Source organism: Paenibacillus sp. UMB4589-SE434, assembly GCF_030226685.1.
Lineage (GTDB): Bacteria > Bacillota > Bacilli > Paenibacillales > Paenibacillaceae > Paenibacillus_B.
On the sequence record NZ_JASOYK010000001.1, the window covers coordinates 692,056 to 749,726 of the forward strand.

Sequence of the window (57,671 nt, forward strand, 5' to 3'; positions counted from 1 at the left end):
TTTGCCGAAAAAGGAGGATCGTCTGCTGCAATTGCCTCACTAGTCGCGACAGTTGCTGCCCCGAGGGTAACTAATAAGGCGCTTAGTAGCAAGGTAATTGATTTCTTAAACTTAAACATTATCTACCCACCACTCTCTACTATAATATGGAATTGTAATGGCATAATGTACCACTGAAGTTGAACATATCATCTTCAATTAAGATGTAAACTATAATTTGGTTCTTGTTAAAATGAAAAATGACGAGTTAACAAATATAAAGAATCATATAGAAGAGTGATAGACGTACGCTTGTCATACAGTGTAAACTTAATTTGGTTTTCTACTTACTACTTATCTAAAACGTATATAACCGACTATGGAGGCATTAATGATACTATCAGCATCTTTCATCTTTGTATTGACTTTGACTTTGGTGATCTGGCAGCCTAGGGGGCTCAGCATAGGATGGTCTGCAGCAGGAGGAGCCATATTGGCTCTAATTTTCGGAATAGTGTCATTTGGTGATGTGCTTGCGGTTACCGACATCGTGTGGAATGCAACACTTACTTTTGTTGCCATTATTTTGATTTCACTGGTGCTTGATGAAATTGGTTTTTTTGAATGGTCAGCGTTGCATATGGCGCGTCTTGCTGGTGGAAACGGAATGATTATGATTATATATATCATCTTACTCGGCGCTGCGGTTTCTGCATTATTTGCAAATGATGGTGCTGCCTTAATTATGACTCCTATTGTGCTCGCTATGATCCGTGCGCTTAAATTCAACGAAATCATAATATTACCTTTTATTATGGCTAGCGGCTTTATTTCAGACACAGCATCATTGCCATTTACGATAAGCAACTTGGTCAATATTGTATCCGCAGACTATTTTGGAATTGGTTTTGTTGAATACGCAAGTCGTATGATTGTTCCTAACTTTTTCTCCATTGCAGCAAGCATCCTTGTCATTTATGTATGTTTTCGCAAGAGTATTCCAAAAACGTATAATTGTGCTTCATTACAGCCGCCAACGGCAGCAATTAAAGATATGAAATTATTTAAATTATCTTGGTATATATTAGCCGCACTATTAATCGCATACTTTGTAAGCGAATTTCTTGCTATACCGGTATCTATTGTGGCAGGCACCGCGGCGGTAGCCTTTTTACTGGCTGCCCGCAGAAGCCCGGTTATACGGACCAAACAAATGTTAAAAGAAGCTCCATGGACTGTAGTCCTATTTTCCATTGGAATGTATGTTGTTGTGTATGGGCTAAAAAACGCAGGGTTAACTGATTTGCTAGGCGATTTTATACAAATGGTTGCAGACGAAGGGCTTTTTGCAGCAACTGTAGGAACTGGCTTTATTGCTGCCATTTTATCTTCCATTATGAATAATTTGCCGACGGTCATGATCGATGCACTTGCGATAAAGAGTACTTCAACCGAGGGGATAGTCCGTGAAGCATTGATCTATGCCAATGTCATCGGCTCAGATCTCGGCCCTAAAATTACCCCAATTGGGTCATTGGCGACATTGCTTTGGCTGCATGTGCTGGCTCGCAAAGGTGTAAAGATCACGTGGGGCTATTATTTTAAAATCGGGATAGTGCTAACGATCCCAACTCTGCTTATTACCTTGATCGGTCTTTGTGGTTGGCTGCTGCTCATACATATGTTTAGTATTCACGTCTGGGTATGGATAGCAGGCTTCACACTTGTTTTTCTAACTATAGTTGTGTTAATAAAAAAGATCGGCTCCACATCAAGACCGATAGGGACCGAGTATGGTACTCATAAATAGTATATAATGTTTCACAAGCAGCGGCCTATTCTTTTGGAGGGGCCGCTGCTTTGCGTGTCTTGATTAGATCGCCTTACAGCATCATCATGTTTGGTTCAGCATAAAACTCTTCTTAATAATGTGCATACGATTCCAGTTTTCGGTAATCATATCCATAAGTGTAACAAGGGGTGATAGAGCCATGTTTGATCCAACAGCGATGGATGCCATCCATCTGGAGCATCATTTAATGCATACATTTAAGCATACAGAAGACTTAACGATTCAAACGCTCCAAGGTCAGCAGTGCAAAATCTATGTCGCCTATTTTGATACCCTCGCAGATAAAAAGAAGCTGCATCGGTATGTATTTGAAGCACTGATGCCCGTTGTTGCCGGACAGCAAGATATCGCCATTACATCAACGCTGCATTTTAAAATAATGCAGGAGTCAGAGGACCTTCAGGATTTGCTGCTAACAGGTTCATGTTTGATTCAAATAGAAGGGGAGCGTCAGATTTATGCAGTAGATGTATCCATCGAGCCACCCCGTTCCGTGGAAGAACCGGAAAATGAAAAAGTGATTCAGGGCTCTCACGAAGGCTTTGTCGAAGAGCTTAGACGTAACGTTTATTTAATTCGCAAAACGTTAAAAACGAAGGACTTGGTCGTAAAATATATGAAAATAGGGGATAGTGTCCAATCGGAGCTGTGCCTAATTTATATGCCAGACCGAGCGGAGCTGCAAGTTATCGGAGAGATTGAGCAGCGGATTTTGACCGCTAAAACAAATGGCCTGCGGAGTGCAGGTGATCTAGAACAATTAATCGAGGATTCTACGATGTCTCCTTTCCCGCAGATGTTAAATACAGAACGAGTAGATCGTGTAATTGCACTACTTAAACAGGGAAAAGTGATTCTTTTTGTTGAAGGTTCACCGACATGCTTGGTAGCCCCTGTTAATTTTAATGACTTTATGCGTGCGTCGGATGACTATAATAGTCGTTGGATGACAAGTATCTTCATTAGTGGTTTGAGATGGCTTAGCATTTTAGTCGCCATTTTTTTGCCTGCCTTTTATATCGCTGTTGTTGCTTTTCATTTTGAAGTCTTGCCGGATGAACTTGTAATGCCCATTAAGACTTCTATTAACGAAATTCCTTTTCCGCCGCTCATTGAAGCTTTTATTATGGAACTAACGATTGAGCTGATCCGAGAAGCGGGTCTCAGACTGCCTGCGAGAATTGGGGCAACGGTCAGCATCGTGGGTGGTCTTGTCATTGGGGATGCAATCGTCAAAGCAGGTTTTATCTCCACGACGATGATTATCGTGGTTGCGATTACGGCTATTGCTGCATTTTGTATCCCTACGCATGAGATGAGTGAGACGGTGAGATTGCTGCGATTTCCATTTATGCTACTGGCGGCATGTCTAGGCTTCGTCGGCATGTCTTTCGGAATCATTCTTATTTTGGGACATTTGTGCCAATTGGAGTCATTTGGGTCTCCTTATTTTGTACTCTTTACGTTGGAGGAGCTAAAGAAGCAAGTGCGGGTATTCCTGTTTGGGAGGTCTAATCCTTCTACACGTCAGACGAGGTTGCAGCGTATTCAACAGCAAATAAATACAAAAGGATGGAACTTCCTTGTTCGCAAAAAAAGATAACATCCACAAAGATCAGGTTCTTTACATGGTCATACAGGCGCAAGTTGGTGTAGGTATTTTATCCCTACCTTACAACATTGCGAAATATGCCAATCAAGACAGTTGGATCTCAACACTAATTGCCGGGATCATCATGTTGGGTGTTATCTTAATTATGTGGCTGCTGTGCAAAGCATACCCAACGATGATGATGTTTGATATTTTTAAGCAAATAACAGGAAACTGGCTTGGTAAATGTTTAATTATTGGATATACGTTCTATTTTATGCTGCAAAGCAGCTATATTTTGGCTAGATATGGGAAAATTATTGAAAACTGGATTCTGGAGCGTACACCTCACTGGGTCGTGCTCTTGTTGATGGTTTTGACCAGCGCTTACATCGTAAAAGGCTCCGTGCAAAGTATTGTACGCTTCTTTATGTTGGTTACGCCACTCTTAATCTTGCTGTTTGCGCTTAGTTCATACGCGTTACGGGATGCTAATTTTCTATATATTTTACCAATTGGGGAAAATGGATGGATGCCGATCCTTAGAGGTTCTAAAGAAGCCATTTTTTCTATGCTGGGGTTTGACTTGATTTTTTTCTTATATCCTTATATTCGAGCGAGTAATACTCAAATATTAAAATCGGTTATTATCGCACATTTGATGGTTACGCTGCTGTATACGTACCTTGTAATTATCAGTCTAGTGTACTTTGTGAGTCCAAGTGATATTAAGCGAGTACCTGAGCCATTTATATATATGATCAAGTCTTATTCATTTCAGGTCATCGAACGGATGGATCTGTTTTTTATTTCCATATGGATTGTGTCGGTAGCGACCTCCTATATGTATTTGTTACTTTTGTCTGCGAAAGGGATGGCCCATTTGTTTGCATCCCCCAAGCATACGCGGTTTCTACCCTATATTTGTCTCTTTACTTTAATGGCTTCATTGTGGTTCATGGACTTGGACAAGTTAAATGTGGTTAATAACTATCTGACCGTTTGTCACTACTTGTTTCAAGCTATCATTCCGGCATTACTGCTGTTCATATCCATTGTGATGAGAAAGAGGGCAGGTGATAAGCATGAAGTCCAATAAAATATGGCTGCTGATCTGCTGTGGCATGATCTGTACAGGTTGTTGGGATCAGCATTTAATGAAAAATGCAACTCTTGTGCAGACGGTAACGTACGATCTGACACCAAAAAAACTGTTACGTGTAGGTGCTGCTACTCCGGTATTAAATAACACGGACTCTCTGCAAAATGTGACGCTGGTTGCAGAAGCAATCACGCCAGGCGAGGCTCGTATTTTACTAAATCGCAAAGCTTCCGGCTTGCTCGATAGCTCCAAAAACAAGCTGCTCTTGCTAGGTGAAGCCTACGCTGTCCACGACATACTTCCATTTCTGGATATCCATTATCGCAATCCAAGAAATGCTTTAGATGCCAGAGTAGCGGTAGTCAAGGGGGAAGCACTGCCTTTGATTCAATTAAAAAGTAAAAGTGAAATAAATGTAAGCAGATATTTGCTTAACTTGATTCAAAGTGCAGAAGAGAGTCTGCTTATTCCGAAAGAAGACATCCAAGCAATTGCTTCCGAGATTATGGACCCTGGGGAGGATATAACTCTACCCTATATTGAAATGGAAAGTAATAACCAAATTGCAAATGTAAAAGGCATTGCACTGTTTAACGAGAGTAAGTATACCGGCCACTATTTAAATTATGAGCAGTCTCCACTGTTATTGCTGTTAAAAGGAGAAAAACCAAGGCAGAACAGTTTCTCTTTGAACTTTGAGTCGTCCAAAGAGGAATTTCCACGACGTCAGGTTGTCTCGTTCCTAATTAACAAAAGCAAGCGAAAGCTAAAACTTACTGTTGATGAGCAACAAATTTCAGTGGCGGTTCATATGAAGTTAGTATTGCGTGTGATCGAGTACCCAAATGGAGATGTAGAAGCAGATAAAGAAAAATTAATGCGCGAATTAACGGCATATTTCACAAAACTAACAGGTGATGTGATCCATCAACTGCAAAGTGCAAACTGCGATGCTTTTGGCATCGGTCGTATGATTATAGCTTATCATCCAGACATATGGAGGAGATTGGACAAAGATCAATATTTCAAACAAATAAAGTTTAGTCCAAATATCCAAATCGACGAAATTAAATCGGGTATTGAGCACTAGTAGGCTATGGCATCTGTATAATCATTCAGGATCTCTATTAAGAAAGTTCTATTAAAAATAGCGCTTACAAAAATATCTTTACAGATAAGCAAGAAACAAGTATGATAAAAATCAAACTTGTATACAAGTATACTTGTAGTCTTATTCAAGGAGTGAAACAATATGAAATTAGGGATGATAGGTCTTGGCAAGATGGGATACAACCTTGTACTGAACATGCTTGGACATCAGCATGAGGTCGTTGTATATGATGTGAATGAAGAGCCGCGGCAGCGATTGGCAGCAGAAGGTGCCGTATCTGCTGATTCAATAGAAAAGCTGGTTGCGAATCTGCAAGCCCCGCGTATAGTGTGGATTATGGTTCCTGCAGGCGAGATCGTTGATGGTGTAATCGATACTCTTATTCCTTTGTTGTCTCCTGGCGATATTGTGATGGATGGTGGTAATTCACATTACAAACAATCACTCGCACGCGGAGAGAAACTGCGCGCGCACGATATCCATTTCTTTGATGTTGGAACATCGGGCGGAACTGAGGGAGCCTCACAAGGCGGCTGCTTTATGATAGGTGGAGATCAACAGCAATTTGGCATAATCGAACCGTTGTTCCGTGACATCGCGGTGAATCAGGGATACTTGTATGCAGGCAAGAACGGCAGCGGACACTTCCTTAAAATGATCCATAATGGAATTGAATACGGAATGATGCAAGCGATTGCGGAAGGATTCGAATTACTAGACAAAAGTGACTTCGAATACGACTACGAGCAAGTTGCGCGTGTTTGGTCCAATGGATCAGTAATTCGCAGTTGGTTGATGGATTTAACGCAAAACGCTTTTGCAAAAGACCCTAAGCTGGAAGGAATCAGCGGAATTATGCACAGCTCAGGTGAGGGGAAATGGACAGTAGAAACAGCTCTTGAACTGCAAGCAAGTGCGCCAGTGATAGCCATGTCGCTGTTTATGCGATACCGCTCATTAGATTCTGATACTTTCCATGGCAAGATTGTTGCGGCACTACGAAATGAGTTTGGTGGTCATGGCGTTGTGAAAAGTAATTAAAGCACGATGACAATATACGTCTCCTAAAATGAATATAAGCCCACTATCGTATGGCTTCATGGCATGTTCATAAGTTGATGTGATAGAATGAACATAGCTAGTATATATGGGCGAATAAACACTTATTAGGAGAGTTGAGTCTAATGCATTATCCAGCCGCATGGCTTCAGGGAGCTTCACTAGGGGATTCCATTGCTTGTGAATTACGTCTACAGATCATTAAGGGGACGATTCGACCCGGTGAGGTGATCTCAGAGAACGGAGTAGCTGCTGAATTTGGAACAAGTCGATCTCCAGTGAGAGAGGCATTAAAAATGCTGTCAAATGAAGGCTTAATTCGCTTGGAGCGGATGGGAGCGATCGTGCTGGGGTTAAGCGCCAATGACATGGAGGAATTGTATGATGTTCGTTTCCTTATAGAGAGCTTTGTCCAGCAGCGGCTGGCAGATGCCAATCAAGATTCTTTAGTAATGAAATGTAATCAGATGATTGATAAAATGGAGTTGGCAGTAAAGTATAACGATGTAGTCGACTTCGCCTTTCAGGATTTCTCATTTCATGAAGCTATCGTAATGGCAGCTGAGCATAAGCGGATCCTTCATTTGTGGACAAGCATTCGACATATCGTTATGACAGTGATGCTGATTACAACAGAGGAGATCTTCTCTAAAGGAGATCAGAAGCTAAGTGAGGTTATTGACAAGCATCGAACGATGCTTACTGGGCTTCAGTCACACAATTCGGATACGATTCAACAAGTCGTAAGGGAATATTTTGCAGACTCTCGTCAGACGCTGCATAAGAGCTTACCACAATTTTAAGGGACAAACAGTTCCTTTTGCGCAAACTTGTCGACAAGTATACACGATAAGTAGGGCATGCTAACACCAAGAAAAGTAAATGCTAACATACAGCAAGGGGGATTCATTGATGACTAGTATTTTCGGCCTCAGCCACAATGCAACATTGCTTATCTGGACATTGCTTGCCATTGTGTTTCTGATTGTATTTATTGCAAAATATAAATGGAATCCCTTTGTTACACTGCTCTTGTCAGCCTTGATGCTCGGATTGTTGTCCGGGATGAAGCCGCTAGAGGTCGTGAATTCCATTACGGGTGGTCTTGGCGGAACACTAGGGACGATTGCTATCGTTATCGCACTAGGCACGATGCTTGGCAAGATGATGGCTGAATCGGGCGGTGCGGAGCAGATCGCTTCAACACTTGTTGACAGGTTTGGAGAGAAGAGAGTACATTGGGCAATGATGCTTGTTGGCTTTATCGTCGGTATACCGGTCTTTTTTGAGGTCGGATTAATTCTCTTGATTCCAATTGTATTCACAGTGGCCCGCAAGACTAAGATGCCGCTGCTGCAGATCGGGATACCTATTCTGGCCGGTTTGTCTACTGTCCATGGCCTTGTGCCACCGCATCCTGCACCGATGATTGCAATCGATGCTTATCAGGCTGATTTAGGCAAGACGATTCTTTACTCCTTATTTATTGGTCTGCCTACGGCTATAATTGCAGGACCAGTATTTGGTAAGTTTATTGGTAAGCGTATTCAACTTGAACCACCCGCTAAGTTGGCCGAACAGTTTGCTTTGCAGGGCGATCGGAAGTTGCCTGGCTTTGGCATTACCTTGTTTACGATTATGCTGCCTGTTCTGCTTATGTTGATTGGATCAGTTGCTCACATCGTTGATCCGGAGGCAACACGTAGTATCACTGTATTTTGCGAATTTATTGGTCATGAAATTATGGCCTTGCTTATTGCCGTTGTCTTTTCCTTTTTCTCGCTTGGATTTGCGAGAGGTTTTTCGAAAGAAGATTTGTCGCGCTTTACAAGTGAGTGCTTGGCTCCTACTGCAACCATCATACTGATTATTGGCGGAGGCGGTGCGTTCAAGCAAGTATTGATTAACAGTGGCGTTGGGGGCGCAATCGCTGAAATTGCCACGCAAGCCAACGTTAATATTATTTTGTTTGCTTGGTTCGTGGCGGCTTTGATTCGAGTTGCTACTGGTTCGGCGACCGTAGCGATGACAACGGCGGCTGGTATCGTCGCTCCTGTGCTGGCGATGAACCCAGGAGCAAACGTAGAGCTTGTCGTATTGGCGACAGGAGCAGGTTCAATCGTACTGTCGCATGTAAATGACGCTGGGTTCTGGATGGTTAAGGAATTTTTTAATATGTCCGTCCCTCAAACGTTAAAGTCATGGACGGTCATGGAAACGCTATTGTCTCTTGTGGGGTTGATGTTTATACTTCTACTCAGTGTTGTCTTGTAGACACAACAAGTACAACAGGTACAACAAGAGAATGAACAAGTAGGATAGCGGGAAAGAAGGTTTACCAATGAGTATAATTAATTATATGATCGGTGTTGATATTGGGACTACAAGCACAAAGGCTGTACTATTCGAAGAAAATGGACGGGTAGTAGCAAAGAGCAGCAAGGGCTATCCTTTATATACACCGAATGCGACGATAGCGGAGCAGGACCCGGAGCTTATTTTCGAAGCGGTCATTCACACCGTGAAGCAGGTTATGGCGGAAAGTGCAGTCAGCAAAGGGAATATCATGTTTGTCTCGTTTAGTTCGGCAATGCACAGTGTTATTGCAGTAGATGGCACATGCAAGGCGCTCACACCATGTATGACGTGGGCAGATAATCGCAGCAGTAATTATGCCATGAGGTTGAAACAGGAGCTGAACGGCCATGAATTATATTTACGGACCGGCACGCCTATTCATCCCATGTCTCCACTTACGAAGTTGATGTATTTGAGTGCAGAGGAGCCTGAGCTTGTTCGTCAATCAGCCAAGTTTATTTCAATTAAAGAGTATGTGTTTGCCAAGCTGTTTCATGAGTATGTAGTGGATTACTCGATTGCATCCGCAACCGGGATGATGAACTTGAATGATCTGGATTGGGATGAAGAAGCACTGCGTATTGCAGGCATTCAGCGCAGCCAATTGTCGGAGATAGTACCGACAACTCATTTAATGCAAGGACTTGATGCCACGCATGCGGCAGCAATGGGACTGACAGTTGCCACTCCGTTTATTGTTGGGGCGAGCGACGGTGTGCTCTCTAACCTTGGCGTGAATGCTATTGAGCCTGGGGTAGTCGCGGCAACAATTGGAACGAGTGGAGCAGTTCGTACCGTTATCGATCGACCCGTTACGGACCCTAAAGGCCGCATCTTCTGTTACGCTTTGACCGACAAGCACTGGGTTATTGGCGGACCAGTTAACAACGGGGGCATGTTGTTCCGTTGGGCCCGTGACGAATTCGCAGCAGCAGAAGTAGAAACAGCCAAGCGGCTGGGCATCGATGCTTATGATCTGCTGACAAGTATCGCGGAACAGGTACGTCCAGGAGCGGATGGCTTGTTGTTCCATCCGTACATGACTGGTGAACGTGCGCCATTATGGAATGCAGACGCACGTGGCTCCTTCTTTGGTTTGACGATGCATCATCGCAAAGAACATATGATCCGTGCAGTTCTTGAAGGCGTTATTTTCAATCTTTACACCGTACTTCTGGCGATGGAAGAGCGCATCGGGCGTCCGCGGAAGATTCATGCTACCGGAGGGTTTGCTCGTTCAGCCTTATGGCGCCAGATGATGGCCGATATATTTGATCAGGAAGTGATCGTACCGGAAAGTTACGAAAGTTCCTGTCTAGGAGCAGTCGTACTAGGTTTATATGCGATAGGCCGCATCGATTCCTTTGATATCGTATCCGACATGGTAGGTGCTACTCATCAACATAAGCCTATTAAGGAACATGCGGAGTTGTATCATCAACTGCTACCGATATTTATTTCGATCCCTCGCAAGTTGGAAGAAGAATATGCCGCGATATCGAAATTTCAACAAAAGTTGTTTGACGTCGAATAGAGCGGTATTGCTTTAAATAAGTTAGGGATTTACGGGCAGGCTGCATTAGCCTCCTTACATCATTAAGGGTAAGAGATAACAAGTTATTGTTATCCCTTACCCTTTTTTTGTATATTTATTCGCAAATTAGTGGGATTTGTATGTAAAATTCCATCAAATATATAGATGTAAAATACGACACATCTTGTTTCAACATAAGAATTTATTTAACCTCAGGGTTGTCTGCCATGTCCACCAGCTTGAGAACAATAAGTGTCATCAAAGCAAAAAAATGAGCTGACTACTCCAAGTAGCTGGCTGTAGAATTAGAAAATTTTCAGTTAAGGGGTATATAAAAACGATTAGCTTGATGGAGATGGGGGATAGTCCCTAATTTGGTGCTTGACACCTTATTCGCCTCCGGCTACCATTGCCCTATGACAAAGAAAAAAGTGTTTCTACTTATCGGTATATTTCTAGCATTCCTTACGGGTATCCGTTTGTGCTGGATGTTGCTTACGGCACCGGCCATACAACCAACGGCGCAACAAGGAATTATCGATCTGCGGCACTGGGAAGTCGAACAGCATCAGTCGGTTTCTCTAAACGGGGAATGGGAGTTCTACCCATACCGGTTTTTGTATACGAACAATCGAGCTGATGATGTCCCGTTTACGCCCAATAAAGGCGTGCCCATACAAGTACCAGGCAATTGGAGTGCACAAATATCCAACGCGACTGACTCGACATTTGGGTATGGTTCCTATCGCCTGCGTTTACTTATGCCAACTTCCAAGCAGCAGCTCTACAGCATTAGAGTGCCGAGTGTGTCATCATCGTCCGCGGTGTATGTGAATGGCCGTTTAATGGGGCATTCGGGTCAACCGGCAACCCGTTCAAATGATTATATCGCTCGTAATGTTCCGTATACAGTCACCTTCACAACGGATCAACGCGAGCTTGAAATAGTGATTCAAGCGGCCAATTATGACGACCGTATGACGGGTGGCCTGTTTGGGTCTGTTAAGCTTGGCAGTGAGCAAGCTATCCGTAACGTGGAATGGTTATCAATCGGCAGCCAATTAGCGGTATGCTTAATTCTTCTTTTACACGCTTTATATCCCGTTCTTATGTTCGCAATCGGAATTCGACATAAAGCTTTGCTTTCCTTTGCTCTCTTGAACCTATTTGCAATCATGGCGATATTAATTGATGATGATCGACTTTTGTTACATGGGCTGTCATTATCATTTGAATGGATGCACAAGTTGTATTATCTCTCTTTTTTGGGTGTAGCGTTAAGCTTGCTCCATTATGTCCATCATTTGTTACCAGCATCTTTTTTGTATTTGCGGCGTAAATGGTTGCGTGGTTATATGATGGTGTGTGCTGCGTTTGTACTATGTACTATATTGCTGCCTTTCCCTATGAACAACGTAGTAGATTATATCCATACGATTATTGTGCTTTTCCCGTATTTGTTTGTACCTGTAATGTCATTTCGCGCACTTTGCAGAGGGGATACGGATGCCATATTTTTGCTGCTTGGCACAACGGCAGTTACAGCAAATATAATTTGGGGTATCGTTAAAAATACAGTCTGGATGGAAATGGGCTATTATCCAGTTGATGTTATTGCGGGCTTTATCGCCTTCTCCTTATTTTGGTTTAAGCGATATTTACGTAGTGCGCAGCAATCATCCCGACTGGCGGAACAACTACAAGAAGCGGATAAGCGCAAAGATGACTTTTTGGTGAATACGTCACATGAACTCCGCAACCCGCTGCACGGCATACTTACGATTGCACAGACCGTCCTAGAAAACGAGAATTTAAAGGACATAGAAGCCAATCGCGCGAAATTAAAGTTGTTGATATCCGTCGGTAAACGAATGTCGTTGATGTTAAATGATTTACTTGATATTACACGACTGAAGGAAAGTCAAGTAAAACTGCATGTTTCTACTTTTAGTATCCGATCTGTTGCTGTGGGCGCAGTAGATATGATGCGCATAATGGCAGAGGGCAAGCCGATAAAACTTGTACTTCAAATCCCGGATACTTTTCCATTCGTTACAGCAGATGAGAACCGTATCATTCAAGTACTTTTTAATTTGCTGCATAATGCCGTGAAATTTACCGATCAGGGCACGATAACCGTTCAGGCAGGCATCAAAGGAGAGATGGCATTTATCTCTATTACGGATACCGGAGTCGGGATTGATGAAAACTTATTACATACTATTTTCCTGCCCTATGAACAAGGAAATACGGATGAAAGCAGCAGTGCAGGGGGGCTGGGACTTGGATTAAGCATAAGTAAGCAGCTGATCGAACTCCATAAAGGAGAGCTCACTGTTAGCTCGGTCGTAGGGCAAGGCACTACATTTACCTTTACACTACCAATTGCAAATCAAGCTGTAGAAGAAGATGGGACAACGACGCTGTCTGTAGATGGTGCAATTGATACCCTCAAGGAACATCAATCAGCAGCAAAATCAGTAGGATCAGTAACAAGGATTCTTGTTAACAACCCAGAAGCCGCAGCAACGGATTGCTTAACAGATTGCATACCGATCTCGCTGTTTCCGCCAGGTCGGCCTCGTGTACTAGCAATAGATGATGATCCCGTTAATTTAAACATATTGAGCAGTGTGCTGTCGCCATCACAATACGATATGTTTACTACAACCAGTGTTCAAGAGGCATTAACACAATTGGAGACTAATGAGTGGGATCTTGTTATCATTGACGTCATGATGCCTAGTATGTCTGGCTACGAGTTGACCGCCTCGATAAGGAAGCGGTATTCCTTAACGGAGCTGCCCATTCTGCTGCTGACAGCGCGCAGTCGGACAGAGGACATCGAGTCCGGCTTCCTGTCAGGCGCTAATGATTATGTCACGAAGCCAGTAGATGCGGCGGAATTGAGAAGCCGTGTATATTCGCTGACTGGAATTCGTAAGTCCGTAAACGAACAGCTTCGAATGGAAGCCGCGTGGCTCCAATCGCAAATTCAGCCGCATTTTTTGTTTAACACGCTTAATGCCATAGTGGCGCTAAGTGAATTTGATCTGGAACGTATGAGGATGATGCTGCAAGCATTTAGTGACTATCTACGTGCTAGTTTTGACTTTCGCAACGCCGAGCAGCTGATTTCGATACAACATGAACTTGAGCTGGTTCGCTCCTATTTATGGATAGAACAAGAACGTTATGATGATAGACTTCACGTGGAGTGGGATATAGAGGATGGAATTGAGTTTCAAGTTCTCCCGTTGTCGATTCAGCCTCTCGTGGAAAATGCAGTCAGGCATGGCATTGCGAAGCGTTCCAAAGGAGGAACGATCTGGATTCGGATAAGAACACACGGCTTGGAAGCTGAAGTTTCGGTTGAGGATGATGGTGTAGGCATTGCGTCTGATAAGATGAAGTATTTGCTTGAAAAACATCCAAGTCACAAGGGTGGTATTGGCCTCATTAATACACATCAGCGGTTGAAGCAGCTTAACGGCAAAGGTTTGACGGTGAAAAGCGAGTCAGGTCAGGGAACAACGGTTAGTTTCCGTATTAAGAAATAGGTGTAATGGATTATTAAGTTTGGCATGAGTAAATTTAGTAATGTCACACCCCTATAAGAGAGGACGCATAGATGCGTTCTCTCTTTCTTATTTTAAAGGAGAAGATTACTCTAAAACAAAAAAAGTTTACCTAAGGAAACAAAATTGACAGTGTACAAAATTGTTTTATTCTAGTAAACTTAGGGTGATCAAACGAATCAACTTGGAAGGAGAATACTACAATGGGACCTTTTACACTACCAAAATTGGCTTATGCATATGACGAGTTAGAGCCATATTTGGATTCTAAAACGATGGAAATTCACCACGGCAAGCATCACGCAGCTTATGTTGCAAACTTAAATAAATCGTTGGAAAGTTACCCCCAATTCCAACATGCAACAATCGAGGAATTACTGAGTAACTTGGACGAGATTCCGGAGGATATCCGTTCCACCGTGCGTAATCATGGTGGAGGACATTATGGTCACAGTTTGTATTGGTCTATTATGAGTCCAATCGGTGGCGGTCAACCATTCGGCGATATTGCCAAAGGCATTGAAAAGCAATTTGGGAGTTACGAGCAATTAAAAGACGAATTAACAGCAGCGGCATTAAGTCGGTTCGGCTCCGGTTGGGGGTGGCTTGTTGTGCATAACGGGAAGTTGGAAGTGATGAGCACTGCCAACCAGGACACTCCACTTATGGAGCAGAAGACACCGATTCTCGTCGTTGATGTGTGGGAACATGCCTATTATTTGCAGTATCAGAACAAACGTCCTGACTTTGTGTCGTCCTGGTGGAATGTAGTGAACTGGGAAGAAGTAAACCGACGTTATAACGAATCCATTCGATAGGAGCTACAGTTGTGTAAATGTCTTTACAGCCTAGAATAAACAGGGCAATCGGAGAATGTCTTGACAGCAATAGTCTCAACTCGGCATCAGATCGCGATTAAGCAGAAGGAGGGATATCCATGCACGATCATGCTGCTGCATTACGCTATTCCTCAACTAGGCGAGATATTGTATTGTTATTGAAAAAGCTTGGCGCAGCAAGCATTCAACAAATGTCGGAACAGTTGGAATTAACAGGAATGGCTGTGCGTAGACACTTGATTGCACTGCAGAAAGAGAAATATGTCCGGATCAGCAAGCAGTGCGAGCATGTTGGTGTTGGGAGGCCCAGTTTTGTATATCAGTTAACAATAGCAGCTGAGCAGTTATTTCCGCATCAATACGATATTCTTGCTACAGAACTAATGGATGAAATTGACCAATTGTTTGGGGAAGATTATATCAATCAGTTATTTGAACAAAGAAGGAATCGGATAGAGCGTAAATACGAAACGGCGATGTTAGGTCGAGGCTTTGAAGAGCGCATAGCAACATTAGCTGCGATCCAGGACAAAGAAGGATATATGGTCACGTTAGAAAAGAATCTGGACGGTTCGTATTCGTTTGAAGAAGCCAATTGTCCAGTGTCCCAGGTTGCACTTCGTTATCGACAAGCATGTGCTTGTGAGCTTGCTCTATTTGGAAGTTTGCTAGATGCAGACGTGAAGCGGATGCAATGTATTGCGGATGGAGACACTAAATGTCTATATCAGTTTACAAAAAGAGACACGTAATGCTGGCGGATAATCGAGGGATAGCGTCGGATGATGTGAAGCGTCTAAAAGATGAAGCTGCAGGTTTGGTTGACATTGTTGACATATAGGGATACCATCGGAAGTAATCTTTTATGTATAATGGCAACACTCAACTTGTGGAAACGGATAAGTTGATGTGTTTGGAGGTACCCTCTAGTTATACTAGAGGGTATTTTATGTTATTAGTTATAATTTCACATTATAAGTTTGAAATACATGGTTATTAGGAGGCGCTATGACGACCATACCACGGAATCATGTGCATATTGTCGAAGACGATGCTCATATTAGACGTTTTATTACGATTAACCTGGAGCGAAGCGGGTTTAGCGTCACAGAGTCTGCTCTGGGGAGGACAGCACTGGAGTGCCTGAAGGAAAGTAAGCCAGATGTTATTGTTCTCGATATAATGCTGCCTGACATGGACGGTTTTCACATTTGCAAGGAACTTAGGGCGATAGATCCACATGTCGTCATCGTTTTTCTAACAGCACGAGGTCAAGATCTGGACAAGATTAGGGGGTTGGAACTTGGGGCTGACGACTACATCGTTAAACCATTTAATCCGCTTGAACTGGTGGCCAGAATTAATACGGTGCTGCGTCGCACGCAGCATGCAGCAATTCCGACGAGAACTGTGCTGACCTCCGGTGCGATCAGACTAGACCTGGATGCTAATCAATTGTATAAGCATGACTGTACAATTGAATTAACACCCAAAGAATACCACATGATGCGCGTATTTTTGGAGCATCCGAACATGGCTCTAACTCGTGATGATCTGCTGAATCTAGTGTGGGGAGAAGACTTTGTAGGTGACCCAAAGACGGTAGATGTACACGTTCGCAAACTGAGGGAAAAAATTGAAGACGACTGCTCCAAGCCCCAGCTTATCGAAACAGTATGGGGAAGAGGGTATCGCTGGAGAAAAGATGATTAAACACTTTGGCATCCAAAAACGACTAGTTGGAAGTTATTTCATCGTTATCTTCATTACAGTATTCATTTTGGAAGTATTGCTAATAACGGCAGTTCGTTATTATTACGTACACAACGTGGAACGCATCTTAGCCAATCAAGCGGAAATATCCGCTTCTTTCTTTCATCATTATTTTGCAGACGAAAATATCGTAGAGCAGTCTGAACGGCTGCTCAAAGGGTTTGCTGAAAATACTACGGCTCAAGTACAAATTATTGACTCAAGGGGGATGCTCCTTCAAGATTCCTCAGAAGGGTCATACAAGCTGCTGACTCGGCTCCAATTTCCGGACCTGGAGAAGGCACAAAACGGAGAGGCAGGAGTATGGAAGGGGCGAGATCCACTTACAAATGAACTTGTGATGGCCGTATCTTATCCGCTACAAGCCAAGCAGACTACAGTAGGTGTCGTTCGATTTATTACCTCTCTTACAGAAACGATGGCAACCATAAGGTACATTACAACAATGCTTATTAGTGTCGGTTTAATAGTGATTGTCATCGTTGCTGGATTGGGCATTGTACTCTCACGTATGATTACGAGCTCCATTCGAGACCTGAAGCTGGCAGCTGATCGAATGGCGGAAGGGGACTTTACGGTTCGGGCAAAGAAACGATACGCGGATGAGCTCGGCACATTGGCAGATACGTTAAATACGATGGCTGTTAAAATAACACGCAACGAGCAGCTCAAAAATGATTTTATTTCATCAGTCTCCCACGAAATTCGAACACCGTTAACCTCTATTAAAGGCTGGGTGGTCACATTAAAGCCAGAAAACACTAAGTGTCAGCAGCTCCTTACAGAAGGGCTGGACATCATTGAATCGGAAACAGACAGGCTTACTCAGCTGGTTGATGAATTATTAGATCTCTCCAAGCTGGATAATGGTCGCATCGAGTTGACTCGTGCTCCAGTTCATTTGTCTGTACTGCTGAGCCATATAAGTGCACAATTGGCACCAAGGGCTGCGAGACTAGGCATTCTACTGGAAGTGAAAGCAGATCAAAATCAGGAAATGATTCTCGCCGATGAGAATCGATTAAAGCAAGTATTGATTAATCTATTGGACAACTCGCTAAAGTTTACTGAAGCTGAAGGTCACATTCAAATATACACCCACTCATCTTTGGAACAAGTTGTCATTACTATTGAGGATTCTGGTGTAGGGATAGATCCGCAAGACATAGATCACGTGTTAAACAAGTTCTACAAGGGATCGCATAAGAGAGCAGGAAGTGGTCTTGGCTTGTCCATATGTGCAGAGATCATCAAGCTGCACCAAGGCGAGCTCTTGATCGATAGTGTACCGGGACACGGTACTAAAGTTCATATTTATCTGCCGCGAAGCAATAGCAAGAACTTTAACGATTTCATAACCTTTTAGACGAGATGTCTGTATACAATAACATTAGAACGTTGACAAGCGAGGTCAATATCCAAATGACAGGAAGACGAATCTTGGCAGGTATGTCGATAGCATCATTATGCTGGTTAAGCGGCTGTGGAATGCCTGCTGCCCCAGAGGACCTAATTAATCCACCTTCAGGAAATGTAATATTCCCTCATGCAAGCTTTCGAGAATTATTACCTGAGGGCTCCAAGGTGGTGAACTCTGCTCACGGGACAGGAAGCAGTGGTATTTCGTACGGAGATGTGGATGGAGACGGCGTTGATGAAGCTGTTGTGGTGTATGAAGAGAGCACCCGTAACGAGAAGCTGATTAAGGCAGCCTTGTTTAAGCAGCACGGAAATAAGTGGCGTATCATCTGGGACACAGCGGGATCGGGGTACGGCTTGGATTACGCAGCTATTAGAGATGCGGATCAGGACGGAACGTCCGACATTATGCTGGGTTGGAGCCTGGGCAGGGAAGAAAAAGGACTTGATATCTACGTATGGAGGGACAATGACATTAAACTATGGAAGCAAAAGGGATACCGTGGGCCGTCTGACTTGGACCAAGGAGAGTAATCTGTTTCGATACACAGATGATCATTGTAAGCTCTCTGAGAGGGGAGCTTTTTTGATGAGCATTTTGGGATATACCCGGACAAAGGCTGCTGATAATCATGCTTAATAAGCTCTGGAATATGGACAAATGGATGCTGGCAACGCTGCTCTGTCTTCATGTGATCGGCACTATCGCTATCTATGAAGCAACTGCCAATACGGCTTTACATGGTTTACATGTAAACAACATTGTATTGGTTGCCCTGTCTTGCATTCCGATGCTGTGTATCGGGCTTGTGGATTATCGAATCCTTATATCCAAGCTGTCTTATGTGCTGTATGGGGTAGGAATTGGCTTGCTCGTTGTTGTAATGTTTACTGGTGAAAATATTAATGGAGCAATTCGTTGGCTAAGTATTGGAGGTTTTCAACTTCAACCTTCAGAAATGATGAAATTGGCAACGGTTATGCTTGCAGCCTATTTATTAAGTAAGCGTGCTGGCGAAAGTCTTCGTCCTTTACAAGACTTATTACCAATCTGCATCGTATTTCTTATCCCTCTGCTCTTGATTTTGAAGCAGCCAGATTTGGGGACGGCGCTTGTCTTTGTTGGCGTATTGCTTAGCATGTTATGGATTGGCAATATACGTGCTATGTATATGCTGCTCTGCATGGGTGTGATCACAATTTCAATTGGCTTGATATGCTGGTTGTATTATACCGATCAAGAACTGTTAGCGAAAATTGTGCAGCCCCATCAATTATCGAGGATTCAGACGTTTCTAGACCCAACTAGTGATGCCGACAAGGCATGGCATGTAAATAACGCGATGAATGCGATCGGTTCTGGTGGACTGAGCGGCAATATGGGGTTTTACTTGCGCCGTGGCTTTATTCCTTATGCATATTCGGATTCTATTTTTGTTGTTATCGGGGAGCATTATGGATTTTTGGGATCGTCTATCCTGCTATTGTGTTATTTCATGTTAATTTATCGAATGGTGCTTATTGTGAAGCAATGCAGGGATATTGGCGGAGCGTACCTTGTTCTCGGTATTTTGGGTATACTGGTATTCCAAATTATTGTAAACATTGGTATGCATATTGGCTTAATGCCGCTAACTGGAATCTCACTGCCCTTTATTAGTTATGGGGGAAGTGCATTACTTACAAATATGGTGGCCATGGGATTCGTCTTAAGTGTTCACCTTCATAAGGACGAATTCCTATTAGACATCCCAGTGAGGGTTGAGGCTGCTGTCACCAATACTACGAAATGAAAGAAGGACAGCAAGTGAAATCTATTCAACGTTATTACATTTCGAACCGTTTCTTGATTTTATTAAGTGTGTTACTCTTCACAGCTCTAGGGGCACTCTCAATCGGAATTAATTGTAGAGCTGTTCACGAATACGATCTGAATATGGCAGCATTTGTGCAAAGTTTTGAGTCTACTGGTCTGACCGGAGTAATGAAAGTGGTTACTGCAATAGGTTCGGTTAAACTAGCGGTGCTGCTGGGGCTAATTGCAGGAGGCTTGTTGTACTTTGGGTTAGGACTTCGGATTGAGGTTTTGTTCTTATTTAGTGTATTAGGTGGTGCCGCAATATGGAATCAAATATTAAAGTATTTGATTCAACGGGAACGTCCGATCATTCATCTTTTGGTAGAGGAGAAGGGTTACAGTTTTCCGAGCGGTCATACGATGGGGGCGCTTGCGCTGTATGGTGCGATCACGTTTCTGTTGTGGGGGCACTTGACTTCACGAGCAGGCCGTATTTCGCTTGTTATATTCAACTGCTTGCTAGTTGCCATGATTGGTATTAGCCGTGTGTATCTAGGCGCGCATTTTCCTAGCGACATTATAGGTGCCTTGCTGGCAAGCGGCTTATGGCTAACCATAATGATCCAATGTTTTCAATGGTATAAGAAAAGTCAAATTGGTCCAACGCATAAGATGCTGCAGATTTAGGCATCGATATGAAGGCACATAAAATGATTCCCCCAAGCTATATAAATTTTGATATAGTAGAGTCATCATTTACATATTATATCGATAGTTGGAGTGGAGGATCATCATGAACATGAAGCAGAGCCCGTATTCGATGGGGGTGCTTGCAACCGGATTATCGTATCTGATGTGGGGAGTATTACCAATCTATTGGAAATCAATCGGTTCGGTCCCTGCCGAAGAGGTGTTGGCTCACCGCATCGTTTGGTCGTTAGTCTTTATGGTTGTTGTTCTGCTTGCGGCAGGCAAATTAAAAGGAGTAACGGCAGAGATTAAAGCTGTGTTTACCGATAAAAGACAAGCTACTAGTATGATATTGGCCGCAATGCTCATTAGTGTGAATTGGCTTGTATTTATTTTTGCTGTTAAAAGTGACCATGTCCTTGAAGCTAGTATGGGCTATTATATCAACCCTTTGCTGAACGTATTTCTAGCTACCTTTTTCTTGAAGGAACGTTTAAACAAAATAGAATGGGCTTCTGTCGTTATTGCGGGCGTTGGTGTGCTTTGTCTCACGGTTTATTACGGAAGATTCCCGTGGGCAGCCTTAACATTAGCTGCAACCTTCTCCTTTTATGGTCTGATTAAGAAAAAAGTAGGGGTAGGAGCATGGGCGGGGTTAACGATAGAGACGCTGATCATTGCACCTTTTGCCCTTATTTTCCTACTCTTTTTTGATCACAGCGGGGTCTCTATGTGGGATCAGGATATGTCAACCATTTTACTTCTCATGGGAACAGGTATCGTAACTGCGATTCCATTGTTGTTATTTGCAGCCGGGGCACGGCGAATATCATTTACATTAGTTGGTTTTCTTCAATATATTGCGCCTACGATTATGCTGCTATTAGGTTTGTTCTTATTTCATGAACCTTTCAGCCAACCACAATTGTTTGCTTTTATACTCATTTGGCTTGCACTGCTGCTCTTTTCTGTATCGCGATCGAGAGAAATGCTGCGCCGAAAGGCAGAAAGCAGGCTTAATGCTCAGTAATTATAGCAGCTAAAGTCTCATTTGAAGGTAGGATCATTCAGTAAATGGATGGTCCTATTTTTCTGATGAATCGCTTGTATATAAAATGAATAATTTATGTATATAATAAATACCCGCCATTTATTAGATCTATTTATTAATTTGAATTTGGACCAGCGTTAACCGATACGCAGTTGTATAGCGTGTAACTTGCCTTAAAGGTAGGTGTGGTCTTTGATTTTGTTTGGTATAGGGTGTACACACTTCAAAATAAGTAATTACTCAATTATAAAACTTATAGAGCTAAAATGTATATATAGTGAATAATTATAAATTAAACAATATTAAAAGCGATCAGAACAGTTAAAACCTTCATTATGAAGGGACTAACCGTTCTGTTTTTTATTTTAGTGGCGTATTGACAAGTGAACTGAATCTATTGATAATAAGAATCGTTTTCAATTACAACGGAAGAGGAGTATTACTGGATGAGTTTTTCACAAGTATGGAAGCAGCACTTTTTTACGTTTGCAGTTGTGCTTATGCGAATTTCTTTTGGAGTAGGGTGGTTATTGGCAGGTATTACGAAGATTACGGACAAAGGCTGGTTTAGACAGCCAAGCGTATTTTTGCGTCATTATTTAGAAACGGCCTTAACAAAACCTCATGTACCGCAGCTATACAAGCAGTTTATCAAGCAGATGTGTTTGCCATATGTAGATCTTTATAACTATGTGATCCCTTGTGTGCAAATCGCTGTCGGGATATTGTTGATCGTTGGTTTGTTTACGCTGCCGAGTATTCTCATTTGCTTATTTATGCATATCAACTTTATTTTGTCTGGCAATATGAATGTGATTAGTCTTGTTCTCTATACGAGTTCCTTTGGTCTGCTTCTCTGTGGTACACGTACTTACATACTCAGCTTGGATCGTCTATGGAGAGGAGTATCCTCTTTCACACAGACCTCGTCCGCAACGGTGTCCGGTATCCTTTTTCAAAAAAAGATTGACAACTATTAAATTTTAATTAATAATTTGTCCTGCGGATAATTGATATTGAGAATCATTTTCAATATTGCAGTATACATATCTATTACATAACAGGGGAGTACACACAAATGAGACAGAAACAGAAAATCTTTAACGTGCTCGTATCTACGAGCTTACTTGCATCTTTAGTTCTACCAGCATGGGTATCTGCAGACAGTACACTTCAGCCAGCACCAATTGATATCCAGCAAAATAATGCTGCAGTTCAAAGCGCAGCACTAACGTCACCTGCTGTGAATCCAGCGAGCGTGACTCAAGCTGTTTATGATATCGTTTCAGTGGAGGCGATTCCAGACTCCTCTTATCCCTATCGAACAAGAGCGTTTGAATTTTCCTTGCCGGATAAAGTAAAAGTACAACTAAGCGATGGCAGTGAAACGGAATTATATGTAGGATGGTCATTTAATGCATATAATCCGGAAAACGGTACGGGTGGTACTTTTGTGGCGGAAGGAAAGCTGCGTGGGAATCCTTGGGGTTCTTCGCTCCCTGTGAACATTTCGAACCCGAATCACATCGTGGCTACAGCTAATATTACAATAGATGCACCAAAGCAAGTCGTAAGTATAGCTGCATTACCGGATGTTGATGATGTCCTAAACGGCACTAGCTTCTACAGCCTCGATTTACCGAGGGAGGTAGAAGTGACACTTGATGATCATTCAACTGAAATTATCTCTATTACATGGGATCAAAGCAGCTATGATCCAGACCAAAAAGCAGCTCACAGTGTGGAATTTACGGGCCGATTAGGAGATCGCTACGGAATGCCAGTTGGTGTAGAGAACAAGAGTGGACTGCTGGCAAGAGTGAAGGTGTCCTTTAAAGCTGCCCGTTCCATTACATTCTTTAAGCCAGTTGAAGTGAGTGGTGTACCGTATCATACAACTAAAACAGCAGATGCATTAGGGTTACCGAAGGAAGTGACAGCTACATTAGAAGACCAGAAAGAAATGCATGTTCCGATCAAATGGGATGTGGCAAGCAGTTCCTATGACCCTGACAAGCTGGAAGCACAAACGTTTGAAGTTGCGGGGATGGTTGATGGCGATGTTCGTGGGCTGCAAAACCCAAATGCCATCATCGCAAAAGCGACAGTAAAAGTTGCGAAGGCGAATGAAGTGACCAAGGTTAGCGCAATTGAGGTAGCACATGTGCCTAATGGTATTAGCAAGACAGCACTTGCGTTTTATTTGCCTAAGCAGACAGACATTACGTTAACCAATGGGGATCAAGCTAAAGTTGACATCACATGGGATTTGGTAAACTCAACATATGACCCTGACAATACGCAGCAGCAAGCTATAGAAGTGAAAGGAACGTTGGTTCACCTTCCAATCGGAGTTGCGGCACCTCAAGAACAACTAAAAGCAACCGTTCAAATTGATGCTATGCGTTACGTGGATAAGCTTCATTCGAAGATTGAAATTACAGGAATTAACAACGGCTCCTCTCCAACAGTTGATGCTTTTGGTTTACCTAAGCAAGTAGCTGTTCAATTAACGGACGGCAGCCTAATCAATACGGATGTACAATGGCAATTAAGCAGCATTAGTTATGACAAGCGCATCAAGAAGGAGCAAACCTTCACTGTGTCGGGAGCGCTCATAAATTTGCCTGCTGGAGTGAAGTCCAATACGTTTCAGGCGGTTGCAGCCGTCAAAGTAGATGCACAATCTCTAGCAGTGGTTGATACAAATGTTAAATTAAGTGATGTTGCTGTAACCAAGGCAGGTCGACTGACAACTGAAGTGCTGGGCGAATATTTCTTGCCACTGTCAGGGGATGTCACAGGCTCAAATGGCCAGCCCATAAATGGTCCGGGTACAGCTCTTATGGTACTGCAGATGTACATTGATAACGAGGAAGTAAGAACAATAGATTATTTAGGTCGGAGTCTTGCGTTAAATACGAAGTTGTATGTCGGGTGGAGCAATAAGGAAGTTTTAGGTGAAGCAGCTAACGTGTTAAAAGCGGCTTTGTTACATCATCCTAAAGGAAAAAACTATGAAGTAATGACTTCTGAATCTCCAGCAGGTATTATTATAAAACAGAAGCCGGGTAGCGGTTCTGATGAGTTTGTATACTTGAGTGTAGTCGACAATGGAAATGGCTCGGCTGTAGAAGGCTTAGCGTGGGATGACATGCAAACTAAAGTTGCTGGAAGTTTTGGTCAGACTGGCATGAAAGCTAAATTTAGCCTTGAAGTACAGTCGGGTGCTAACACTGCTGGCAATCTGATCGTACATGTTGCAGACGGAGCTATCGACAAGCAGATAGCAGTGGCAGTCAACGCGCAGGATGACGCAGCTATAATTACTCAGAAGATTGCAGCGCAGCTTCTTCTAGATGCTGAAATCGCGCATGCATATATGGTAACAGCTGAAGGACAATCGCTAGTCTTTACTGCACTGGCAGATGGACCTAAAAAGCCGGCAATATCAATTGTTATGCCAGATCGGAACAACTCTGGTGGCACGGTAACACCTCCTGATCAAGGTGGGTCTGGAACTACGAATAGTGGAGATACAGGAAGTACGAGCGGTACAGGATCTGGTATTAACGGTGGCGATACAAGTCCAAGCGCGAACAAAGACACTACGACTGATAAAAATAAGGATAACACGCCATCTACAGATCAAGGCGATAAAGGAGCTAACTCCAATAATAATGGCAGTGTAGAGCAAGCAAAATCGTTCATTGATCTACAGCAGCACAAGTGGGCTCAAAAATCGATTGAATTGCTAAGCAGCAAAGGTATCATTAAAGGAACGTCAGAGCAAACATTTTCGCCAGGTGCTGCGATGAAACGCGGTGACTTTGCACTGCTGCTCATGAAATTGTTGAATGTATCTGCTCAAACAAGCACAGCATTTATTGACGTTCCACAAGACAGTTACTACGCTGAAGCTATATCCAGTTTGAAGGCTGAGGGGATTGTACAAGGTTTTAAAGGAGGTAAGTTTAACCCAGAAGCAGCTATTAGCAGACAAGATCTGATGGTTATGCTGCACAAAGCATTGACGAAGTCCGGTTTTACATTCAAAAATGGCGATTCAAGTGCGCTGCTTCGCTTTACAGATGCAGGCAAAGTACAAGATTATGCCAAAGCAGCTGTGCTGACAATGCTCGCTGAGGGCATTGTTAAAGGAGACGGCAGCAAGCTGAACCCAACAGGGATGGCAACAAGAGCAGAAGTATCCGTGATGCTTGAGCAAGTGCTGAATTTGCTGCCGACATCGTCGAAGTAATCAAATAACAGAGCCTGCTTGATGCCACTCATGAAGATACATGGCGTATCTCGTGGGTGGCTCTTGGCCTCCTTAATGAACAAGCTAGTGCATCCGTGCAAACGGCTTGCTTATTATAGAGAGTTTCTGTTCCTAATTGTTATCGTTTGTTTTCAATAGATATACTAAATTAATTTAGAGGAGTTTTTACTATGAATTTACGCAAAGCGATCCCGGCCGTCCTAATTACATCTACACTATTAATGTCAGGCTGTAACTCACAATCCGGCGCAGACGAGAAAAAGCCGGCAGCGCAAGCAAATGAACAGACAACAACTTCTACAGCTCCAGCTGCAGAAAAGGCAGATTTCAAGGATGCGATCGAGCAGTACCGCAAATACGTCATTGAAGAATGTGATAGCTTTGTTACGCTGACAGGTGAGTTTGTTGCAGCTGTCAAGTCTGGCGACATGGAGAAAGCTAAATCATTGTATGCTCCTGCACGGATGCATTACGAGCGAATCGAACCAATTGCTGAAGCGTTGGGCGATCTTGATCCGAACATCGATGCGCGCGATGGGGACGTAGAGGCAAAGGACTGGCGTGGATTCCACCGCATCGAACAAGCCCTCTGGGAGAAGAAGACGACAGACGGACAACAAGAGTACGCTGATCGTTTGTTAAGTGACGCCAAGCTGCTTCGTGCCAAAGTGGAGACGGTCGAAATTGAAGCATCGCTGCTAGTGACTGGAGCCGTCGAATTATTAAATGAGGTATCTACATCTAAAGTAACGGGTGAGGAAGAACGTTATTCACACACAGACTTGTATGATTTTGCAGCGAACGTTGAAGGCGCTCAGAAAATTTATGAGCTATTGAAACCTCAATTAGAGAAAAAAGATGCTGAGCTTGACAAGCAGATCGAAACAAAATTTAAAGCTCTAACAGATGAATTAGCGCCTTTCAAAAAAGAAGAGGGTTATGTCTCTTATACGGAACTGACAAAAGAAGACGTGCGCAGGCTGAGTCAGAACCTGGACGCATTAGCAGAGCCGCTCTCACATATGGGGAAATTGTTGGGAGTGTAAACCATGGCAAAACGTTTCAGAACAAATATGTCTAGTGAAAGTTCACGGATACAATGGATACAACAATTGTTGTGTCCATTGTATCTACTTAGGCCGCTTTCATACACTTCCCGTGCAGTTGGGCGATCGATAGCGGTGGTTCTAATCGTGAGTATGCTTTTTATACCGACCCGCGTGATGGTGGCAGAGGGAGCTGTACCCTCTGTTGATCAACTGCTGCCTTTAGTTGGCGGGGCGCTTGTTGAAACCGGACAGCAGAACTGGGAGACGGCGGCCACAGAACTGGAGCAGTTTTCTCAGTTTTGGAGTGATATCAAAGATAAAGCGCCCACTGCGATTGCGAGTGACATTAATGTTCACCTAGCGGCCGCAATAGAGTCCGTAAAGCAAAAGGATGCTGCTCAAGCAAAAGAGAGTTTGTCGGCATTAGCGAACAAAGTTAATGAATATGTTGACGGTACGCAGAGTGAAAAAGATAAGCCTTCTGGCAAAGATACTGCCGAGATATTACTTGGCATGGTCAAGAAAACACATGAGAGTCTGTCACAGGGCGCGATCCAACAAGCCCAGGCGGATTATCGTAAAATCGTTAATGATTGGAAGAAGATTGAGAATCCGATCCGCAACGATAATTTTGCCGTTTACAGTCAACTTGAAACCAAGATGACCTTAATCCGTGTAGCGCTCCAAGCCGATCCGCCCAAGGAAAAGCAGGCGCAGAGTGAACTGACTCATCTTATTGCCATTATTAAGGATTACAGGGCAGGCAAGATGGACGGAACAGCAGGCAAAACAGCAGAGACTCATCGTTTATCAGATGCGCTTGTGCTGCTTCAACAAGCAGATAAGGCTTTACAAGCCAAAAACGCTGAGCTTGCCTCGCAGCATGTGCAAGCCTTTATTACGATATGGCCCTCTGTTGAAGGAGAGGTATCTATCTCGTCGGCCACGGTATATACAGACACGGAGAATCAGATGTCTGAAGTACAGGGGTATTTGCTGTCGAGTCCCCCTAATGTGATGCAGGCGCAAACAGTCATTGGAAAGATGCTTCCTGCTCTTGAAGCTATTGCGAGCACAACTTCCTACAGCGCATGGGATGCAGCTGTCATCTTGCTGCGTGAAGGTCTTGAAGCCATCTTAGTGTTGGCTGCGTTATTGGCCTACGTTAAACGTACGGACAACAAGACAGCACGTAATTATATTTGGGCGGGTGCAGGAACAGGACTAGCGGTTAGTGCCGTGCTGGCTATTGTGCTTACGTATGCAATCGCTCAGGTCGCATCTGGAAGCACACGTGAACTGATCGAGGGAATCACGGGTCTATTTGCGGTTGTGATGATGCTGACGATTGGGAACTGGCTGCATAGCAAATCTAATATGCAATCCTGGAATGCTTATATTGGCAAGCAGGTGGATGGGGCGCTCGCAAAAGGAAGTCTTTGGTCTTTATTTGCTGTATCTGGATTAGCTATATTACGTGAAGGGGCCGAGACCGCGATCTTCTACATTGGAATGGCGCCATCCATTGAGCCGCTTCAGCTTGTAATCGGCATTGCAGGAGCTTTGCTCGTATTAGTCGTTCTCGGTTTCGCCATTATTTATTTCAGTGCAAAGCTGCCAATACGTCCATTCTTTATTGCGGCTACTGTCCTTATTTATTATCTTGTCATTCGCTTCCTTGGCGAAAGTATTCATTCCTTGCAAATAGCAGGTCAAATCCCAGCGCATAGTCAGGCGGGACTCCCTTCTGTTAGTTGGCTTGGAGCATATCCAACTTGGGAGACCTTTGCAGCGCAGCTGATCGCGCTCCTAGTTATTGCATATTTGCTATTACGCGGGATTAGCCGAAACAGGAAGTAAGGGGTTATGCTGATTGGCGATCTGAAGAAAATAACCCGTTAAGAAGCCATTTCAAAAAAAAAGATGTAAGATGCATATTATGGATAGAGAATGATAATAATTATCATTAGCAGTGACAATGATTTTTGAAATGTAAAAAGGCAGCTCTTATCAAGAGAGCTGCCCCATAAACCATTAGACTTTAGCTTCAAACGTCTTGCAGTCCGTTTCTTCCGAGTTGTTAGCCTGTTTGCCACGGTTACTAACGACATATATGGAAGAAGCGTTGCATTTGTTGCCTGGTGCCCAGAACTTACAGTTGTTCACTTCACATAATACATCTTTTGCCATTGTTTCTCACCACCTTCCTATGTAATAGGATGGACGGGATGAGTACCATTTTATACTACAAAGAACCCACCTTTTTGAGATGGGCTCTTTGTGTCGTGTAAATTAAGCAAAAGTTATTCATGTGTGCATGCTGCATTCTCAGTTTCCAGTCAAGATAAAGTGCTGCTATCTGGCTTGTACCAATTGGGAATGTATGTTCTGAATCCGTCATACCATTCCAGCACCTGCTCAGCCCGTTCCAGCATATTCTTGACTTCTTCTTGTCCAAATGGTATGGCCCAATGAATACTAGAGAGCTGATTGCTTGCCACATATAGTGCCATTAATTTAAAAAATAAATCGGGTACCTGGTTGTGAAAATATCCGTTAATACGTCCCGATGCAAATGAATGACTTTGCCCTGCACACCACGATATTCGATTAAATTCTTGCCATGGATCACCATGTCCCATTCGATTAAAATCGATAATACCTAGTGACCCGGACGGAGTTACAATCATATTTCCAATATGGTAATCGCCATGTTGAAAGGACTGAGGGCGGTTTTCTAATAAATGTCTATTGTGTGAAATGTAATCAACCAGTCGATTAGCACCCTTTAAAGGAATACCGCAGGCGTAATAATTCGATATGTACATGTCAATTTTGGCGTTGTATGATTCAGCCCACGATTGCCGGCCATCTCCAGCCGGGATTTGATGCATAGTTCTTAACGATTGCCCTGCTTCAATACCTAAATGGTATTGTTGATTAACAGTAAGATGGGGAATGACCTGTTGGGCATCTTCTCCTTCTACCCATGTGTACAGGCCATATACGGAATGACCTTCATTACACACGCCAAAATCCATCGGACGGGACATGATTAGCCCCATCTTTTCCAACTGTCTGATCTCCTCAAATTCTTGTTTTTTGCGGTTAAACATTGTAATATCTGACGTTCTGAGAAGTAAAGACGTGTCATCGTCTGTATGTACGTAATATTTTTTGTCTTTTGACCAGCCTTTGTTGACTTCTTCAACTTTGATCCAATTAAAAGAATTGGGTATGTCCTTAAATGCAGGATTCACTTGTTTGTCACCCGTGTGTTGTTATTTGTTTAAATTTAAAAGTAATATAGGTGAAAAGTTATAAGTAATGGAATGATCTGATTTAACCCAACAGCTGCGTAATAAGTTTCATTGTAAATGATCAAGTGTAACATGCCCACTTTGTAAAGAGATAAATGACACATTCGAGAAAGGAATATCTAGTAATTACGTGTATAAATACGAAGTTTGTTCATGAATATTTTGCTTTATGGAACTAACTATTCCTTGTATACTCTTATTTAGTCTCATTAAGAAGTGGTTTATAGACGAAAGTATGGACATTGACCAGAATTGAAGGCTATTGTGCCTTTCATTCTGGTCATTTATATCATTTATGAATAAGGAAGTGGCTCATGTTATACGAGAGGCAAACGCTGCAAAGAAGTACACAAGTGCTTGAGGGTGAAGCTGTTATTGCTGCACTGGAGCAGTCTCTGGCTATGATCGAATTTAATGTACAAGGCGATGTACTGTGGGCGAATCAACTCTTTGCTCAGGCAATGGGCTATCAGGTGGATGAACTGCCAGGCAGACATCACCGACAATTTTGCACGCCCCAATATGTAAATAGCAGTGAATATCATTCGCTTTGGAATAACTTGCGGAGTGGACTTAAGTTTCAGGAGAAAATTATCCGTGTAGCAAATGGCGGACGGCTCATTTGGCTTGAGGCAACGTATATGCCGATCCGTAACGAGGACGGGCAAGTGGTTGCTGTACTAAAAGTCGCAACGGACATTACTGCACGTGAAGCAATTGCTAGTCAGGTTACGCACGAATTGCAGCAAATGGCCGCTGACTTGTTGACGCGTACAGAGGACGGTATCAGACGCAGCCAACAAGTAGTTCAGACTATCGACCATGTAGCAGTAGATCATGAAACGAATTTAGAATTTCTTCGTGATCTGGAGCAGCAAACGAACGCTGTGCGTGGCATCGTTAAGACGATCCAGCAATTTGCGACACAGACGAATCTGCTTGCTTTAAATGCAGCGATTGAAGCGGCGCATGCTGGAGAGCATGGCCGTGGATTTAATGTGGTTGCCACTGAAGTACGCAAGTTGGCCCAACACGTTCAAGAATCTGCCAAAGCGATCCAAACAACCGTAAATGGCATATCAGAGCAGGTTCACCGCGTTAATGGAAGTACCACAAATTCTAAGCAGGCGATAAGCAGCAGTCAAGAGGAAATACAGCTGGCTGTGGCGGAATTTGTTGGTATTGGAGAAGCAGCAGTTCGTTTGGAAGCACAAGCACAGGCTTTAAGTAAAATGGTCTAGCCGTAGTCTCTAACAGAACGACAACAAATAGCAGAGGAGGGATTTATGTTGTATCGTCTGCTAGATGTGGTTGGATATGCTGAGGGCGCTGCGCGGATTTCTGAAGTTGCATGCAGCAAACAGGGAGCTCTCTTGCTTGTAGTTGTGTCCGGGAGTGGTAAAGTTCTCGTTAGGAATCGACAACATACCCTAAGTGTGGCTGATATCCTGTTAGTGCCCTCATCAGGCATGCTGGACATTCAGGCAGGGCAATCAAATTCCTTGCAAGTGCTGCTTATTCGCTTCGATTTGCTTGAAGAAGTGAAAGATAGAGGCGGAGATGAGAATAATTTCGTTCGATATCGTTCTGTCAAACCGCGCTGGATTGAAGGTTCAGGGTTACGAATGGACGGGATGCGTCAGGCCTTGATTATGGCTGATCGCCTTCATCAATTATGGACCGCTTCTGATATGCAGTTGGAAGCGCAGTCGGTCTTCTCCGAACTGCTGCTTCTGTGTAAGCAGGCGCACGATCGAGGCATACCGGCTGTCCCGGTGGACTGGATTAAGCAAGTGATGAATTATGTTGAACTTAATTATAATAAGCCATTAAGCCGTTCAGAAGTTGCTGGTGCTATCGGCGTTAGTCCCGATTATTTATCGCGTCGGTTTAAAGAAGAGACCGGGGCTGCCTATTCATCATACGTAGCTAATACAAGAGTTCGTAAGGCCAAAGAGCTGCTGTTGGGCACGCAGATGAGCGTTCAAGATGTTGCAGCAGAGGTGGGGTTCAAAGACCCGCACTACTTAAGCCGCAAGTTCAAACAAATTACGGGTGATGCACCTTCCATATATATCCGTAGGCCGAAAACGATCTTATCATTGGAGCCTGTCTGTACGTCAATGCTGTTGACACTAGAAACACCGCCTTTAGCAGGCGTGATTGAACCTTGGATGAGCAAGCACTTTGACATATTGCTGCAGCAGCATGCTGTTCGTACATTATATGAAGAGGGAAGCGATAAACAACAACTCGTCAGCTCGACCAAGGCGGATATCATTATTGGTTACGACAGCCCTGAATTAACAGATTCATACGACCGGAATACACCTTACATTCCTATTGATTGGCGTCGGACAGCGTGGCAGGAGCAATTTTTTCAGATCGCCGATATGGTTGGTAAGTACCAGAAAGCAACAATGTGGGCACAACGCTATCAAGAGCGGGTGATGAGAAGTCGCGAGCTTTTAAAGCAGCATCTCAACTGGAATGAAACGTTTGCTGTTATCTCATTTGAACACCCAGATCTCGCATACGGGGATGTGAAAATACTTGGTCCTTCCTTTGGTCGGGGCAGTCATGTGCTCTATGATTCGCTGCAGCTAATGCCGCCGATATCCATTCAAAGAGATGTGCTTTATCGAGAGGGATGGCTTGATGTATCTATTAGTGAGCTGTATCGATATAAAGCCGATCATATCTGTGTCATTCGTGATCCACATTATGCAGCACGCTCCCATCCCAATACCAACAACGCAAATAACCATCCCGTGTGGAACGACATGCTGCAGCATGCTAAGGGAGTGTATGAATTTCATTTTGAGCATCACCATTTTGATCCAGCAGCTACAGATGTTCAGCTGTATCAAATCGTAAAGCGCATTAGTGAGGTTTTATCCACCCAATAAGGACAGATTATTACATGGACGCTATTCCGCAGCGCTTGTTATAATACATCTTGCATTGATAATGATTTTCAATATTATTAAAACGAGGTGTGTAACATGAACGTAAAGAGGATGTCCACGTTAGCCATTTTACTGCTGCTTGCCTTTGTGACAGCATGTGGAAACAGCACGACGGGTGGCGGCGCCGATGATAAGGCAAGAGATAAAGAATCGGATACACGTAAGTATACATCGAAGCATGGTACTGTTAATATCCCGACACATCCACAGCGTATAGTTGCTGGCGGTCATCTTGGCAGCATGATTGCATTAGGTGTAAAGCCAGTTGGGGCTGTTAAAGAGTGGGAGGCGGACAGTCCGTTTTTAGCAGGCAAAGTAGACGGTATAACAGATATCGGAGATCCGCACAACTTGGAAACCATTGCTGCCTTGAATCCAGACTTAATCGTGCTCAGTGCAGGAGAAGATATGGATTCATTTTCTAAAATTGCACCAACAGTGCTCATCCCGTATCAAGATCTGAAAACGGTAGATGAACAAATTACAATTATAGCAGACTTGTTGGGTAAACAAGTTGAAGGAAAGAAATGGCTCGATCAATTTAATCAAAATGCTGCTGAAGCCCGGCAAAAAGTAACGGCTGCAATTGGTGAGGGACGTTCTGCTGCTATTATTGGTGTGATGGATGGTACCATCGGCGTGCTCGGTGATCGATTTGGCAGAGGGGGACAAGCTCTCTATCATGTGTTGCAGATGGCAAAGCCAGACAAAGTGCAGAAACTAATCGATGGTGACGGCACTGTGGAAGCGATATCGTTAGAACTGCTGCCTGAGGTCACGGCTGACTACCTTTTTGTATCGAGTTTTAATGAGAACGATCCTGCGAAACAAGAAATGATGAAAAGCTCCATTTGGAAGGGGCTTGCTCCGGTTAAAGAACAGCATGTATTTGAATTGGATCATCAACAGTTCTATTTCTCAGACCCGATCTCCATTCAGGGACAGCTTAATCTATTTGTAAGTATGTTGACCCAAAAATAAATTGTGGGAAGCGGCATATCAGTTATGAAAAGTCACACGCTGTGTGGCTTTTTTATATGTCATATAGAGGAGTTTAATGTCATTAAATAGAATAATAGAGTACAACGTAAAGGAGCGACAGATTACGAGTAAAAAAGAGGATCTCCCAGGTAAGGTAAGATAACTTTCAATAGTAAGGTTAACTACAAATATGAACAAAGATATTGATAATTATTTCGAAAAATGAGCAATCAAGCATGGCTCATTGGATAGCAGTGGACAGAATAAGGGGGATTTAGATGAGACTATGGCATGAACAGCTAATTCCAGTGCTGCCAAGGGCTCAGCTGCTAGGTCAGCATCGCGAATGCGCCGCACTTCGAGGAAATGGCTGGAACAAGAAACATCGAACCGTGGATTATGTTTTTCTGTACAGTCCATTTAAATTATATCTCTATCATGTGCTTATTATGGATGAAATGAAGCAGCGTGGATACCATGTTGATCCGTTGTGGCACGATGCGAACTATCGCGGTAAAATATGCGGCCCATGGGACGGGCTCCCGACTGATGCTCATCACGCAGATACCGTGATTTACCCGGAGCACAATAGGGCTTACTTGGAGGAATGTGTGTCTAATTTGCAGGCCAAAGGCATTACCATATCATTGTAAGTAAACAGGCTAACTTTAGAGTGAAGCGATACTATTTGTGCTGTGGAATAGCATTGTAATTAATGATATAAAAACGATGTAAATGAAAGGGAAAGGGACAACTTGCTGCTAAGGTGCATGCAAGTGTCCCTTTTTGTGGTGTGCTTATCAGTAGGGTTACTTGGGATAATAAGAAAACCCAGGATATTTTACTACCGACCATTTCTCTTTGCGCAGTGCTTGTATGGTATCTGGACCTACATGCAGATTGTGAGCAACTAGTTCAGGAGGTGTAAGGGCCATCCATTGGTTAAGAGACACATCTTGGAATCTGTCGCTTTTGAATAGTTCCAGAAACCAGAGCGACTGAGTGCCTGTATTCTGGATGTAGTGCCCGAAGGCAAATGGAACGTAGCCTACATCTCCGGCCCGATAATCAAATGTTCTCGCGGCCCCATTTCCCGCAAAAACGGTCATTCGACCTTGTCCAGTCAAATAATATTGCCATTCATCATTGTTGGGATGCCAATGCATTTCTCTCATGCCACCCGGAACGACCTCAACTAGAGCGGCCGCTACCGTTTTGGAAATACCGAATAGGGAGGAGTCTACGATCCGCACACTACCTCCAGGGAATTGGAGCGGAGGCTGTGTGAGCAATGGGTATGTGAAGGATAGGGGGACCGTTCCGAAAGGAGATGTAATTTTTTGCGATTCTAGCGATCCAGGTACAGAATCTTGATAGATGTAAACCTGTTCACAGGGTATGGTATCAAATGCGCTGATGGGAACACCAAAGTTTCCAGATAGAACATCCCGTGGTGTATGGGCAAACCAATCGGATATCGACAACGTGTTCAAGTCGGAGAAATGTCCATCGTCGAAAACAAGCAGAAACTCACATCCCTCCTCCAAGCCTTGAATGGAATGAGGAATGCCTGGAGGAAAGTACCATAAATCACCAGGGCCGACATCCGCGATGAAATTACGTCCATCTTGGTCTACAGCTGTAATCCGCGCCCTGCCTAAAATCATGTAGGACCATTCTGCTTGTTGATGCCAGTGTAATTCACGAACGCCACCAGGGGTCAGGCTCATATTAACGCCGGCAAGCGTTGTAGCGATGGGTAGTTCACGAACCGTAATCTCGCGGGACCAGCCTCCATGATTTAATTGCATGTGAGTATCAGAGTATGAAAACCTCAAATTGGGAATAAGTCCGGCATCTGTTACGGGCGGGACAAGCATATCAGGATTCTCACAGTCTCTCATGATGTCACGGGGACCTTTGTCGAACCAACCGGCGCCATCCTCACGTATTGGTTGAGGGATATGGGCAATATTTGCAACATTTCGCCGTGGAGCTTCCATGATGTAAACCTCCTTCGTTCATGTCGGCCGTATTATGGGCATGTATGAAACAAAATATGATGATTCTCTATTAAGTATGCAGTTCGAGAAGTGTTTATTTTTCTTTCACCTGAGTATATCTATTTTTGCTTGACAAGTACGATGCCTGCCACAATAATAGCCAGTCCGATCCAAGTTTTCCAATTGGGTATTTCTTTAAGAAACAAGTACCCCATGATAATGGAGATCACAATTTCCATACATTTGGCGACGACTAACACGTAACTAAGATTCTCGGTGGATTTGAGGCCGAACTTTACACCATACCCAACACTCAAGTTAGCGATTAGAAACACAGGGATCATCCACAATTGGAACTTCAATGTTGACCAGAAATGGGCGTCAATATGTTTGCCTTGATAGGAAAAGACGAAGTTAATGGCAAAAAGACCTCCGAATAGGAGCATAAGGCTGTACAAGTAATTCATAAGGTCCTCCTTTCTAACGGTTTACTGTGATGCAGGTTCAAAACAGTATTCAATGCACTCATTTGATGTTAATGTTTCCTGATGCCAACAATTTTATCCTTGTGCATAACGAAGCGGCAAGGTGTTGAGCTTCCTGTTTACTTTTTCATAACCACTTCGACTTCTGATCCTAATAAAATAAAGCGGTGCCCGACAGGAGAGGAATTAGCAAATTTATTCCTCTAATTGAGTCATGCAGGTATACATTTATTTAATAGAAACCTGCTCTATCCGTTAAATACCTTAGACTGAAAGAAAGAAGTGGTAAGATGCAGACCGAACAACATGCAAACACGAAACGAAACACAAGTCGAACAACAACTAGAAAGAAAAAGTGGATAAGAGGATTCATTTGGCTGGGCCTTGTTACTGTGCTTGTACTCAGCGCCTTTGTCTTTCGGAAGCAGCTGGCAGTGTTTACATTTGATGCTTTGATGTCGGGTGTTGTCGAGAATAAACTAAACGAGTCGTACAAGCCTATTGAAGGTAGGCAGGAAGTAGATAGGAAAATTACAGAGCCCTTCTCAGTATTGCTGCTGGGCGTGGACCAACGTGATGATGAGATTGGGCGTGCGGATACAATTATTTATACGATTGTCCGTCCACAGGACAACAAATTACTGTTTGTATCCATTCCACGAGATACATATACGGAAATCGTTGGCCATGGTTCATCGGACAAGATTAATCATGCATATGCATTCGGAAGCGTAAAAGATAATCGGATCGGCGGTCCGCAGATGACAATCGCTACGGTGAGTAAGCTTCTGGATCGAGATATTCATCATTACGCAACGATTAACTTTGAGGGTTTCAAAGACGTTGTAGATACCATGGGTGGAGTAAAGCTGCCAATCTATGAAGATATCATTAATAAAGCAGTTGTTCATGACAAGTTCCGTATTCAAGCTAATAAGCCGTTATACAGTGGACTTGAGGCTTTGAATTATGTGCGTTATCGAGAAGATTCCGATATGAATCGGACTGAACGACAACGAATATTCCTTAAGGCAATCATGGATCGAGCGATTGAGATGGAGCAAGTAAGCAAAATTACGGAGCTTATGGATATTATGGGTAAAAATTTTACAACAGATATGAAACCGCGCTCCATAATCGAACTTGCCAAATATATGTTTCAAGCAGAGGGGGCCCCATCTATAAGCAGCTATATGCTTCATGGGGACGGCAAACGAATGCATAATATATGGTATTATATCCCTGAGGAAGAGGATATCAACTATATTAAAACACTGACGAATAATTGGTTAAATCCAAATACAGCACCTACGGAACTTATTATTCCTCATTGATGGGGAACTGTTCGACGATGTAGCTATTTCTTTACACCTAATGGGCTGAAGCGGGACATGGAATACGCCGAATCGATATTCGAAGTCTCTAATAAAAAGCAACGAAATGCACATGTAAGAACAGCTTAGTTCAACTCTTGTGCTATGATTATGTGATTCAAAGGTTTATAGTAAATTACAACTGAACGCAGTCAAAGGAGCTGATTGTATGCTGCCCATGCTGGTTAGAACAGCCGAATATGGCTCTAAGCAAAGAGTTTCAGTGGATCTTTGTTTGGGGCCTACACACAATTAACATGCTGGGGCTCTTTGCTTCTCTATATATGAATTTTGTAATATAGATAGGAGCAAAGAAATGAATTATATCAATGCACAGGAAGTATTGCCGGAAGAGTTGCTGCACGTTATACAACAATATGTACATGGAAGTTATTTATATATACCGATTCGACCAGATGGCAAGAGACGGTGGGGTGAAAGAACAGGCTCAAGACAACTGCTGCAGGAGCGTAATGATGTGATCGCACAGGCATATGCTAATGGGGCCGCGATTCCCTGGCTTGCACAGCACTATTTTTTATCTGAACATAGTATTCGAAGAATTATTCGTGAACACAAACGCGTACAACTTTGATGCGGTATTATGTTCGTCCTTTTATCAGCAGGGCAATTGCTTTAAACTTATGGAGCAGAGCAGTTAATCAAGCTGGAAGGACGTTTACAGCATGAGCAACTACATTGTACTGAATATTGATTTTGAATATCAAGGTCAGCAGCAGGTTATTTCCCCGGTGTTGATCCAGGATGCGGCAGATACGATCCTTGTTGATTGTGGATATCCTGACTTTTTATCAAAAATAGAAGAAGCAGCCAATCGCCATCACATTAGTGTTGCATCAATTACCAAGCTGATCTTGACGCACCATGATATGGACCATATGGGATCACTCGCGGCTTTAAAGCGAGCTTATCCACAACTTACTGTCATTTCACATGAACTTGAAGCGCCTTACATTGCGGGGCAGCGTAAGTCACTGCGTCTTGAACAAGTTGAATCGACATGGGGAGAATTGAGAGCTGAAGATAAGCCCCATGTAGAGCAGTTGATGTTATTGCTGCAGTCGATCGAGCCGGCTGCTGTTGATCAAACGGTCCGCCATCAGGAAAGGCTGCCCTTGTGCAGTGGAATTGAGATTATCCATACGCCAGGGCATATGCCTGGACACATGTCGTTGTATTTGCCAGCAAGTAAGACATTGATTTCAGGAGATGCCGTTGTCATTCAAGAAGGAGGGCTCGCAATTGCGAATCCTGAATTTACCTTGGATCTAGAAGAGGCAGTTCGCTCCGTTCGTCGACTGCTGGATTATAACATCGAACATCTCATTTGCTATCATGGCGGCCTGTATCAAGGTAATGTGAAACAAGCATTAAGAGCACTCCTGCAAGCCTATGATTCATAAATAAAGTCGAGTTGTGTATCTATCGATGTATCCCTCTTTATGTTCTCGTTATTTGCGGGCAGATGAAGGGGGATTTTTTTATTGTATTGTGTTTGGGTAGATCTTAAGTTCTATTACCATACGCTACTATTCGACAATAACACTTGGGGAAAATAATTTGTTTCTAGGTCGCTAATCACATTCGAAATGATGCAGCGCATATAATTGGAGGCCTAATCGTATCGTGATGAAGAGCGCTTCTTATGTAAGTTCGCAGCGCACAACAAACGTTAATAAGGAGAGATGACATTGAGAAAGGGTACACGTACAACATCAAAGCTAATCTCTATCGCGGGTAGTGGATTTGTGATTTTATGTATAGCGACTTTTATGTTGGCATCAGAACTTGCACATGGCAGTGTCAATCACGTACCTGCGCAAGTTGTGCAACCGAACATTATGCTACATAAACCAGTATCTGTCGCATCAATGGATTCAAAGATGATTGCCTGCAGTACAGCATCCTGCTTGAGTAGTGCATTAAAAAAAGTGGTTCCAGGCAGTAGTATTGTGCTTGCACCAGGCACTTACAAAGGCAGTTTTTCTTCTGATGTGAATGGAACAGCAGGGGAGCCCATTACAATTCGAAGTCAAGATCCTGCTCATCCCGCTGTGTTATCGGGGCATTCTACAGGTTCAGGGTATAGTCTGCGCATTCGCGGAGACTATTGGGTTATTCGTGATCTACAAATGACCAATGCTCAGAAAGGGATCGTACTGGATCATTCGGACTACACGCTCATTAGTGATGTTGAAGTATACAATATCGGCTATGAAGGTGTACATTTTCGGGACGGCAGCTCCTACGGTACGATTCAGAACTCTCGTATTCATCATACAGGCAGAACGTCACCGGGATATGGGGAAGGTGTATACGTGGGTTCTGCCGAAGGAGGAGGCTATAATCAAGCCACACACTACAATACGGTTCGGAATGTAATCTTCGGCCCTCACGTAACAGCGGAGCATATCGACATTAAGGAGCGAACAATTGGTACGCTTGTCGAAAATTGTACGTTCTATGGGGAAGGAATTAGCGGCGACAATTATGCCGATAGCTTTATTGATATAAAAGGGAATAACGCGATCATTCGAGGAAATGTGGGGTACCAATCAAATAACAGTAATATCGTGGATGCGTTCCAACTGCATGAGATTGTAGCCGGGTGGGGAGTGGGAGGCAGCGTGACACACAATACCCTGTATTTGGATAACCCGGCAGTATTTCTGCTGGCAGGATACAGTAACACAAGTGCGTTTGCGTCGCAAAATACGCGTAGTCCAGCTGGCAGCATGTACAAAGGGAACATCATAGTTAATTAACCGAGCATGTGCGAGGCTGCTGCCGAAGCACAACCCGAGTTCCGCAACCAGACTAAGGGATTAAGCTATCAATGGTCAGAAGCAACGGATTATCGTTACCCTGTGGAAAGATGTTGGATTTGACTCTTCGGTGTTTCAACCTAGGATGCTTCCTTGACCACGACGATTAACGATTCCCTAAGTGGAAATTTGTACATTCATCAGCGAATGGGCTCGAAAAGAAGTTGATTTGGCACTTCGAAATGGTATTGTTAAAGGCACAAGTAACAAGTTTGCCCCGCAAACACATGCGACACGAGCGAAGCAACAGTTATGCTGAAGAGATTAATGGATATAGTGGGGAGGACACTGCTTAAGCACATATTGTGATGCAACTTGCTGTTTGAAATGCAATGTGTGGCTCATCTTAGAGCAGCTCAAGTACCATACATAATTCCATCAGCTGATGTATGCCGCGAAGTTGTTGGCGATTGCGCTCATGAATTCGTCTGATCGCTTCTTCAGTCACCTTTCTAGCCTGGTCGATACTGTGGTGCTCCACAGCATCAATAATCTCTTTCACACGCTCCAAATAATACACGGTGCTGCGCAGTGTACGAATAAGCAGTATTTTACGGACATGCATAGGCGTGAACATTCGGTATCCATTTTCCGAGTTCCGTATGGGAATAAGTAAGCCTTCTTTTTCCCAATGGCGAATAGATGAGGTTCTAATGCCTGTAAATTGTGCGACTTCCCCAATTGTCATTTCTGGTTTAAGTTTATGGTTCGCATCGGATGGAAGATGCAGATGCTGCAGCAGCTCAAGTGTCTGGTCTGCGTTCATTTTTTCTTGCTGCAAGTTCGCTTGTTCTTTGTTGACCAGCCAAAAAGCTGCATCTAAATTTGCAGCTTGTAAATGACGCAGTACCTCGCAAGTCATCGCAACCCCGAACCCTGGAAACATGGCGCGCAAACAGCGAAAATAGGACAAATGCAGCTGTGTATACAGGCGATAGCCATTTGCAGCACGAGCTGGGATGGGAATCACACCCCATGATTCATAATGGCGCAAAGCACTTGTACTAATGTCCAGTTCTTTTGCAATCTCGATTGGTTTGTAGTAACGTATTGGTATCACCCCACACCGTACACATTTGATACTTCACTGTACCAAATGTGTTACAGTGTGGCAAACATTATGTAACACCTCTGCTGCCTCCAAATAAAGTCTGAATCATTGAAACGAATCCCATAGATATGAACCCAAAAGTTTGAAATTTACGAGCTAACAACAAGCTATTTACATTTGTGTGATTGTCAGTTGTGCCCGACAAAGAGGTAATAAATCCCCCCTGACCACGGTATTGATGGTGAGGGGGGGTGGTATTAATTACCGTATCACAGGAGGGTCAGCGAATACTTAGTAGCCACATATCGATCTGCTAATAATTACAAGCAAGATAAACAATACAAGAATGACACCAACACTTGTAAAACCTCCACCACATGCACCGCCAAAACCACGAACCTCAGACACAGACATCCACCTCTCTTGATTGAATTCGTTTCGTTACCGTACAATTGTATGTAGGTGACTTGAATGATGATTGGACGAATGGATAGTATTTAGCAAAAAATCACTTTTATTCTAGTCAAGCTACGTCTATTCTCTATCCGAATGGATTTACTTAAAGGGAGATGCGACTATTCACAGACGTCAGTGCATATTGTTAAGCCTCGAATGAATATGCTGCATAATTCCCGCTTCATGAACGCCAGCAGAGATAAGCATCATATCAAATCGTATCCAGGCTATAACGGTAGTCAGTTAACCATTCGATCTAAATTTGAACATGATCTCATATGTGGGATTTTTCCTTATCTGTATATAACAATGGAGCTAAAGAAAAAATGTGAACGGATATTGTTAGATAAAAGGTTTACCTTTTGCAAAGGAATAAGAACGTGTATGCTGCGATATGACAAATCAAGAAATAAGCCTTCAGGTCTATTAGGAGCAATCGTGAAAGTGGAAGATGTTGTCGCCGCTGCTTGTAAATACTTCGCTTAATGCGTGTTGAATCGACAGTTTACACGTCACCTGGACAAGTGTGTAGGGCTAAATAACCATATATCACCGATTATCTCTGATTCGGGGAGATGCTCAGTAATCTGAATAAAAGAGAGTCTATCAATTAAAAATCTGCGTCAAGATGTGTGAGCTCTTGTTTGTTAAAATTATATTAAATGGGTTGACACTGCATTTTTGATGACATAGTCTACAAGTAGAAATTTATCTGGCCAGAAGATTTCTGAGTTTGTATAAACTCTACTTGAGAGGAATGAATAATGAAGATGAAGAAGTTTTGGTTCCTTGCGTTGTGCACACTGCTGCTGATGGCAATGCCTGTGCAGGCTGGTGCTAGTTCAAACGACAAACTGTTGGATCAAATCATTTCTCTCCATGGTAACGGCTTAACGAAGCAGGAGTTGAAGAAAAGTATTGTTCAGATGACGAAAGAAACTCGATTGAGTGAAAAACAAGTATCTGAACAAATTTATAAAGAATTAGTATCAAAGCAATCCGGACAAGTAAATACATTGTCAGCAGGCGGTGGAAGCAGCGGCAATTATCCACTTGATCCAAGTCGAAAAGGCACTTTTTTCTTTCAGCCAGCATCCACACTTGGCATACCGCATGGACATGTCGGCTTCTATTACTCTAATAGCGAAATCGTAGAATCACACATTGATGGTGGAGTACGGAAAGTAAGCGTTTCCAGTAGAAATGTGGCCAGCGGTGCCCGAATTCAAGCTGTCAATGTCACGACCAAAGCGCAAGATGAGCTCGCTGCAGACTGGGCCAATGGCAAAATAGGCGGTTCTTACAACCTTAATTTCTTCAACAATCGCTCCTGTACAGGCAAATCCTTTAATTGTTCGCAGCTAGTCTGGTGCGCATTCAAGGAAAAAGCCAACATTGACATCGATCAAGACGGTGGTTGGGGGGTTTACCCAGTTGATATTCGTGATTCAAATAAAGTAAGCACGCTTAAAACATATTAGTCATTCGTATTAAACATTAAAGATTGGTAATAAGGTTTGGGCGTGAGTCTGAACCTTATTACTACCCAATACCTCAATCTGTACCTCGAGCATAACCACACAGACCACGCTATTTTAGATTCCTTTTACCCTCTTTTTACAGTATGTATACTTATCATCCCTAAAATCGTGAACAGGAGTAACCACATGAGATTTATGTATAGTTGTAAGCTTGTCAGATTTGTTGCCTGTATTGTCCTCTGTGCAGCTATTGTTGGTACGATGGGTGGATGCGGCAGTGCACCGTTGACTACAACGCCAGAGTACAGAGGTAACCCGTTAGCAGCCCTCTATTATTCGACTGACTTGCCGCACGAGAAGTTAGGGGACGGATTAAGTTATGTGTTTCTCATTGATCAGCAAGGCGCACTACTTACACTCCCTTATCGCGGGTTAGAATTAAATTCGCTTATCCCTTTCGAGAGCAGCTTACTATTGCATCAAAAAAAGCAGCTGCTAGCGATTCAAGATACAAAGTCTACTACGTCAGCGTCTTATGAGGATGCGTGTAAGGTGTATGCAGGATATGGACAGTCTTCAGGGCGGATAAACGTCAACAATATGTATTATGCATTATTTAATGGACGCTTCAGCGATGATCGACAGCACTACATTTCTACAATGCGATGGGGCAATGAATCCAATCATTATTGTCAAGATCTGAATGATTATATTGAAGTGTCGGGGGACGATGGAGCAGACGTCTACTTTATCTCATCGGATGCAGGAGATTCAAGTATTAAATCTTTCAACAAAATGTCTATTCAAGGGGAACGGGTCATATCAGAGAAATCTTTTCTGGAACGAAGTAAAGTGGACGGCCGGTTCATGTTCACTAAACTAATAGCAGATGGTTCTAACATGCTGGGCATTTATGCAGATTTATTGGAGGACAAAGTTCAGCTAAATCTTATGCAGATAGACAAGAAAAATAAGTCAGCTGTTCAAAAGCACTCGCTGCTGCAATATGACGGCAGCAACACACATTATTACTTTTTTAACAAAGAGAGTATCTATGTCAAAGGGAGAGATGTCTATTTCGTTGACGGATATGGCGATGTATACGCTTATAATCTGACTGGGAAACGTTTAGAACTTAAATTCCATCTCAAAGATTATACGCGTGAGTCCCAACTACAAGATGAAATGGTATATTTCTATCAAGATTACTTATATTTCTACCGCTTTAATTCTAATACCTCACAACATCAGATTGAACAATATAACCTGCAAGGCGATATTATAAAAACGGTTAACCTTCCAGATTTGAGCAAGCAGCTAGGACAAAATACCATGTTTTTATACGATTTTAAAATACTGAATCTCTAATAGGTGCACATGCAGACTTGATGTCCAACCAACATTTCCCCTCAGACATGACTGAGCATTGAGCGTAACATCCAGCATGCAGCAAGAGGATAGGATTTGGGGGATGTTAGCATTACGATCAATACCTGAGGGGATCTGGTTAACAAAGTGGATATGTGGAGTTAGATGAGAAACGGGAATCCGAAGAAGGGGCATGCAAATAAGAGGGCAATAAAGGCTAGAGATATAATAAATCCCCCACCTCCAAATCCGCAGCATGGAAAAAACGAAGAAACAGACGCTTTGTCACGGAGTTGAGAGAGTCTAGCCTTAGCCTTGGTTCGCCCTGTAGGTACGGTTTGGGCACCTTTAAAGCTATCTCTGAAATATAACTTGCCGTCTCGAACATCGGTTACTGTCCCGTAAATACAAGTTCCGTCTTGTTGGACTGCCCAAATTGTTTTTCCGATATAAGAACGAATGTTGGCTTCTACGACAGGTATTGAATGCATGTTACGATCACCTCTTTTCGAGTAAAGTGCTCTACTATACATGTGTATGATGATAGGGTGCATACGGTTTGGACGAATGGGGATCGTCAATTACAATAACGGCAAAATCTCTGTCCAAACGGCGTCTAGTATGTCCTGCATGCGATCTTCCTCACTATTAATAGCTATGACGGCTTCGTAATCAGGAAGGATGATACAGAATTGCCCATGCGCTCCGTCTGCTCGATAAGCCCCGTGTAGACACCTCCAAAATTGATAACCGTAACCTAAGCTCCAATCGACACTCCCTTTATTTTCAATCTGTTTAGCGGATGCTTGCTGTATCCAATGTGCAGGCACGAGCTGCTGCCCTTCCCAAGTGCCATTCTGCAAAAGAAGCTGGCCAAATCGACCCAGTTCCTCCGTACTAATCTTCAGTCCAGCACAGCCCAGTGTAATGCCAAGGGGGGATGTTTCCCAGGACACATCCTGAATCCCCAGTGGCTCAAATAAACGCGGCGTTAAATAAGACTGCACCGATTCACCGACAGCAGCCTGCACCAACGCTGAAATCATAAACGTATCACCGCTGCTGTAAGTAAATTGCTCACCTGCAGGTCTGTCCAGCGGCTGTGACAAGTAATATTTGACCCAGTCCTTTTCGGTTAAGTATGCTCTCTCCTCAGCCCGCAGCGGGGGGACATCATGTCCAGAAGACATGCGGAGCAGGTCACGCAGCGTAAGTTGGCAGGGATGAAGGGGAGAGTCGTTCTCCATATAAGGTGAAGAAGGAGCACGGAGGAATTCTCCTAATCTCGTGTCAAGCGTGAGCTTGCCCTCCTCAATTGCCAGACCAACAGCCATTGAAGTAAATGATTTACTGACCGAATGCTGTAATCGTCGGACATCTGCTGTTAAATCCCATTTTGCGCACAAAGTGCCTTGCGTCAGCATTCGAACGGAGAGAACTTGCAACTGCTCAGCGGTTATACGATTCACAAAGCCAGTTAATATATTCGTCATGATTTCTTCTTCTTTCTTACTTCATTTTATGTAATAGAAACGTTTTTACTAAAGTGGTTATCTGGATATGTAGCCATCTTACAACTCTCCTGCTAGAGTGTCAATGAAATAATAGCAAGCGCTTTCATTTGCTTAAAACTATTAATAATTGGTTTAAATAACAATTAAATAGAAAAAACAACGTAATAAAAATCATATTCTTTCCTGGTTAATAAAAAAGATATTGACAGCGGCCCACATCTGGAACTATGATTTAGTCGAAACGATTCGAATAAATCGCTTTCATGTCTGAAAAATATGTTTTTATCTTTTTTTCATGAACAGAAGGCGGTATCTACAGCGGCTGACGAGCACGCCTACATATACAAATATAGGGGATTGCAACAGAAGCCGGCGATTTTAAATTAAGTAAAATGAAAGGGATTACATATGGCGCATATAACGATAGAAACAGGTTCAAATACGTTATGCATGTCAACAAGTATCCACGTCGTCTATCCCTTAGAGTCACGCCGTCCATCAAGCAGCACGCTTTATCTGCTGCACGGCGCTGGTGACAATGCAAGTACTTGGCAGCGATTGACGACTATTGAAATGTATGCACAGCAGTACGGTTGTACGGTCATAATGCCGGAAGCTAATCGAAGTTACTATACGGATATGATGTATGGCTTAAATTACTTTCAGTTTATTACAGAGGAGCTGCCCGAATTGTGCGGGCAACTGCTTCATCTGAACCCTGATCCGGAAAGGACATATGTCGCCGGATTATCCATGGGAGGGTATGGTGCTTTGAAATGCGCCCTTACGTATCCGAACCGTTATGCCAAAGCAGTGTCGTTATCAGGAGTGACGGATATTAAAAGGCGACTCCGAGATCCTGAGATGCCACAGGGCATGGTAAAAGAAATGCAGGCTGTATTTGGCAGAGAGTTAACGATATCTCCAGATCAGGATTTATACGCATTGGCGGCTGGGCAAATAAGTGATAAACACCCACTTCCGTCGATCCTGTGCTGCTGTGGATCAAGTGATCCGTTTATAGACATGAATCGCGATTTCGCCGCTTACATGACGAATACGGCATTTGATTTCAATTATGTGGAAGGCCCCGGGAGCCATGATTGGCTGTTCTGGGAGGAGCACTTGAAGACCACATTTGATTTTTTGTTTGACCGTAACACAGAGATAGAGAGGGGAGATGCGTTTTGAAATCTGCTGCTTTAGAGGGGCCGGGGGGAAATGGTAAGGGACGTTCTAAGTTAGGATCACTTTTCATTGAGATGTGGAAACATCGTATGGTCTACACGTTGCTGCTTCCCGGATTAATTTGGTTAGTGCTGTTTGCTTATCTGCCTATGGGTGGCTTGTCACTGGCTTTTAAAGAGTACAAAGCGAACCTAGGCATCTGGGGAAGTCCATGGGTTGGATTGGAAAACTTCAAGTATGTATTTCGTGATCCGGCGTTTCTTGATTCCTTATGGAGAACGTTATATATCAACATTGTTAAGCTGGTGATTCAGTTCCCGTTCCCCATTCTGTTGGCGCTGATGCTTAACGAACTGCGAATGCGGCGGGCAAAGAAATGGTTCCAGACTGTGCTTACGTTTCCGCACTTCTTATCCTGGATAATCGTATCAGGGGTTGTCATAAATGTACTTGCTTATGACGGGCTTCTGAACAGCACGTTGACGATGCTTGGATTGCCAACGATTAATTTCCTGGGCTCCGAAAGTATGTTTGTACCAATGATCATTTTTACAGATATATGGAAATCAACGGGATGGGGTGCCATCATTTATTTAGCCGCTATCTCGGGCATTGATCAGGACCAATACGAATCAGCTGAGATTGATGGTGCTTCTCGCATGCAGCAAATGTTCCGCATTACGCTGCCTAACATTTTGCCTACAGTGACGATTATGTTTATTTTGTCGGTTGGTGGATTGATGTCGTCGGGCTTTGATCAGATCTTCAACTTGGCAAATGCAGCAACTAAGAATGTGTCGGAAGTATTGGATGTGTACATTTATCGGATTACGTTCCAATCTGCAACCGATTTCTCATTCTCAACTGCGGTGAGCTTATTCCGTTCCCTTGTGAATATGGCGCTGCTGCTGCTTGCTGATAGGGTTGCTAAGATGATGGGCGGAGACGGTCTATTCCGATAAGAAAGGGGCGCAAAAGATGAGTAAAAAAGGAAAACGGTCTGGGTTCCGCAAAGGCAAGATGACGGCCCTTGACTATTTTATATTTGTTGTGTTGTTGGTTGTGGGCTTAATGATTCTGATTCCGTTCTGGAACGTCATCATGATCTCATTCTCGACGCAGAAAGAATATGCCGACAATCCATTGATGCTGTTCCCGAAAAATCCGACACTTGCTTCCTATAAAGCGCTGTTTGCAGACGGCAGTATATTGGTTGGATATTGGAACACGTTTAAGTTGCTTATTGTAGGTCTGCCATTAAGTTTATTCTTGACGAGCAGTATGGCATATGGACTAAGCAGAGCCAAGTTTCCAGGAAAGAAGATCATTTTTTTCTTAGTCCTCTTTACGATGATTTTTAACGGCGGTATTGTACCGCTATACCTAGTTATGAAATCGATGCATCTTACAGGTACGTTGTGGTCTGTTATATTTGCTGGCAGCTTTAGCGCATTTAACATGATTCTGATGATGAATTACTTCCAGAGCTTGCCGGAATCATTGATGGAATCTGCCCGACTAGATGGGGCTGGAGAATGGAGAATTATGCTGACAGTTGTTTTGCCGTTAGCTGCGCCTATTATGGCCACGATTACGTTGTTCTACGGCGTCGCGTATTGGAACAGTTGGTATGATGCCATGATCTTCCTACGCAAAGCAGATCAGCTTCCGCTTCAGAATGTCTTACGAGCCATTATTGTCGAATCGTCCACCAACGCTTCGAACGCCGCCAGTGTAGATTCGGTTGGCAAGCAAGGATTCTCAACGGGGATGAAGATGGCTGCGGTCTTTGTGACCATGGTACCGATTATGTGCTTCTTCCCTATGCTTCAAAAGCATTTCGCTAAAGGGGTATTAACAGGGGCTATTAAAACCTGATTAATGCGATATAGGTTTTTGTAACAAAAATCTAATCAACAAGGGGCGCAAAAACATGGAAACAGGTAAAAAATTGTCATGTAAGTCAGTTCTGGCCATTACAATGTGTGTGGTCATGCTGATGGCGACAGCATGTTCAAAGCAAGAAGCGCAGGGTGGAAATGAGAAAGACAGCAACGGAGCTTACAAAGATAAGTTGAAAATTTCCGTTGCAAGTACGCTTCAGCTTAAAGATGGCCAGTTGGACAATGAGTTTCACAAATTCTGGATGGATAAATTCAATCTCGATTGGGATTACAACTTTGTGGAATGGGACTCTTGGGGGGAGAAGCTTCGCCTGTGGATTAACTCAGGAGACTTGCCTGATGTAGCAACCTGGAATTATATTCATGGCGATGCAATGAACTATATTGATCAAGGCTTGTTCTACAAGTTTCCTGATGATTGGAAAGAGCGCTGGCCAAATGTCGCTGCTGCATACAAATTGACAGGATTAGGCGACAAATTGGAAGAAATGAAAGGCGGCACGTACCTCTTGCCACGTCCGGTGTATTACGATAATAAACCGGCTGATCCACTGACGAATCAGATCGGAGTTATCGCTCTGCGCAAGGACTGGGCGAAAGCAGTAGGCTTTGAATTAAAAGACGTTTATACGACAAAAGAACTGATGACATTTGCCAAATTGGTGAAAGAAAAAGATCCTGGAAAAGTGGGTTCTAAATTAGTGCCGATCTCTTACAATGCAGCTGATGCGTTGACGAATATCATCATGCCAAACAGTGAACATGCCAAAGTGGAATCGGCTTTCTATAAGGGTGATGATGGAAAATATCACTGGGGACCTGCAGATCCAGAGACACTTACCGGCTTAAAGCTGATGCAGGAATCTTACAAAGAAGGCCTGCTGAATCCTGAGTTCTACACTTGGAAAAACAATGAAGGCAACGATAACTTCCGTGTAAAAGGCGCTGCTGCGGTGACAAGTATTGGGGGATTGGCTTCATTCCGAACAGATGTAGACACCAACATGAAAAAGAACTTGAACATCGAGAGTGACGAGGTCGTTCAGACAGCAATTGTGTTAGGTGAAGATGGAAAATATCGCAACCTAGAACAAGCTAACTTCTGGTCAGCATTGATCTTCTCGCCTAACATCAGCACAGAGAAATTCGAACGTGTCATGGATTTATTGGATTATTCCACTTCCAAAGATGGACAAATGCTGCTGAACATGGGATTCGAAGGCAAGGACTGGAAATACGACGATAATAAAGAACTCGTAAGCTTGCTACCGGAAGGCAAAACGTTGGATGATCTTTACCCAGCTCGCTTTGAAGGACTTTACCTGTTGGGTGATGACTTCAGCATGATCAACCCGGCTATTAAAAAGGAATACCGTGACAGAGCAGTTCTTCACTTCAAGGAGAAAGCAAAACTTGGCAAAGAAGGCGGCAGATTGGCTGAATACGATTGGACCGTGCAATTGTATGATTCTAAAGTGAAAAATCAGGCTACTTTTGACTATGAAAAAGAGTATACGAACCTGATTTTGCAAAGTGGAGATCTAGAAGCGAACTGGAAGAAATGGGTTGACAGCAAGCAGTCGCTTGTACAACCGGTATTGGACGAATTAAATAATCTAAAGTAATTCGCCACTAAATTACAAGTCGAGCTGGCCAAAGGCTTATGCCAACGGTCCAAGTCTATTGAACCCGGTGTACTCAGCATCATTAGATGCAGCCGGGTTCTTCTCTTCAAAGCAGCAAACCGCTAGGCAAGTAATGTGAGGTATGCCAAGCTTCTGATTGAGGTAGTTGCACAACGTCTGTCCGAAGGTATTCTACTGTAATTTTGTAAATCAGTAGAGATCAGAAATTGGAAGGCTGCGATGGGCATTGTGCAAGTTCCTGAGAAAGGAGAAGACAGATGTACTTCATCCCGTTTTCAACTCGAATATTTACTTGTTCTACAAATACAGCAGTGGAGGAAATAACATGAATAACCAGCAATTAACGGCTTTGTTACAACAAATGACTTTGGAAGAGAAAGTGGCGCAGCTATTGCAGCTTACGGCTCATCTACATGAGGGTGCTGGAAGTGAAGGCCAAGTGACTGGTCCGATGGAGGAAATGGGAATTACAGAACAAATGGTTTCAGCCAGCGGATCTGTTCTTGGATTGTCAGGTGCGAAAGCCATTATCAATGTACAGCAGAATTATCTAGAGAAAAGTAGATTAGGTATTCCGTTGATGTTTATGGCAGACGTTGTACATGGCTTTAAGACGATCTTTCCAATTCCGCTTGCCATTGGCTGCTCTTGGGACGTACAGCTTGCAGAGAAAAGCGCTGCGATCGCCGCGAAAGAATCTGCTGTATCCGGTATCCATGTGACATTTGCACCGATGGTGGACCTCGTGCGAGATCCACGTTGGGGACGTGTGATGGAGACGACAGGCGAAGACCCCTATCTAAATAGCTTGTTTGCACGGGCATTTGTACGCGGCTATCAGGGGCAGGATGAATTAAAGGAGAACACGGATCGTATGGCTGCGTGCGTGAAGCACTTTGCTGCTTATGGGGCACCTGAAGGTGGTCGCGAATATAACACGGTCGATATGTCTGAAAGACAACTGCGAGAGTATTATTTACCTGCGTATAAAGCGGCGTTGGACGAAGGCTGTGAGATGGTAATGTCGTCCTTTAACACGGTTGACGGCATCCCGGCTACGGGGAATGAGAAGTTGATGAGAGGCATCCTGCGTGATGAGTGGGGCTTTGAAGGTGTCATTATTTCGGACTGGGCCTCCATTCGGGAGATGATCGCACATGGCGCGGCTGCAGACGATTGTGAGGCAGCATACCGTGCGATGTGTGCAGGCATTGATATTGAAATGATGACTCCTTGCTATGTGCGTCACCTGCCAGAGTTGGTACAGAGTGGGCAGATTGAGGAAGCGCTTATAGATGAAGCGGTGCTGCGGATTCTACAGCTGAAGGCCAAGCTCGGCCTGTTCGACAATCCGTTCCGTGGGGCAGACCCTGAACGTGAGAATGAAGTGCTCTTCTGTGAGGAGCATCGACAAGCTTCTTATGACCTCGCGGCGAAGTCGTGCGTATTGCTCAAAAATGATCACGTCCTTCCCCTGCAGCCAGATACCAAGGTGGCCTTGATTGGACCATTTGCAGACAGTGATGACATTTTGGGCTGGTGGTCTTGTGTTGGTCTCAAAGAGGATGCGACGAAGCTAAGCACTGCATTGGCAGAACGAATGCAGGAGGGATCACTTCGGATTGCAGCTGGATGCAGCCTGAACCAAATTTCTACGGAGCATGTGTCGATTGCACTTGAAGCTGCACAAAGTGCAGACGTCATCGTACTTGCACTCGGTGAGGATTCAGCGATGAGTGGTGAGGGCGGCTCCCGAACAGATATCCATCTACCAGCCGCACAACTGGAATTGATCAAGCAGCTAAAAACTTTAGGCAAACCGATGGCTGCCGTTATCTTTAATGGCCGTCCGCTTGATCTGCACGGGGTGATTGATGAGGTAGATGCGGTGCTTGAAGCATGGTACCCAGGCAGCGAAGGCGGTGCTGTTGTAGCAGATATTTTGCTTGGCCATGTGAATCCGTCCGGACGGTTGACGATGTCGTTCCCACAATCCGTAGGACAGGTGCCAGTTTATTACAACCACTTTAATACAGGTCGTCCGCTTGATCCGTTAAAGCTGGAGGAACGATATGTATCGAAGTATATCGATAGCGCAAACGAGCCGCTGCTGCCATTCGGATTTGGTCTGTCCTACACAACGTTTGCGTATAGCGAGCTATCACTCTCCAATAAGGAGATGACCGTAAACCAACCACTTTCTATCAGTGTCAAAGTAACGAATACCGGCTTAGCTGCTGGAGTGGAAACCGTTCAACTTTATGTTCGCGATGTAACTGGTGAAGTTGTTCGTCCACTACGTGAATTAAAAGGATATGAGCAGCTTGAACTTGCACCCGGCGAAAGTCGTGTTGCAACGTTCCAACTGACGGAAGATCAGTTGCGATATCACCATTCTGATCTGCGTTTTACAAGTGATCCAGGCACATTCCACGTGTATGTTGGCGCTAACAGCCGTGACACACTGATGAGTTCGTTTACGCTTGTCTGATTCGGATCATCGAACAGCATAAGCGCTCGTAATACAGTGGGGCGCTCAATTGTAAAAACCATGCAATTATATTCATATATAGATATTCAGAGATAGACATTCAGGCTAGGAGCTAGGAGGAATGACATACACATGACAACAAACATTGCGAAATTAACGGACTCCAAACTGCACGTTCAGGCTGGCAACGTACGCTTTACCTTTTGGAGTAGTGGTGATTTGTACCAAGCGGTAAGCGGCCGAACGATGATTAACCAACTGATGACAAGCCCAATTGACGGGTCTTTGAACAATCTCTATTTGCGCATTCACGGATCAACTGGCATTAAGTTCTATCCGCTGCTCGGCATCCATTCGGAAAGCAGCATGTCTGCAAACGAGAGATGTATCATCTGGAAAGGCACAGTGGAAGAGGTAGAATACGAGGTCACATTTGCGCTCACAGACCAAGGTATCTGGTTCTGGGACGTAGTGACGCGTGGAAACGGTGTGAAGCTTGATGTCATTTACGGCCAAGACATTGGCATTGCAGATACAGGGGCTGTTCGTAGTAATGAAGCATACTTGTCTCAGTATATCGATCACACAATCTTTGCGGATAGCAGCAACGGTTACGTAGTCTGTTCACGTCAGAATCAGCCGCAGGGTGGGCACTTTCCGTATGTACAGCAAGGATCGCTGTCAGGAGCAACTGGTTATTCCACTGACGGATTCCAATTCTTTGGGCTTTCCTACAAAGAAACGAATGTGCCAGCATGCTTGAGTGAAGCAAAGCTTGCAAATGAAATTTATCAATATGAATTTGCCTACACGGCGCTGCAATCAGAACTTGTTACATTAAATGGCGACGCGCGCTTTGTGTTCTATGGTCTCTTTAAAGAAGATCATCCTGCTGCTGTAACCGAGCTTGAATATACGTGTGAGATTCAACAAGCATGGTCGGCGTATTTATCCGCTGATACGACAGCGCCAGTACATGAACTGCCTCAAGTCAACCTAAAAGCGTTAATCGGTGCGCCGCTGCACACGGTGTCGATGTCGGAAGAAGAAGTTAAGCTTCGTTATCCAGATCGCCATCAGGAAGAGTGTAAAGATGGTGAACTGCTTGCCTTCTTCACGGACACTTACGAGCATATTGTGCGGAAAGAAAAGGAGTTACTGGTTGAACGTCCTCATGGTCACATCCTGATGAGCGGCAACAATGTCGAGCTTGGGGCAACCGTGATGACAACCACATCATATATGTACGGCATCTTCAATTCGCATGTCGTAGTTGGCAACACGAACTTTAATAAAATGATGAGTAATGCCCGCAGCTCGCTTAACGTTCCTAAAACGTCCGGGCAGCGCATTTATGTAGAGATTGGAGAACAGTTCCAGCTTCTAACCATGCCGTCTTTATTTGAAATTGGCTTTAACTATGTGCGTTGGTATTACAAGCTGAAAGCAGATATGCTGATCATCACGAATTATACAGCGCTGGATACACCTGAAGTGCGACTCCATGTCCGCTCGGAGAGTGGTCGTGCCTATAGATATCTGGTTACGAATCAAGTAACGATGAATGTAAACGAGTACGAGCTTCCGGTACAGATGACGGAGGATCAAGGTCGACTTACATTTACTGGAGATCAGAAGTCGTTGAGTGCCTCTGTGCATCCTCAGCTCCAATATCGGATGTGGGTAGATGGACCAGCCGTCACTATAGGTGATGAGACGATACTCGCTGATGGTTTGCAAGGCGGGCACGCTTCACTTGTAGTCATGCAGCTTGCTGAGAGTTCAGAATGGACGCTCACCATTCAGGGATTGCAGTCCGCTGAAGAACTTCCACAGACAGCTTGCAGCATGGAAGAGGAGATTACAAGCTATCGTGAATTTTATCGTGATGTGATGAACGGCTTTAACCTTACTAGCGAGAGTGAAGAGAAGACAGAACAACTGTTCAAAGTGAACGCACTTGCTTGGTGGTACACACATAATATGCTGGTCCATTATTCGGTACCGCATGGACTAGAGCAATATGGTGGTGCAGCTTGGGGGACTCGTGATGTATGTCAAGGGCCTGTCGAGTACTTCATGGCAACACAAAAGTTTGAACAAGTACGGGATATATTAAAAATGGTCTACTCTCACCAGTACGAAGATGATGGCAATTGGCCGCAATGGTTTATGTTTGATCAATATTTTGCAATTCAGCAGGAAGAAAGCCATGGAGATATTATCGTTTGGCCGCTGAAAGTACTAAGTGATTATTTGAGGGCAACGCAAGATTATAGCATTTTGCAAGCAGAGGTTCCGTATACCGTTAAGCATAGTTTCCATTTTAGCGAGAAAAAAGCAACGATTCTCGAGCATGCCAAAAAAGAACTGCAATATATTCAAACGCATTTCTTACATGATACTTATTTGTCTTCTTATGGGGATGGCGACTGGGACGATACGCTGCAGCCAGCAAATGCGCAGTTGAAGAAGTACATGGTCAGCAGTTGGACGGTTGCGTTAACCTATCAGACGATGCGACAGCTTTCTAACGCACTGCTGTCCGTCGAGCCGGAACTTGCCGCAGAACTGCTTGGCATCGCATCTGGCATTAGACGAGACTACGAGCGTTATATGCTGCAAACAGACGTGATTCCTGGATTCCTCTATATGGAAGATCCTGCGCAGGCGAAGCTGATGCTGCATCCAACAGATGCGGATACGGGCATCCAATACCGATTGCTGCCAATGACACGCAGCATTATTGCGGAACTGCTAGATCAAGAGCAGGCACAGTCCCACTATCAATTGATTAAGGAAAAACTGTTCTTCCCGGACGGCGTGCGATTGATGGATCGTCCCGCTCAGTATGCAGGTGGTGTCAGCTCACACTTCAAGCGTGCAGAGCAAGCGTCCAACTTTGGACGTGAAGTGGGACTTCAATACGTGCATGCACATATCCGCTATGTCGAAGCAATGGCAAAGCTGGGCCATGCAGACGAAGTGTGGAACGGACTCGCGATTATTAACCCAGTCGGTATTGGCGAAGTGGTGCCAAACGCGGAACTTCGTCAGAGCAATGCTTATTTCAGCAGCTCAGATGGTAAATTCAGCACGCGCTATGAAGCCCAAGAGCATATGGAAGCACTGCGCAGCGGAGAAGTTGGGGTGAAGGGCGGCTGGAGAATCTATTCCAGCGGACCGGGAATCTACATGAATCAGCTGATTTCCAATGCACTGGGTATTCGGCAGGAAACTGGGGATCTCATCGTGGATCCGATACTACCTGCTCGGTTAGACGGTATGAAGTTCGATTTCCAATTTGCAGGAGAAAAGGTGACCTTTGCCTATCATATTACAGGCGAAGCAGTCAATCGTATCGTCATTAATGGAAAACCAGTGCACACTAATCGTCTAGATAACCCATATCGCCAAGGCGGCGTACGTATTCTGAAAGACGACCTGAAATTTGAGCTCACTCAAGAGCAAAACCAGATAGACATTTATATGTAAATGTAACGCGTTCTCCTAGACAATCTCAAGCTGTC

47 protein-coding genes (1 of these 47 running past the window's edge) are annotated in these 57,671 nt (G+C 43.7%); 38 read left to right on the plus strand and 9 right to left on the minus strand.

The window, feature by feature from the left end; all coding sequences use genetic code 11:
* Positions 1 to 119, minus strand: the 5' end (the start) of a protein-coding gene (locus tag QP775_RS03055; RefSeq protein ID WP_285103496.1) for a chitinase N-terminal domain-containing protein. It extends 568 nt beyond the left edge of the window; 119 of the gene's 687 nt are visible here — the first part of the coding sequence; it begins with the start codon at positions 117 to 119; its stop codon lies beyond the left edge, outside the window.
* 251 nt (positions 120 to 370) lie between these two features.
* On the opposite strand from QP775_RS03055, the gene QP775_RS03060 reads away from it, so the two are divergent.
* The 21 genes from QP775_RS03060 to QP775_RS03160 all read left to right on the plus strand — a co-directional run bounded on the left by QP775_RS03060 (position 371) and on the right by QP775_RS03160 (position 28,925).
* On the plus strand, positions 371 to 1,789 hold the full coding sequence (locus QP775_RS03060; protein ID WP_285103498.1) for an arsenic transporter: 1,419 nt from the start codon (positions 371 to 373) through the stop codon (positions 1,787 to 1,789).
* Positions 1,790 to 1,970: 181 nt separating this feature from the next.
* Positions 1,971 to 3,434, plus strand: a complete 1,464-nt coding sequence (locus QP775_RS03065) for a spore germination protein (RefSeq protein ID WP_239327644.1) — start codon at positions 1,971 to 1,973, stop codon at positions 3,432 to 3,434.
* A complete protein-coding gene (locus QP775_RS03070; protein WP_239327645.1) occupies positions 3,415 to 4,521 on the plus strand; it encodes a GerAB/ArcD/ProY family transporter in 1,107 nt (368 codons plus the stop codon). The genes QP775_RS03065 and QP775_RS03070 overlap by 20 nt, the downstream gene beginning before the upstream one ends.
* A complete protein-coding gene (locus tag QP775_RS03075; protein WP_285103502.1) occupies positions 4,508 to 5,614 on the plus strand; it encodes a Ger(x)C family spore germination protein in 1,107 nt (368 codons plus the stop codon). Before QP775_RS03070 ends, QP775_RS03075 begins: the two co-directional genes overlap by 14 nt.
* A 162-nt stretch (positions 5,615 to 5,776) precedes the next feature.
* Positions 5,777 to 6,676, plus strand: coding sequence for a phosphogluconate dehydrogenase (NAD(+)-dependent, decarboxylating) (gene gnd, locus QP775_RS03080; RefSeq protein WP_239327647.1), 900 nt, complete (start codon positions 5,777 to 5,779; stop codon positions 6,674 to 6,676).
* 143 nt (positions 6,677 to 6,819) lie between these two features.
* Positions 6,820 to 7,497, plus strand: coding sequence for a GntR family transcriptional regulator (locus QP775_RS03085; protein ID WP_239327648.1), 678 nt, complete (start codon positions 6,820 to 6,822; stop codon positions 7,495 to 7,497).
* A gap of 109 nt (positions 7,498 to 7,606) precedes the next feature.
* Positions 7,607 to 8,968 carry a GntT/GntP/DsdX family permease gene (locus QP775_RS03090; protein WP_239327649.1) on the plus strand — a complete coding sequence of 454 codons (1,362 nt, stop codon included), beginning with the start codon at positions 7,607 to 7,609 and terminating at the stop codon, positions 8,966 to 8,968.
* A gap of 67 nt (positions 8,969 to 9,035) precedes the next feature.
* Positions 9,036 to 10,586, plus strand: coding sequence for a gluconokinase (gene gntK / locus QP775_RS03095; RefSeq protein ID WP_285103507.1), 1,551 nt, complete (start codon positions 9,036 to 9,038; stop codon positions 10,584 to 10,586).
* A gap of 416 nt (positions 10,587 to 11,002) precedes the next feature.
* Positions 11,003 to 14,146, plus strand: a complete 3,144-nt coding sequence (locus QP775_RS03100; RefSeq protein ID WP_285103509.1) for a hybrid sensor histidine kinase/response regulator — start codon at positions 11,003 to 11,005, stop codon at positions 14,144 to 14,146.
* Positions 14,147 to 14,367: 221 nt separating this feature from the next.
* Positions 14,368 to 14,982 carry a superoxide dismutase gene (locus QP775_RS03105; RefSeq protein ID WP_285103511.1) on the plus strand — a complete coding sequence of 205 codons (615 nt, stop codon included), beginning with the start codon at positions 14,368 to 14,370 and terminating at the stop codon, positions 14,980 to 14,982.
* Between the two features lie 119 nt (positions 14,983 to 15,101).
* Positions 15,102 to 15,755 carry a helix-turn-helix transcriptional regulator gene (locus QP775_RS03110; RefSeq protein WP_285103512.1) on the plus strand — a complete coding sequence of 218 codons (654 nt, stop codon included), beginning with the start codon at positions 15,102 to 15,104 and terminating at the stop codon, positions 15,753 to 15,755.
* 256 nt (positions 15,756 to 16,011) lie between these two features.
* Entirely contained in the window at positions 16,012 to 16,716 is a 705-nt protein-coding gene (locus tag QP775_RS03115) for a response regulator transcription factor (protein ID WP_285103514.1), read from the plus strand.
* On the plus strand, positions 16,709 to 18,142 hold the full coding sequence (locus QP775_RS03120; protein WP_285103516.1) for a sensor histidine kinase: 1,434 nt from the start codon (positions 16,709 to 16,711) through the stop codon (positions 18,140 to 18,142). The genes QP775_RS03115 and QP775_RS03120 overlap by 8 nt, the downstream gene beginning before the upstream one ends.
* 5 nt (positions 18,143 to 18,147) lie before the next feature.
* The gene (locus QP775_RS03125) at positions 18,148 to 18,729 is read left to right on the plus strand and encodes a hypothetical protein (protein WP_285103518.1); all 582 of its coding nucleotides are present in this window, start codon (positions 18,148 to 18,150) and stop codon (positions 18,727 to 18,729) included.
* 119 nt (positions 18,730 to 18,848) lie between these two features.
* Positions 18,849 to 19,988: an FtsW/RodA/SpoVE family cell cycle protein gene (locus QP775_RS03130; RefSeq protein ID WP_285103520.1), complete on the plus strand. Its 1,140-nt coding sequence runs from the start codon at positions 18,849 to 18,851 to the stop codon at positions 19,986 to 19,988.
* Entirely contained in the window at positions 19,985 to 20,680 is a 696-nt protein-coding gene (locus tag QP775_RS03135; protein ID WP_285103522.1) for a phosphatase PAP2 family protein, read from the plus strand. The genes QP775_RS03130 and QP775_RS03135 overlap by 4 nt, the downstream gene beginning before the upstream one ends.
* Before the next feature lie 106 nt (positions 20,681 to 20,786).
* On the plus strand, positions 20,787 to 21,713 hold the full coding sequence (rarD, locus tag QP775_RS03140; RefSeq protein WP_239327659.1) for an EamA family transporter RarD: 927 nt from the start codon (positions 20,787 to 20,789) through the stop codon (positions 21,711 to 21,713).
* A 467-nt stretch (positions 21,714 to 22,180) separates the two neighbouring features.
* The gene (locus QP775_RS03145; RefSeq protein ID WP_239327660.1) at positions 22,181 to 22,714 is read left to right on the plus strand and encodes a DoxX family membrane protein; all 534 of its coding nucleotides are present in this window, start codon (positions 22,181 to 22,183) and stop codon (positions 22,712 to 22,714) included.
* A 98-nt stretch (positions 22,715 to 22,812) separates the two neighbouring features.
* Positions 22,813 to 25,995 (plus strand): Ig-like domain-containing protein, encoded by a 3,183-nt coding sequence (locus QP775_RS03150; protein ID WP_285103526.1) that lies wholly within the window; start codon positions 22,813 to 22,815, stop codon positions 25,993 to 25,995.
* A gap of 191 nt (positions 25,996 to 26,186) precedes the next feature.
* The gene (efeO, locus tag QP775_RS03155) at positions 26,187 to 27,062 is read left to right on the plus strand and encodes an iron uptake system protein EfeO (protein ID WP_239327662.1); all 876 of its coding nucleotides are present in this window, start codon (positions 26,187 to 26,189) and stop codon (positions 27,060 to 27,062) included.
* Positions 27,063 to 27,215: 153 nt separating this feature from the next.
* Complete coding sequence (locus QP775_RS03160; RefSeq protein WP_285105672.1) at positions 27,216 to 28,925, plus strand: FTR1 family protein; 1,710 nt, start codon at positions 27,216 to 27,218, stop codon at positions 28,923 to 28,925.
* A gap of 174 nt (positions 28,926 to 29,099) precedes the next feature.
* Here the strand turns inward: QP775_RS03160 and QP775_RS03165 are convergent, their stop codons facing one another.
* Complete coding sequence (locus tag QP775_RS03165; protein WP_239327664.1) at positions 29,100 to 29,255, minus strand: DUF1540 domain-containing protein; 156 nt, start codon at positions 29,253 to 29,255, stop codon at positions 29,100 to 29,102.
* Positions 29,256 to 29,404: 149 nt separating this feature from the next.
* Complete coding sequence (locus tag QP775_RS03170; protein ID WP_285103530.1) at positions 29,405 to 30,325, minus strand: aminoglycoside phosphotransferase family protein; 921 nt, start codon at positions 30,323 to 30,325, stop codon at positions 29,405 to 29,407.
* A gap of 374 nt (positions 30,326 to 30,699) precedes the next feature.
* Here QP775_RS03170 and QP775_RS03175 point away from each other — a divergent pair, with 374 nt between their 5' ends.
* From QP775_RS03175 to QP775_RS03190, 4 genes are all read left to right on the plus strand, one after another.
* Entirely contained in the window at positions 30,700 to 31,626 is a 927-nt protein-coding gene (locus QP775_RS03175) for a methyl-accepting chemotaxis protein (protein WP_239327666.1), read from the plus strand.
* A 48-nt stretch (positions 31,627 to 31,674) separates the two neighbouring features.
* Positions 31,675 to 33,294, plus strand: a complete 1,620-nt coding sequence (locus tag QP775_RS03180; protein ID WP_285103532.1) for a helix-turn-helix domain-containing protein — start codon at positions 31,675 to 31,677, stop codon at positions 33,292 to 33,294.
* A gap of 96 nt (positions 33,295 to 33,390) precedes the next feature.
* Positions 33,391 to 34,335 carry an ABC transporter substrate-binding protein gene (locus QP775_RS03185; protein WP_285103534.1) on the plus strand — a complete coding sequence of 315 codons (945 nt, stop codon included), beginning with the start codon at positions 33,391 to 33,393 and terminating at the stop codon, positions 34,333 to 34,335.
* A 278-nt stretch (positions 34,336 to 34,613) separates the two neighbouring features.
* Complete coding sequence (locus QP775_RS03190) at positions 34,614 to 34,988, plus strand: TIGR02328 family protein (RefSeq protein ID WP_285103536.1); 375 nt, start codon at positions 34,614 to 34,616, stop codon at positions 34,986 to 34,988.
* Positions 34,989 to 35,144: 156 nt separating this feature from the next.
* On the opposite strand, the gene QP775_RS03195 is transcribed toward QP775_RS03190, so the two are convergent.
* Both QP775_RS03195 and QP775_RS03200 read right to left on the minus strand, forming a co-directional pair.
* Positions 35,145 to 36,338 carry an oxalate decarboxylase family bicupin gene (locus QP775_RS03195; RefSeq protein WP_285103538.1) on the minus strand — a complete coding sequence of 398 codons (1,194 nt, stop codon included), beginning with the start codon at positions 36,336 to 36,338 and terminating at the stop codon, positions 35,145 to 35,147.
* A gap of 119 nt (positions 36,339 to 36,457) precedes the next feature.
* On the minus strand, positions 36,458 to 36,805 hold the full coding sequence (locus tag QP775_RS03200) for an EamA family transporter (protein WP_285103540.1): 348 nt from the start codon (positions 36,803 to 36,805) through the stop codon (positions 36,458 to 36,460).
* A gap of 308 nt (positions 36,806 to 37,113) precedes the next feature.
* Between QP775_RS03200 and QP775_RS03205 the strand changes: the two genes are divergently transcribed.
* The 5 genes from QP775_RS03205 (at position 37,114) to QP775_RS25705 (ending at position 41,301) form a co-directional block, all read left to right on the plus strand.
* Entirely contained in the window at positions 37,114 to 38,157 is a 1,044-nt protein-coding gene (locus QP775_RS03205; RefSeq protein WP_285103542.1) for an LCP family protein, read from the plus strand.
* 355 nt (positions 38,158 to 38,512) lie between these two features.
* Positions 38,513 to 38,791, plus strand: a complete 279-nt coding sequence (locus tag QP775_RS03210) for a CD3324 family protein (RefSeq protein ID WP_239327673.1) — start codon at positions 38,513 to 38,515, stop codon at positions 38,789 to 38,791.
* Between the two features lie 91 nt (positions 38,792 to 38,882).
* Positions 38,883 to 39,620, plus strand: coding sequence for an MBL fold metallo-hydrolase (locus QP775_RS03215; protein WP_285103545.1), 738 nt, complete (start codon positions 38,883 to 38,885; stop codon positions 39,618 to 39,620).
* A 288-nt stretch (positions 39,621 to 39,908) separates the two neighbouring features.
* A complete protein-coding gene (locus QP775_RS03220) occupies positions 39,909 to 40,982 on the plus strand; it encodes a right-handed parallel beta-helix repeat-containing protein (protein ID WP_285103547.1) in 1,074 nt (357 codons plus the stop codon).
* Positions 40,983 to 41,163: 181 nt separating this feature from the next.
* Positions 41,164 to 41,301 (plus strand): S-layer homology domain-containing protein, encoded by a 138-nt coding sequence (locus tag QP775_RS25705; RefSeq protein ID WP_350338954.1) that lies wholly within the window; start codon positions 41,164 to 41,166, stop codon positions 41,299 to 41,301.
* A gap of 87 nt (positions 41,302 to 41,388) precedes the next feature.
* Here the strand turns inward: QP775_RS25705 and QP775_RS03225 are convergent, their stop codons facing one another.
* The gene (locus QP775_RS03225) at positions 41,389 to 42,093 is read right to left on the minus strand and encodes a TioE family transcriptional regulator (RefSeq protein WP_285105673.1); all 705 of its coding nucleotides are present in this window, start codon (positions 42,091 to 42,093) and stop codon (positions 41,389 to 41,391) included.
* A 291-nt stretch (positions 42,094 to 42,384) separates the two neighbouring features.
* Positions 42,385 to 42,507, minus strand: a complete 123-nt coding sequence (locus tag QP775_RS03230; RefSeq protein ID WP_481857230.1) for a sporulation protein YjcZ — start codon at positions 42,505 to 42,507, stop codon at positions 42,385 to 42,387.
* Positions 42,508 to 43,313: 806 nt separating this feature from the next.
* On the opposite strand from QP775_RS03230, the gene QP775_RS03235 reads away from it, so the two are divergent.
* Both QP775_RS03235 and QP775_RS03240 read left to right on the plus strand, forming a co-directional pair.
* On the plus strand, positions 43,314 to 44,030 hold the full coding sequence (locus QP775_RS03235) for a YiiX/YebB-like N1pC/P60 family cysteine hydrolase (RefSeq protein ID WP_285103549.1): 717 nt from the start codon (positions 43,314 to 43,316) through the stop codon (positions 44,028 to 44,030).
* A gap of 186 nt (positions 44,031 to 44,216) precedes the next feature.
* Complete coding sequence (locus tag QP775_RS03240; RefSeq protein ID WP_285103551.1) at positions 44,217 to 45,398, plus strand: hypothetical protein; 1,182 nt, start codon at positions 44,217 to 44,219, stop codon at positions 45,396 to 45,398.
* A 161-nt stretch (positions 45,399 to 45,559) separates the two neighbouring features.
* Here QP775_RS03240 and QP775_RS03245 read toward each other — a convergent pair whose 3' ends face one another.
* Positions 45,560 to 45,889, minus strand: coding sequence for a hypothetical protein (locus QP775_RS03245; RefSeq protein WP_239327679.1), 330 nt, complete (start codon positions 45,887 to 45,889; stop codon positions 45,560 to 45,562).
* Between the two features lie 90 nt (positions 45,890 to 45,979).
* On the minus strand, positions 45,980 to 46,891 hold the full coding sequence (locus tag QP775_RS03250) for a serine hydrolase domain-containing protein (RefSeq protein ID WP_285103554.1): 912 nt from the start codon (positions 46,889 to 46,891) through the stop codon (positions 45,980 to 45,982).
* Positions 46,892 to 47,362: 471 nt separating this feature from the next.
* On the opposite strand from QP775_RS03250, the gene QP775_RS03255 reads away from it, so the two are divergent.
* The 6 genes from QP775_RS03255 to QP775_RS03280 all read left to right on the plus strand — a co-directional run bounded on the left by QP775_RS03255 (position 47,363) and on the right by QP775_RS03280 (position 57,636).
* Positions 47,363 to 48,103, plus strand: coding sequence for an alpha/beta hydrolase (locus tag QP775_RS03255; RefSeq protein WP_285103556.1), 741 nt, complete (start codon positions 47,363 to 47,365; stop codon positions 48,101 to 48,103).
* Positions 48,100 to 49,062, plus strand: a complete 963-nt coding sequence (locus tag QP775_RS03260) for an ABC transporter permease (protein ID WP_285103558.1) — start codon at positions 48,100 to 48,102, stop codon at positions 49,060 to 49,062. Before QP775_RS03255 ends, QP775_RS03260 begins: the two co-directional genes overlap by 4 nt.
* Positions 49,063 to 49,078: 16 nt before the next feature.
* Positions 49,079 to 49,978, plus strand: a complete 900-nt coding sequence (locus tag QP775_RS03265; RefSeq protein ID WP_285103560.1) for a carbohydrate ABC transporter permease — start codon at positions 49,079 to 49,081, stop codon at positions 49,976 to 49,978.
* Positions 49,979 to 50,033: 55 nt separating this feature from the next.
* Positions 50,034 to 51,629 carry a type 2 periplasmic-binding domain-containing protein gene (locus tag QP775_RS03270; protein ID WP_285103562.1) on the plus strand — a complete coding sequence of 532 codons (1,596 nt, stop codon included), beginning with the start codon at positions 50,034 to 50,036 and terminating at the stop codon, positions 51,627 to 51,629.
* Positions 51,630 to 51,975: 346 nt separating this feature from the next.
* Positions 51,976 to 54,141 carry a glycoside hydrolase family 3 N-terminal domain-containing protein gene (locus tag QP775_RS03275; protein ID WP_285103564.1) on the plus strand — a complete coding sequence of 722 codons (2,166 nt, stop codon included), beginning with the start codon at positions 51,976 to 51,978 and terminating at the stop codon, positions 54,139 to 54,141.
* 132 nt (positions 54,142 to 54,273) lie between these two features.
* Entirely contained in the window at positions 54,274 to 57,636 is a 3,363-nt protein-coding gene (locus tag QP775_RS03280; protein WP_285103566.1) for a GH36-type glycosyl hydrolase domain-containing protein, read from the plus strand.
* Positions 57,637 to 57,671 lie beyond the last annotated feature (35 nt).

Excerpts from the sequence above, each read along its gene's own strand:
- QP775_RS03120 (WP_285103516.1), top strand. The coding sequence starts at position 16,709 with ATGATTAAACACTTTGGCATCCAAAAACGACTAGTTGGAAGTTATTTC.
- QP775_RS03270 (WP_285103562.1), top strand. The coding sequence starts at position 50,034 with ATGGAAACAGGTAAAAAATTGTCATGTAAGTCAGTTCTGGCCATTACA.
- QP775_RS03195 (WP_285103538.1), bottom strand. The coding sequence starts at position 36,338 with ATGGAAGCTCCACGGCGAAATGTTGCAAATATTGCCCATATCCCTCAA.
- QP775_RS03265 (WP_285103560.1), top strand. The coding sequence starts at position 49,079 with ATGAGTAAAAAAGGAAAACGGTCTGGGTTCCGCAAAGGCAAGATGACG.
- QP775_RS03115 (WP_285103514.1), top strand. The coding sequence starts at position 16,012 with ATGACGACCATACCACGGAATCATGTGCATATTGTCGAAGACGATGCT.
- QP775_RS03160 (WP_285105672.1), top strand. The coding sequence starts at position 27,216 with ATGCTTTTTATACCGACCCGCGTGATGGTGGCAGAGGGAGCTGTACCC.
- QP775_RS03075 (WP_285103502.1), top strand. The coding sequence starts at position 4,508 with ATGAAGTCCAATAAAATATGGCTGCTGATCTGCTGTGGCATGATCTGT.
- QP775_RS03130 (WP_285103520.1), top strand. The coding sequence starts at position 18,849 with ATGGACAAATGGATGCTGGCAACGCTGCTCTGTCTTCATGTGATCGGC.
- QP775_RS03205 (WP_285103542.1), top strand. The coding sequence starts at position 37,114 with ATGCAGACCGAACAACATGCAAACACGAAACGAAACACAAGTCGAACA.
- QP775_RS03210 (WP_239327673.1), top strand. The coding sequence starts at position 38,513 with ATGAATTATATCAATGCACAGGAAGTATTGCCGGAAGAGTTGCTGCAC.
- QP775_RS03175 (WP_239327666.1), top strand. The coding sequence starts at position 30,700 with ATGTTATACGAGAGGCAAACGCTGCAAAGAAGTACACAAGTGCTTGAG.
- QP775_RS03145 (WP_239327660.1), top strand. The coding sequence starts at position 22,181 with ATGAGTTTTTCACAAGTATGGAAGCAGCACTTTTTTACGTTTGCAGTT.
- QP775_RS03060 (WP_285103498.1), top strand. The coding sequence starts at position 371 with ATGATACTATCAGCATCTTTCATCTTTGTATTGACTTTGACTTTGGTG.
- QP775_RS03110 (WP_285103512.1), top strand. The coding sequence starts at position 15,102 with ATGCACGATCATGCTGCTGCATTACGCTATTCCTCAACTAGGCGAGAT.
- QP775_RS03100 (WP_285103509.1), top strand. The coding sequence starts at position 11,003 with ATGACAAAGAAAAAAGTGTTTCTACTTATCGGTATATTTCTAGCATTC.
- QP775_RS03165 (WP_239327664.1), bottom strand. The coding sequence starts at position 29,255 with ATGGCAAAAGATGTATTATGTGAAGTGAACAACTGTAAGTTCTGGGCA.
- QP775_RS03105 (WP_285103511.1), top strand. The coding sequence starts at position 14,368 with ATGGGACCTTTTACACTACCAAAATTGGCTTATGCATATGACGAGTTA.
- QP775_RS03230 (WP_481857230.1), bottom strand. The coding sequence starts at position 42,507 with ATGTCTGTGTCTGAGGTTCGTGGTTTTGGCGGTGCATGTGGTGGAGGT.
- QP775_RS03250 (WP_285103554.1), bottom strand. The coding sequence starts at position 46,891 with ATGACGAATATATTAACTGGCTTTGTGAATCGTATAACCGCTGAGCAG.
- gntK (WP_285103507.1), top strand. The coding sequence starts at position 9,036 with ATGAGTATAATTAATTATATGATCGGTGTTGATATTGGGACTACAAGC.
- QP775_RS03240 (WP_285103551.1), top strand. The coding sequence starts at position 44,217 with ATGAGATTTATGTATAGTTGTAAGCTTGTCAGATTTGTTGCCTGTATT.
- QP775_RS03135 (WP_285103522.1), top strand. The coding sequence starts at position 19,985 with ATGAAAGAAGGACAGCAAGTGAAATCTATTCAACGTTATTACATTTCG.
- QP775_RS03235 (WP_285103549.1), top strand. The coding sequence starts at position 43,314 with ATGAAGATGAAGAAGTTTTGGTTCCTTGCGTTGTGCACACTGCTGCTG.
- QP775_RS03085 (WP_239327648.1), top strand. The coding sequence starts at position 6,820 with ATGCATTATCCAGCCGCATGGCTTCAGGGAGCTTCACTAGGGGATTCC.
- gnd (WP_239327647.1), top strand. The coding sequence starts at position 5,777 with ATGAAATTAGGGATGATAGGTCTTGGCAAGATGGGATACAACCTTGTA.
- QP775_RS03185 (WP_285103534.1), top strand. The coding sequence starts at position 33,391 with ATGAACGTAAAGAGGATGTCCACGTTAGCCATTTTACTGCTGCTTGCC.
- QP775_RS03255 (WP_285103556.1), top strand. The coding sequence starts at position 47,363 with ATGTCAACAAGTATCCACGTCGTCTATCCCTTAGAGTCACGCCGTCCA.
- QP775_RS03280 (WP_285103566.1), top strand. The coding sequence starts at position 54,274 with ATGACAACAAACATTGCGAAATTAACGGACTCCAAACTGCACGTTCAG.
- QP775_RS03215 (WP_285103545.1), top strand. The coding sequence starts at position 38,883 with ATGAGCAACTACATTGTACTGAATATTGATTTTGAATATCAAGGTCAG.
- QP775_RS03065 (WP_239327644.1), top strand. The coding sequence starts at position 1,971 with ATGTTTGATCCAACAGCGATGGATGCCATCCATCTGGAGCATCATTTA.
- QP775_RS03190 (WP_285103536.1), top strand. The coding sequence starts at position 34,614 with ATGAGACTATGGCATGAACAGCTAATTCCAGTGCTGCCAAGGGCTCAG.
- QP775_RS03245 (WP_239327679.1), bottom strand. The coding sequence starts at position 45,889 with ATGCATTCAATACCTGTCGTAGAAGCCAACATTCGTTCTTATATCGGA.
- rarD (WP_239327659.1), top strand. The coding sequence starts at position 20,787 with ATGAACATGAAGCAGAGCCCGTATTCGATGGGGGTGCTTGCAACCGGA.
- QP775_RS03150 (WP_285103526.1), top strand. The coding sequence starts at position 22,813 with ATGAGACAGAAACAGAAAATCTTTAACGTGCTCGTATCTACGAGCTTA.
- QP775_RS03275 (WP_285103564.1), top strand. The coding sequence starts at position 51,976 with ATGAATAACCAGCAATTAACGGCTTTGTTACAACAAATGACTTTGGAA.
- QP775_RS03125 (WP_285103518.1), top strand. The coding sequence starts at position 18,148 with ATGTCTGTATACAATAACATTAGAACGTTGACAAGCGAGGTCAATATC.
- QP775_RS03090 (WP_239327649.1), top strand. The coding sequence starts at position 7,607 with ATGACTAGTATTTTCGGCCTCAGCCACAATGCAACATTGCTTATCTGG.
- QP775_RS03200 (WP_285103540.1), bottom strand. The coding sequence starts at position 36,805 with ATGAATTACTTGTACAGCCTTATGCTCCTATTCGGAGGTCTTTTTGCC.
- efeO (WP_239327662.1), top strand. The coding sequence starts at position 26,187 with ATGAATTTACGCAAAGCGATCCCGGCCGTCCTAATTACATCTACACTA.